44 protein-coding genes and 1 pseudogene (2 of these 45 only partly in view) are annotated in these 57,671 nt (G+C 53.1%); 23 read left to right on the top strand and 22 right to left on the bottom strand.

Annotated features, from left to right (window positions below):
* Nucleotides 1-1,874, bottom strand: the 5' portion of a protein-coding gene (locus tag ABV298_RS26215) for an ABC transporter permease (protein WP_353719093.1). Its footprint begins 541 nt before the window's first position; 1,874 of the gene's 2,415 nt are visible here — the first part of the coding sequence; the start codon lies at nt 1,872-1,874; its stop codon lies off the left edge, out of view.
* 222 nt (nt 1,875-2,096) lie between these two features.
* Between ABV298_RS26215 and ABV298_RS26210 the strand changes: the two genes are divergently transcribed.
* From ABV298_RS26210 to ABV298_RS26200, 3 genes are all read left to right on the top strand, one after another.
* Complete coding sequence (locus tag ABV298_RS26210; RefSeq protein WP_353719092.1) at nt 2,097-3,446, top strand: hypothetical protein; 1,350 nt, start codon at nt 2,097-2,099, stop codon at nt 3,444-3,446.
* A gap of 148 nt (nt 3,447-3,594) precedes the next feature.
* A complete protein-coding gene (locus tag ABV298_RS26205; protein WP_353719091.1) occupies nt 3,595-4,497 on the top strand; it encodes a helix-turn-helix transcriptional regulator in 903 nt (300 codons plus the stop codon).
* Nucleotides 4,498-4,583: 86 nt separating this feature from the next.
* A complete protein-coding gene (locus ABV298_RS26200; protein WP_353719090.1) occupies nt 4,584-5,819 on the top strand; it encodes an MFS transporter in 1,236 nt (411 codons plus the stop codon).
* Nucleotides 5,820-5,834: 15 nt separating this feature from the next.
* Here ABV298_RS26200 and ABV298_RS26195 read toward each other — a convergent pair whose 3' ends face one another.
* Nucleotides 5,835-6,974 (bottom strand): TlpA disulfide reductase family protein, encoded by a 1,140-nt coding sequence (locus ABV298_RS26195; protein WP_353719089.1) that lies wholly within the window; start codon nt 6,972-6,974, stop codon nt 5,835-5,837.
* A gap of 585 nt (nt 6,975-7,559) precedes the next feature.
* Between ABV298_RS26195 and ABV298_RS26190 the strand changes: the two genes are divergently transcribed.
* The 3 genes from ABV298_RS26190 to ABV298_RS26180 are packed head-to-tail and all read left to right on the top strand — an operon-like array spanning nt 7,560 to nt 9,941.
* Complete coding sequence (locus tag ABV298_RS26190; RefSeq protein ID WP_353719088.1) at nt 7,560-8,357, top strand: glycosyltransferase family 2 protein; 798 nt, start codon at nt 7,560-7,562, stop codon at nt 8,355-8,357.
* Entirely contained in the window at nt 8,341-9,189 is an 849-nt protein-coding gene (locus ABV298_RS26185) for a glycosyltransferase family 2 protein (RefSeq protein ID WP_353719087.1), read from the top strand. Before ABV298_RS26190 ends, ABV298_RS26185 begins: the two co-directional genes overlap by 17 nt.
* A gap of 5 nt (nt 9,190-9,194) precedes the next feature.
* Entirely contained in the window at nt 9,195-9,941 is a 747-nt protein-coding gene (locus ABV298_RS26180; RefSeq protein ID WP_353719086.1) for a glycosyltransferase, read from the top strand.
* On the opposite strand, the gene ABV298_RS26175 is transcribed toward ABV298_RS26180, so the two are convergent.
* Together ABV298_RS26175 and ABV298_RS26170 are read right to left on the bottom strand one after the other, a co-directional pair.
* On the bottom strand, nt 9,920-10,303 hold the full coding sequence (locus ABV298_RS26175; RefSeq protein ID WP_353719085.1) for an FdtA/QdtA family cupin domain-containing protein: 384 nt from the start codon (nt 10,301-10,303) through the stop codon (nt 9,920-9,922). The genes ABV298_RS26180 and ABV298_RS26175 overlap by 22 nt on opposite strands.
* 9 nt (nt 10,304-10,312) lie before the next feature.
* Nucleotides 10,313-11,308, bottom strand: a complete 996-nt coding sequence (locus ABV298_RS26170; protein WP_353719084.1) for a glycosyl transferase — start codon at nt 11,306-11,308, stop codon at nt 10,313-10,315.
* Between the two features lie 265 nt (nt 11,309-11,573).
* Here ABV298_RS26170 and ABV298_RS26165 point away from each other — a divergent pair, with 265 nt between their 5' ends.
* Nucleotides 11,574-12,356, top strand: a complete 783-nt coding sequence (locus ABV298_RS26165; protein WP_353719083.1) for a methyltransferase, TIGR04325 family — start codon at nt 11,574-11,576, stop codon at nt 12,354-12,356.
* Here the strand turns inward: ABV298_RS26165 and ABV298_RS26160 are convergent.
* The 3 genes from ABV298_RS26160 to ABV298_RS26150 form a co-directional block, all read right to left on the bottom strand.
* Nucleotides 12,346-13,041, bottom strand: coding sequence for a DNA alkylation repair protein (locus ABV298_RS26160; RefSeq protein ID WP_353719082.1), 696 nt, complete (start codon nt 13,039-13,041; stop codon nt 12,346-12,348). The two genes, ABV298_RS26165 and ABV298_RS26160, sit on opposite strands and share 11 nt — an antisense overlap.
* Nucleotides 13,042-13,078: 37 nt before the next feature.
* Nucleotides 13,079-13,528, bottom strand: a complete 450-nt coding sequence (locus ABV298_RS26155; protein WP_353719081.1) for a VOC family protein — start codon at nt 13,526-13,528, stop codon at nt 13,079-13,081.
* A 132-nt stretch (nt 13,529-13,660) separates the two neighbouring features.
* Nucleotides 13,661-14,194 carry a RidA family protein gene (locus ABV298_RS26150; protein WP_353719080.1) on the bottom strand — a complete coding sequence of 178 codons (534 nt, stop codon included), beginning with the start codon at nt 14,192-14,194 and terminating at the stop codon, nt 13,661-13,663.
* Between the two features lie 304 nt (nt 14,195-14,498).
* Between ABV298_RS26150 and ABV298_RS26145 the strand changes: the two genes are divergently transcribed.
* The 9 genes from ABV298_RS26145 to ABV298_RS26105 all read left to right on the top strand — a co-directional run bounded on the left by ABV298_RS26145 (nt 14,499) and on the right by ABV298_RS26105 (nt 25,289).
* Nucleotides 14,499-15,026 carry a carboxypeptidase-like regulatory domain-containing protein gene (locus ABV298_RS26145; protein ID WP_353719079.1) on the top strand — a complete coding sequence of 176 codons (528 nt, stop codon included), beginning with the start codon at nt 14,499-14,501 and terminating at the stop codon, nt 15,024-15,026.
* Nucleotides 14,960-17,458 (top strand): SusC/RagA family TonB-linked outer membrane protein, encoded by a 2,499-nt coding sequence (locus tag ABV298_RS26140; RefSeq protein ID WP_353719078.1) that lies wholly within the window; start codon nt 14,960-14,962, stop codon nt 17,456-17,458. Before ABV298_RS26145 ends, ABV298_RS26140 begins: the two co-directional genes overlap by 67 nt.
* On the top strand, nt 17,436-17,813 hold the full coding sequence (locus ABV298_RS26135) for a hypothetical protein (protein WP_353719077.1): 378 nt from the start codon (nt 17,436-17,438) through the stop codon (nt 17,811-17,813). Before ABV298_RS26140 ends, ABV298_RS26135 begins: the two co-directional genes overlap by 23 nt.
* 8 nt (nt 17,814-17,821) lie before the next feature.
* Nucleotides 17,822-19,591, top strand: a complete 1,770-nt coding sequence (locus ABV298_RS26130; protein WP_353719076.1) for a RagB/SusD family nutrient uptake outer membrane protein — start codon at nt 17,822-17,824, stop codon at nt 19,589-19,591.
* 278 nt (nt 19,592-19,869) lie between these two features.
* The gene (locus ABV298_RS26125; protein WP_353719075.1) at nt 19,870-20,205 is read left to right on the top strand and encodes a helix-turn-helix transcriptional regulator; all 336 of its coding nucleotides are present in this window, start codon (nt 19,870-19,872) and stop codon (nt 20,203-20,205) included.
* The gene (locus ABV298_RS26120) at nt 20,202-22,850 is read left to right on the top strand and encodes an ABC transporter permease (protein WP_353719074.1); all 2,649 of its coding nucleotides are present in this window, start codon (nt 20,202-20,204) and stop codon (nt 22,848-22,850) included. Before ABV298_RS26125 ends, ABV298_RS26120 begins: the two co-directional genes overlap by 4 nt.
* Nucleotides 22,851-23,036: 186 nt before the next feature.
* Entirely contained in the window at nt 23,037-23,426 is a 390-nt protein-coding gene (locus tag ABV298_RS26115) for an SPW repeat protein (RefSeq protein ID WP_353719073.1), read from the top strand.
* A gap of 358 nt (nt 23,427-23,784) precedes the next feature.
* Nucleotides 23,785-24,363: a DoxX family protein gene (locus ABV298_RS26110; protein WP_353719072.1), complete on the top strand. Its 579-nt coding sequence runs from the start codon at nt 23,785-23,787 to the stop codon at nt 24,361-24,363.
* 350 nt (nt 24,364-24,713) lie between these two features.
* The gene (locus ABV298_RS26105; protein WP_353719071.1) at nt 24,714-25,289 is read left to right on the top strand and encodes a biopolymer transporter ExbD; all 576 of its coding nucleotides are present in this window, start codon (nt 24,714-24,716) and stop codon (nt 25,287-25,289) included.
* Between the two features lie 26 nt (nt 25,290-25,315).
* On the opposite strand, the gene ABV298_RS26100 is transcribed toward ABV298_RS26105, so the two are convergent.
* Both ABV298_RS26100 and ABV298_RS26095 read right to left on the bottom strand, forming a co-directional pair.
* Entirely contained in the window at nt 25,316-25,744 is a 429-nt protein-coding gene (locus ABV298_RS26100; protein ID WP_353719070.1) for a hypothetical protein, read from the bottom strand.
* Nucleotides 25,745-25,789: 45 nt separating this feature from the next.
* A complete protein-coding gene (locus ABV298_RS26095) occupies nt 25,790-27,001 on the bottom strand; it encodes an MFS transporter (protein WP_353719069.1) in 1,212 nt (403 codons plus the stop codon).
* Nucleotides 27,002-27,246: 245 nt separating this feature from the next.
* On the opposite strand from ABV298_RS26095, the gene ABV298_RS26090 reads away from it, so the two are divergent.
* Nucleotides 27,247-28,410 carry a hypothetical protein gene (locus tag ABV298_RS26090; RefSeq protein WP_353719068.1) on the top strand — a complete coding sequence of 388 codons (1,164 nt, stop codon included), beginning with the start codon at nt 27,247-27,249 and terminating at the stop codon, nt 28,408-28,410.
* Nucleotides 28,411-28,539: 129 nt separating this feature from the next.
* Nucleotides 28,540-29,466, top strand: coding sequence for a DUF3078 domain-containing protein (locus tag ABV298_RS26085; RefSeq protein ID WP_353719067.1), 927 nt, complete (start codon nt 28,540-28,542; stop codon nt 29,464-29,466).
* Nucleotides 29,467-29,611: 145 nt separating this feature from the next.
* Here the strand turns inward: ABV298_RS26085 and ABV298_RS26080 are convergent, their stop codons facing one another.
* The 3 genes from ABV298_RS26080 to ABV298_RS26070 form a co-directional block, all read right to left on the bottom strand.
* Nucleotides 29,612-30,556 (bottom strand): 2-dehydropantoate 2-reductase, encoded by a 945-nt coding sequence (locus ABV298_RS26080; RefSeq protein ID WP_353719066.1) that lies wholly within the window; start codon nt 30,554-30,556, stop codon nt 29,612-29,614.
* A 96-nt stretch (nt 30,557-30,652) separates the two neighbouring features.
* Complete coding sequence (locus tag ABV298_RS26075; RefSeq protein ID WP_353719065.1) at nt 30,653-31,903, bottom strand: DUF4932 domain-containing protein; 1,251 nt, start codon at nt 31,901-31,903, stop codon at nt 30,653-30,655.
* A 14-nt stretch (nt 31,904-31,917) separates the two neighbouring features.
* Complete coding sequence (locus ABV298_RS26070; protein ID WP_353719064.1) at nt 31,918-33,006, bottom strand: AraC family transcriptional regulator; 1,089 nt, start codon at nt 33,004-33,006, stop codon at nt 31,918-31,920.
* 185 nt (nt 33,007-33,191) lie between these two features.
* Here ABV298_RS26070 and ABV298_RS26065 point away from each other — a divergent pair, with 185 nt between their 5' ends.
* From ABV298_RS26065 to ABV298_RS26055, 3 genes and pseudogenes are all read left to right on the top strand, one after another.
* Entirely contained in the window at nt 33,192-34,121 is a 930-nt protein-coding gene (locus ABV298_RS26065) for an alpha/beta hydrolase (protein ID WP_353719063.1), read from the top strand.
* A gap of 773 nt (nt 34,122-34,894) precedes the next feature.
* Nucleotides 34,895-36,307 (top strand): annotated as a pseudogene (locus ABV298_RS26060) (mechanosensitive ion channel domain-containing protein); the annotation flags it as partial.
* A gap of 160 nt (nt 36,308-36,467) precedes the next feature.
* A complete protein-coding gene (locus ABV298_RS26055; RefSeq protein ID WP_353723255.1) occupies nt 36,468-36,707 on the top strand; it encodes a hypothetical protein in 240 nt (79 codons plus the stop codon).
* Between the two features lie 160 nt (nt 36,708-36,867).
* Here the strand turns inward: ABV298_RS26055 and ABV298_RS26050 are convergent, their stop codons facing one another.
* Together ABV298_RS26050 and ABV298_RS26045 are read right to left on the bottom strand one after the other, a co-directional pair.
* Entirely contained in the window at nt 36,868-37,659 is a 792-nt protein-coding gene (locus ABV298_RS26050) for an AraC family transcriptional regulator (protein ID WP_353719062.1), read from the bottom strand.
* A 204-nt stretch (nt 37,660-37,863) separates the two neighbouring features.
* Complete coding sequence (locus tag ABV298_RS26045) at nt 37,864-38,637, bottom strand: AraC family transcriptional regulator (RefSeq protein ID WP_353719061.1); 774 nt, start codon at nt 38,635-38,637, stop codon at nt 37,864-37,866.
* A 167-nt stretch (nt 38,638-38,804) separates the two neighbouring features.
* Here ABV298_RS26045 and ABV298_RS26040 point away from each other — a divergent pair, with 167 nt between their 5' ends.
* Nucleotides 38,805-41,225, top strand: coding sequence for a TonB-dependent receptor (locus ABV298_RS26040; RefSeq protein WP_353719060.1), 2,421 nt, complete (start codon nt 38,805-38,807; stop codon nt 41,223-41,225).
* 66 nt (nt 41,226-41,291) lie between these two features.
* Here ABV298_RS26040 and ABV298_RS26035 read toward each other — a convergent pair whose 3' ends face one another.
* Nucleotides 41,292-42,215 (bottom strand): helix-turn-helix transcriptional regulator, encoded by a 924-nt coding sequence (locus tag ABV298_RS26035; RefSeq protein ID WP_353719059.1) that lies wholly within the window; start codon nt 42,213-42,215, stop codon nt 41,292-41,294.
* A 6-nt stretch (nt 42,216-42,221) separates the two neighbouring features.
* Nucleotides 42,222-43,091: an SDR family NAD(P)-dependent oxidoreductase gene (locus tag ABV298_RS26030; RefSeq protein WP_353719058.1), complete on the bottom strand. Its 870-nt coding sequence runs from the start codon at nt 43,089-43,091 to the stop codon at nt 42,222-42,224.
* A gap of 248 nt (nt 43,092-43,339) precedes the next feature.
* Here ABV298_RS26030 and ABV298_RS26025 point away from each other — a divergent pair, with 248 nt between their 5' ends.
* Nucleotides 43,340-43,825 carry an energy transducer TonB gene (locus ABV298_RS26025; RefSeq protein ID WP_353719057.1) on the top strand — a complete coding sequence of 162 codons (486 nt, stop codon included), beginning with the start codon at nt 43,340-43,342 and terminating at the stop codon, nt 43,823-43,825.
* Between the two features lie 123 nt (nt 43,826-43,948).
* Here the strand turns inward: ABV298_RS26025 and ABV298_RS26020 are convergent, their stop codons facing one another.
* The 6 genes from ABV298_RS26020 to ABV298_RS25995 all read right to left on the bottom strand — a co-directional run.
* The gene (locus tag ABV298_RS26020; protein WP_353719056.1) at nt 43,949-46,282 is read right to left on the bottom strand and encodes a TIM-barrel domain-containing protein; all 2,334 of its coding nucleotides are present in this window, start codon (nt 46,280-46,282) and stop codon (nt 43,949-43,951) included.
* Between the two features lie 180 nt (nt 46,283-46,462).
* The gene (locus tag ABV298_RS26015; protein WP_353719055.1) at nt 46,463-47,629 is read right to left on the bottom strand and encodes a glycan-binding surface protein; all 1,167 of its coding nucleotides are present in this window, start codon (nt 47,627-47,629) and stop codon (nt 46,463-46,465) included.
* An 18-nt stretch (nt 47,630-47,647) separates the two neighbouring features.
* Nucleotides 47,648-49,273, bottom strand: a complete 1,626-nt coding sequence (locus ABV298_RS26010; RefSeq protein WP_353719054.1) for a RagB/SusD family nutrient uptake outer membrane protein — start codon at nt 49,271-49,273, stop codon at nt 47,648-47,650.
* A gap of 39 nt (nt 49,274-49,312) precedes the next feature.
* A complete protein-coding gene (locus ABV298_RS26005; protein WP_353719053.1) occupies nt 49,313-52,531 on the bottom strand; it encodes a TonB-dependent receptor in 3,219 nt (1,072 codons plus the stop codon).
* Nucleotides 52,532-52,902: 371 nt separating this feature from the next.
* Nucleotides 52,903-57,033: a two-component regulator propeller domain-containing protein gene (locus tag ABV298_RS26000; protein WP_353719052.1), complete on the bottom strand. Its 4,131-nt coding sequence runs from the start codon at nt 57,031-57,033 to the stop codon at nt 52,903-52,905.
* 76 nt (nt 57,034-57,109) lie between these two features.
* Nucleotides 57,110-57,671: the 3' portion of a helix-turn-helix domain-containing protein gene (locus ABV298_RS25995; RefSeq protein ID WP_353719051.1), read on the bottom strand. Its footprint extends 332 nt past the window's final position; 562 of the gene's 894 nt are visible here — the last part of the coding sequence; the start codon falls outside the window, past its right edge — the gene reads right to left on this strand; its stop codon occupies nt 57,110-57,112.

Genomic DNA, 57,671 nt, shown 5'->3' with positions numbered 1-57,671 from the left:
AAAGGATTGTACTGCATTACCAGCGGCTCCACTCCCGCGTGCAAGGAAGCAAAATTGAAATCCTTCACAATGCCGACGATGGTACCGGTGTCGCCGTCCGCGATAAATGCCTCCCCGACGGGGTTTCGAAGGTGGTACGCTTTCACGGCCGCCTCGTTGAGCATAAATTCGTGATTTTTGATCTGCGGAAACTGATTCCGGAAATTTCTGCCCTCTTTGAGTCTGATGCCCAGCGTCGTCAGGATCCTTTCGTCCGACCACGCCATTCTCGCATGCTCAGGGAAGTTGTCCTGACCGGGGCGGTGCAATGGAAAAGCCTCGTAATTGCCGAAACGTTCGCCAGGTAGTGAGGAAGTAATGGAAAAATCGGCGATGCTGCCGTTTTTCGACATTTCGTCCATCAGCACACCATATTTTTCCCTGATCGGGTCGTACATCGTTACGGCTACCACCTGGTCCCTGTCAAAGCCGAGGTCCTGATCGTGAAAGAGCTGCATCTGGCGGTAGACGATCATCGTGCCGAATATCATAAAAACCGAGACTGTGAACTGGAACACGATCAGCCCTTTGCGCAGCATATTCGCCGCCGGCCCCGAAATCCGCTTGCCTTTGAGCGACACCACCGGGTTGAAGCGTGCAACAAACCATGCCGGGTACAGCCCGGCAAGCACCGCGATGCCGATAATGAGCAACGCCACAATGCCCAGATTGGACGCGGTAAACATGGCGTCGAATACAAAACCGCCGGAAGCGACATTGGTATAATAGGGTATGACCAGCTTGAAGAGCAGCACGGCCACGGCGGTAGAGAGCAATGTTACCAGCAACGATTCACCCAGGAACTGGCGCAGCAACTGCCCGCGTGTGCCGCCCACGACCTTACGAAGCCCTATTTCCTTCATCCGGTTGAATGCCAGGGCAGTAGAAATATTGACAAAGTTGACAGTTGCTACGAGTAATATAAAGATAGCGGCGACCGCGAATATATAGATGTAGGTAATGTCGCTGTTGGGAGACATCTCCTTTTCGAGCCTGGAATGCAGGTGAATGTCCCTGATCGGCTGCAAATGAAATTGCGTGGTTGTCCGGATTTTCGCGGCAGATTCGCCGTCCGGCGCGTAGAACCGTTCCGCAAATGCCGGCAATCCGGCTTCAACCTGCTCGCGCGAGGCGTCTTTCCTTAGCATAATGTAGTTGTAGAACCCCGACCAGCCGGTGTTTTCCATGGATTGCTTGTCGATATACCGGTCGATCGTCGGCATCGAAACCAGGTAATCGAACTGCAAGTGGCTGGGAAACCCGAATGCCTTCACAACCCCGGTCACAAGCAGCGGAAGTTTATTGCGATCGTCCTGGATCGTCTTGCCGAGGGCATCGGCGTTTCCGAAATATTTTCTGGCCATTGATTCAGTCAGGACAATGGTATTAGCGTCCCTGAGGGCCGATCGGGAATCGCCCGCGACAAACGACAGGTCGAACATACCGATTACATCCGCATTGGCGAAAAGGCCGCCTTTTTCCTCGAACCGTTTCACCTCGCCCGACGGGGCGGTATAGCTGAACAGCTGATAGGGGTACAACCTGTGAAGCCGCACACCCGCCTCGATTTGCGGGAAAGCCTGCTGCAATGCCGGTACCAGCGGCGGCGGCGTGGCGGCCCAATGCCGGTTGTCCTCGCCTTTGTCCTCGTAGGTCACACGGTAAATCCGGTCCGCGTTGGTGAAGCCTTCGTCGTAGCTAAGCTCGTGACGGATATGAAAGACGATCAGCAGTACGCCGGTAATGCCGACCGCCAGGCCAGCGATGTTGACGAAGGAAAAAGTCTTGCTTTTCCAGAGATTTCGCCATGCGATTTTAAGGTAATTGCTAAACATTTCGGACGGATGTTTTATGCAGAAAAATATTATTCCGCACACTGCCCGTTAAAAACGAATGCCAAAATTGTAAAAAACTGTTAACGAATCAGTTATACCAATTTATTCTCTTTAAAATTGTCCGATATCGTACAGTCGCGACCGGCAGGGAACGTTTTCAAACGCATTGATTATAAGCGACTTTATACTACCTTTATTTATAAAGTAAACGACGATGTACTTATGAAACGAATCCTGCCTCTGACGTTGCTGATAACACTCCTCCTTTCCCAATGCAAAAAGAAAGACGAGCCGGCACCTCAACCCGGATCTACCCGGGAAACCGACGTGATCGGCCTATCCGTCGACGGTGTCGATGCCCAAAATATCGAGGTGGGCAAAGATTTGATCGTCATCCGGTTACCTGAAAATTATGCGGGCGGGGATTTCATCAAGCCACACATTACATTCGGCGTCGGTTATTCCACACGGTCGGAGCTGGTAAACGGATTTAGTTATCAAGGCAAACAACTGAGCTTACGGCTCGAAAGCACGGTCGGTGAGGCGCGGACCTACAATATTTATGTCATCCCCTATCAGTCCGTGGAGCTTACCGAACCGCCCGGAGACCATCAGATCATACTCGGGCCCGATGCGGCTATCCCGGTACCGGCGGTTTTCAAAGGCACTGCACAAACCGTTAACGACAGCGGGCGGATTGTCGAACATCCGGTGGTCGTGCTGAAAAACAAGGCGACCGGTGCTATGGCACACTGGCTGTATCCCGACCTCGTGCCTGACAGCAACGACCGAAAATTCCGGCTTTTGTTTCCGGCGACGATAGCGGCCGGCGACTACACGGCAGAAGTCGTGTGGGGCGGGCAGAGGGTCGTTTTGTCCGATAACATCACCATTAAGCCCGGTCCGCTGCAATTGAAACGCAGCAAATGGTATATGTCCCCTTCCAGCCGCTATTTCGAGCTGACCGGCTTTAATATCGGCAAGGAAGGCAAATATGAGCTAACGCTGGCTAACGACTTCACCGAAACCCGCAAGATTCCTTTGCATTTCAAGAATGCAGGCACCCTGACAGGGACGCTACCGGCGGATCTTGGGACAGGCAACTACAAGGCAACCTATTGGAAAGACGGAAAGGCGGTGGAGCCATACGATGAGACCGGTATCGGGAAATATACAGGTGAGGATCAGTTTTACTTAAAGAAGACGACCGACCAACCTGTTTTGAAGATAATCAGCCAGCCTTCCCGACGCCGGTCATTCGACACCGGCATGGGGTTCTCACTCGAATATTACCCATCGTTTGTCCGGATATCGCGGAACGAGCCACTTCTGGCCTACCGGGAACGCTCCGGTCCTTTTCCCGACCGTAATGACCTCGTGCTGGTCGACACCCGAAGCCGGAAGGAATATACGATACCCTACTCCGGCAACGCATACGGAATATTCGACGGTTTTATGGTGTTTTTCGCATATAACATCCCCGAGGCGCTTCCTGCCGGAAAGTACGAAGCCTACATGATCACCGGATCGGATAAAACGGAGAAATACAGCCAGCTTATCACTGTTCTTTAAACGAACGAATTGCGACACCGGAACCGCCCGGTACGTTGCGGCATATCCTGGCTCTCTCGCAGCCAGACCCCGCCCACCGGCTACGGATATTGAAGTGCCGGCAATGGTTGTTATCTTTGGCTTTGATTTGTATAATACCAAAGAGACAATGCATACCGAAACGCTGCAAGAGTTCTACGAACGCACTAAACAGCCGATGCCTGCGGAGCTGGCCTCGCAGGCGAACGTAAGCCACTTCAATGTCAAACAGCGTACCTGCAAAAACAGAATGACGCCCTACAACCGGCGCGACTACTATAAGATCTGCATGATCGTGGGTGAGGGCATGCACCTTGCGGGCGGAAAGGAAACGCCCGTCGAGGGGGCGGCTATCATCTTTTCAAATCCGACTGTCGCGTCGTCATACCATGCCGTTTCCGAAACACAGTCAGGTTATTATTGCCTTTTTAACGACACTTTTTTACTCAACAGCATCCGGCAGGAAATCCGGTACCGCAGTCCGTTGTTCAATCCAGCCATTCAGGCCGTGATTGCATTGAATGCCGAGACCAGGGAGCGTTTCGGGCATCTTTTCGGCGAAATGGAAAGCTTGTTATCAAGCACATACCCTTATAAATTCGATATGATCCGGAGTGTTTTGCAAATGATCATCCTGGAAGGTATTCGCTTGCAGGGGCCGGTCGTCAGCGAAAATTCCAACGACCGGCTGATCTCCCGTTTCTTCGCACTCCTCAACCAGCAGTTCCCGGTAGATTCACCCGAAAACCCGCTGCGACTGCTCACTCCGGCAGCCTATGCCGAACAGTTGAGCATTCATGTCAACCATCTGAACAATGTCCTCAAAAGATCGACCGGCAAAACCACCCGCGAGATCATTCACGAGCGGATCGTGGAAGAGGCTAAAACCTTGCTGCTGAACACCGACTGGGATGCGGCGCAGATCGCCTACACGCTCGGCTTCGAGTATCCGTCCCATTTCAACAAATATTTCAAACAAAACACCCGGACCACTCCGCTGCTGTTTCGCGAGCAGTTACGCCAGGCCAACTGACATTTGAATTGTATAATCATTGCTTTGATTCATATTACCGGCCACACCGCTTGCATACCTACCTTTGAGGCATTATTTGCAAGCATATGAAAACCATTAAAGAAACGAATAAGGCGGTGGGCACCGTTCTCGCCCTCGCTCTGATCCCCATTACGGGCTTTGCACTGGACGTATTTATCCCCTCGTTGCCGGCCATGAGCGCGCAACTGCACGCATCGCCTGCGGAAGTCCAGCTTTGCATTTCCATTTTTCTGGCAACCTATGGCATCAGCCAACTGCTTGTAGGCGGCCTGCTCGACAGCTACGGCCGCTTCTGGCCGAACATCATTGCGCTCGCCGGGTTCAGCGTTGCGAGTTTTGTGATTGCCCATACCCGCGATCTGAACGTTATCTACCTCATGCGAGCCACTCAGGGTATTATGTCGGCTGTGATTGTGGTCAGCAAACGGTCGTTTTTCTTCGATCTTTTTCAAGGCGAAAAGTTGAAACATTATACGAGCCTCTTCTCGATCATCTGGTCGGCGGCACCCATTATTGCCCCGTTTCTGGGCGGGTACCTGCAAACCAATTTCGGCTGGCAATCCAATTTTTACTTCCTCGGCTGCTTCGGACTGGTGTTTTTGGTGTTGGAGCTGCTATTCAGCGGCGAGACAATCGCAACCCGGATACCCTTCCGGCTGAAAACGATCGGCAATGCCTACCGCTCGATGCTCGGCACCCGCGATTTTACTTCCGGACTGCTCGTACTGGGCTTGTCCTATGCCATGCTGATGATCTACAATATGTCGAGCCCGTTCCTGATCGAAGAGGTAATGCACTTTCCCGCGACCGTTACCGGCAATTGCTCGATGATCTCCGGCCTGGCCATGTTGGGCGGCAGCCTGCTCTCCAAAGCGCTGATATCCAAACCATTTTATAAAAGGCTCTTTACGGCGGCACTGGTACAGGTAGCCGTCTCGGGCGGGCTCATCATGCTGACGCTGCAATATCAAAACCTGTATACGCTCATGGTGTACGTAATCCTGCTCCATTCGGCATCCGGCTTTATTTTCAACGGGATGCTGGCCTATTGCCTCACCCGCTTTACGCAGTTCGGCGGCCTGGCCAGCGGCCTTACGGGGGGCGGTTATATCCTCTCTACTTCCGCATTCAGCTATATGGTTGTCAAAACGATCCGGATCGACAGTCAGGCCTGGCTGGGCGCCGGTTATGCCGTGCTGATCCTCGCCGTGCTGCTGCTCATCACCCGCACGAAATGGATCGAGCGCGAAGCGAAAAGCGGGGCATTGCGGGAGGACGAAGGGATATTAGCTGTGGATTAAAGTTGGGAACACCAGTTATTTTCCTTCCAAAACGCTGCTCAGTTTTTCCTGCAATGCAGCACCGCGCAGGTCGCGGGCGATGATTTTACCGGAAGGATCTATCAGGAAATTCGCGGGAATTCCACGGATACCGTACAATTTTGCAGCCGCATTGTCCCAGCCTTTCAGATCGCTGACCTGTGTCCACGTCAACTGATCCTTTTCGATCGCTTTAACCCACGCTGCGCGCTGCGACGGCGCGTCGAGCGACACGCCCAAAACCTCAAAACCCTTATCCTTAAAGCGCTTATAGGACGCCACGATATTGGGATTCTCTTCCCGGCAGGGACCGCACCAGCTTGCCCAAAAATCCAGCAAAACATATTTGCCCCGGAAATCGGAAAGGCCTACTTCCCTGCCGGCGACCGTCCGCTGTTTGAAATCCGGTGCTGTTTTTCCTATCCGGGTATTACTTTGAGAGGCGATCATGACAGGGATTTCCCGGCCAACCGGGGTAGCTTTCAGGCCAGGGGCAAGTTTTTGATACGCCTTTTCCGCCTCCGCGGTCAGGCCTGGCTGAGCCGCGATGTGCGACAAACTAATTACGCTCAGGTATGAATCCGGGTGCCGGTTTACAAAATCCAGATGTATCAGGAAACTCTGTTGGAGCAATTGCCTTTCTCTACCCAGAAAATCGTCGAACACGTTCTTATCCTTTTGCTTTTCCGCGGGTAGTGCTACAAACTCCTTTTGAAGCGCTGCAAAATCATCCTCGTTCTTTTTGAGCATTGCGCGAAGTTCCGCATGCAGCTTGTTAATTTCCGAGCCGTCGATCGCGATATGTTTCAACGAATCGGTCGCTGACATCGCCTGATTTTCGGGAGCGAGGTAAAAACGCAGGTAATCTATCGGTTCGCCGGGTTGAAGCCTGTTTTTATAAGGATCTTTGTGCAGGTACAGTCCGGCCAGAACAGGGTAATCCAGCTTTCCCCTGAATTCGAAATGGCCGTTCCGGACGGTCGTCGAGTCGGCAATATGCCGGTCATCGATCTGGTAAATCAAAAAAACCTTATCACCATTTTGCAGCCGGTCCACGTCCGCCCGGATCTCGAAATCGGGTTGGGCAATACCCCACAAGGGCATGGAGGTTGTAAGCAGGATTGACAGGCGTTTCATTGGTTTCAATTTGTAAGCTTTGGTTACTTACTCGAAAAATGCAAAAGGGCCATACGGCGGATTCCTACCGTCGCCCTCGTAGCATTTCAGTAGCAAGTCCCGCACCACGGCAATGCGTCTTCCCGCATTTTACCATTAACACCGGCATGTTAAAGAAATTAGAAAAAAATAAGAAACCGCTTTGCTGTTATTCTTATACTTTTTCGATCTTTATGTTGTCCCAATTTATGACGACGCTCAATCCCTAACAAACGTAAAGCATGTCCCCTATCAACAATTTCTCCGCCAGCCAGTTATGGCCATCCCGTCACCCGAACGGGCAAACGTATAGCGTTGTTAGTAACTGGCGGTTTCCGAAATAATCCCCCGTTTTCCGGCCTGAAATTATTCCTTCGCGAAGAATCGCAGCTTCTGTTTGTTTTTAACCGACAGATTATTGATCGGTTACAACCATGGACAGCCCGTACGTGTCACGTGTTTGCTGTATCTGCTGTTCGTCGTAAAAATAGGAAGCCGATCAGGTCGGAGGTGATTTGAAAACGTCCCGACACCAAGTGTACCAGGAACAAATAACTCGGATTATCGATGGATTCCGCTTCGGCAACCTCGCTCATTATCGCTACTTATAACTGGGCGGAAGCGCTGCATTGCAGCCTTTTGAGCGTAAGTAAACAAAAAGTCCTTCCCAGGGAAGTGATCATCGCCGACGACGGGTCGGACAACCGGACGCGAGACGTGATCAACCGAATGCAGGATGGCTTTCCCGTGCCCCTTATCCACGTCTGGCACGAAGACCTCGGTTTTCGCAAGAGTCAGATCCTCAACAAGGCGATCGGCCGGTGCACCGGCTCCTATGTGATCCAGGTCGATGGCGATGTGCTGCTGCATTCATCGTTTATTGCGGATCACCTGGCCGCCGCCGAACGCGGCGCATTCATACGCGGCACGCGCGCGCGGCTCACACCTGCGAAAACCGAAGAATTGCTCCGCAATGCCGAAACAAACGTCAGTTTCTTTTCCCGGGGGGTTTACAACCGGCTCAACGCCGTGCGGCTGCCCGTGCTACGGTCGCTGGGCCAGCGTAAGGAAATGAAAAGCCGGAGCGTCCGGGGCAGCAACCTGGCTTACTGGAAGGACGACTTCCTGCGGGTGAACGGTTACAACAACGACCTCAGCGGCTGGGGCCACGAGGACGAAGAGCTCGCCGCCCGGTTTATCAATAACAATATCATCAAAAAAATCGTGAAGCTGAGCGCGGTACAGTACCATTTGCATCACAACGAATTACCCCGGTCGAGCGAACCGCATCATCGCCGGATCATCCAACATACCCTGCTAACAAAAGTTAAAAGATGTTCCAATGGATATGAAAACCTTCACTAAAACCTCGCTGATTATTTCCACCTACAATTGGCCGGAGGCGTTGCGGCTATGCCTGCTAAGCGTCAGGGAGCAGTCGGTATTGCCCGATGAAGTGATTATCGCCGACGACGGCTCGACCGGGCAGACCGCGGAGGTAATCGAAGCGATGCGGCCCCTGTTGCCGGTAAGGCTCCTTCACGTGTGGCAGGAAGACGAAGGGTTCCAGCTTTCGAAGATCCGCAACAAGGCCATCGCCACAAGCTCCTGCGACTATATCATCCAGATCGACGGGGACCTTGTCCTGCACAGGCATTTTATCAAAGACCATCTCCGGCTAAGCAAACGCGGCACATTCGTGGCCGGCAGCAGGGTACTGATGAGCAGGGAGTTATCCGATACGATGCTTCGCGCGCAAAAACCCGGAGTGTCCCCATTCCAACCGGGCCTGGGAAATTTTTCAAACCGGTTCAGCATTTCGTGGCTGAGCAGGTACATGGCCGACCGGTACAAAACACACGACATATTTGCCCTGCGCGGCTGCAATATGGCATTCTGGCGCGAGGACCTGCTTCGTGTGAATGGCTATAACGAGATGTTTCATGCCTGGGGCCGCGAGGACAACGAAATTGCCGTGCGGCTGATCAACGCCGGGTTGAAAAAACGGGCCGCCAAGTTCGGCGGGGTTGCCTTCCACATTTACCATGCGGAAGCCGACCGGGGCGGCTGCCGCGAGAACGAGGTGTACCTTACCGACGCGCTACTCAACAAAACAGTGTATTGCAACCAGGGGCTTCACCAGTACCTTCACAATGCAGAACCTGCACGACTGACCGAGAACGAATTTGCGCTTTGACCTGCATGGGTAACAACCGACTGATCTCCGTCATCCTGGTTACTTACAATGCAGAGCGCTTCTTACAAAGATGCCTTGACAGCATTTACAGTCAACAATACCCGCATATCGAAATCATCGTGATGGACGGCGGGAGCACGGACGCCACGCCGGTAATACTACAAGAAAACAGCCACCGGCTCGCATTCTGGAAAAGTGAAAAAGACGGCGGCATTTACGAAGCCATGAACAAGGCCCTGGACCATGCCCGGGGCCAATGGATCTATTTCATCGGTGCCGACGACATGCTTACGCCACAGTTTTCGATGATGGCCGTCGAGCTGCAAGAGCCCACCGCCATTTATTACGGAAGCGTTTTGAAGGCAGGAATGAAGTATCTGGGAAAAATGAGCCCTTACAAGCAAGCCAAAACGGGCATCAACCACCAGGCTGTTATTTATCCGGCCGGGTTGTTTTCCCTGCGCAGGTACGACACGCGCTACCGCATTTCCGCCGACCACGTATTTAATATGGGCTGGCACAGCGACCACCGGTACCACTTCACATTCAAGGACTTCGACATCGCCGTTTTCAACGACACCGGAATATCCTCCCTGCAAAAAGATCCTGTTTTTGAAAAAGACAAAGCCGGACTGATCCTGAAACATTTCGGTCCGGCCATTTATCTGAGGTTTCTGTTCAAGCGGTTTAAAGAACGGCTTTCGAACCGTGGCAACCGGCTGCCGGAAAATCAGGCAAGCGACACTCCGTAACGATATGGCTCATGAACGCCTTCGCTATGTCCGAAAGGCTCGGACGCAAGCACCATCAGAATGGATTCATCCATAATTTCGGTCATTTCGTACCGGTCTTCCGGCGTGAGTAAAAGGCATTGATCGGCCGTATGAAGGATAAATCGCTGCATTTCAGTGCCCGTTTGACTTGTAATGAGGCATCGCCCTTTCAGACAGACGACGGCCAGCTTTATATTTCCAAAATCGCCTTCATCGCGGGCGAAGTAATCGCGGTCGTTCACATAAAAAATACGTTTGATTTCGAATGGAATCACACGTTCGATCACGGTTAGGCTTCCACGCGTGTCGGTAAACGTTTTCAGGTTAATTAACTGAGCCAAGGGGGTGATTTAGATTAGGTTAATGCGTTCTTTCCTGGTATAGTTCTTATAGCGCCCGTTCAGCCAGAATTTGATGCGGCGCGAAAAACTGACTTTTATCCATTTCAGGGCCATCGGCTTTTCATGAAAAACTGCGGCAGGATCGATTTGTAAAATTTGCGTTTCCGCAGCATCGAGCGCCTTCACATAAGCCCCGTAAAGAAGCCCGATCGCCTCTTTTGGAAGCCGGTATTGTTCCGTCGTGAGACGAAAACTTCCATCCACACAATAACGAAAGTCATGAAAGTGGTAAAAAACCACCGGCACCGCCGGGGTTCCGGCGCTCTGTACAAATACTTTTCCTTCCACATTCCGGTAGGCGTAGCTTCCCGCATTCCACGGCGCCACACCGCCTCCAAGGTGTTGCAGCACATGGATGCCTTCGAAACGGGCAGTCCAGTCGTCGAGGTACTTCTGGTCGCCGAATTTACCATCCTCGAATCGGTTGAAACACCATTCAAGACAAGCCTGCATCCACCAATGCAGCACGGTGAGGCCTTGCGGGGTGCTTTTGAAGGTCAGGAATTGCACACAGTAAATACCGCAGTTCCGGGATTGGTCGTATTCCGGGCTGTACCGGTGTTCCGTAATGAGCACCGATTTACCACCCATCTCGTCGGTCAGGACCTTCGGGTCGGCGAAAAACAGGAGATCGGCGTCTACATAGGTGCAATGGTCAAGGGAGAAATGATGAATGCAATGCCAGATGGTAAACGGGGTACAGGTCCAGCAATACTCGCCCGGCGTGCGGCCCTGCTTCACGGCAAGCAGCTCCGGCGTTTCGAATCCGTCCAGGGAGATTACCGTTGCATTCGGCAGGTTCATCCGGCGGAGCAGCGCATCGCAGGGATCGTCGAACGCGAAAATATACAGGTGAAAATCAGCGCTTTGCCTTAGCAGAGAATGGTACATCGCCAGTCCCCGCGAAAGGTAGCATGAGTTAAAAAGGGTACAAAAATTCTGCATTAAAGTATGTTAGGGGTAGAAGAGGGTACATCTTCCATTACAAATATCCGCGAATATTGCGAATGTGATTCCCCTCCAAATGATAAAATAATATATGAGAGAGTATTTTATCATCCACTTGGTTGGAATGAATATATGCAACAAACTAAAAATCAGCTAGATAAATCACAATCACAGTCAGAGACAAGAAGCAAAATGCTAAAATAGTATCATAGCAAAATTGCAGTATAAAGCCCTATATTGCACCCGATTCAAACTTTGAAACATGTCGTTCTTTAAACCGAAGAAGAAAAACCCGTACGGCTGGTTTGGTGACTACAAAAATTGGGGGGACCTCGTAGCGCTGTCCGGCGGATATGAAGCCGAAGCTATTCTGAATAAAACAAAGGAGGCGCTCCTGAAGGTAAAGAACGGCGAGGCCGTTTATGAGCGCGATTCGGTATTGTTCGATAAAAAAATTTACCCCTACCCCGTCATTTCGGCCCTGCTCTACGCGGCCATAGAATGCGGTAACCAGCTCAACGTGATCGATTTCGGCGGATCACTCGGAAGCACCTATTACCAGGTTAAGGACATCATTCCGCCGGCGGTGCGGCTGCACTGGAGCGTCGTGGAGCAGGAAAATTACGTGCGCTGCGGACGAGCCTTTTTTGAGGATGAAACCCTGAAATTCCACTTCACGATCGGCGAGAGTATGGCAGCAAAAAAGGCGGACGTGCTGCTGCTGTCGAGTGTGGTCCAGTATCTCGAAAAACCGCACGATTTTCTCGAAGAAATCAAACGCCGCGATTTCACGTACATCCTGGTGGACAGGACGGCATTCATCCGGGGCGATCACCCCGATCGCCTGACGTTGCAGATAGTACCGCCGGAAATCTACGATGCCCGTTATCCCGCCTGGTTTTTCAACGAAAAGCGGTTTCTCGAACATTTCAGTGGGTATGAAATCAGGATGGAATTTGAGTCGTTCGTGCCGGGTGAGCAGGAAATGGAGATCGACCACCGGAAAATGGGTTACGACAAAGGTTTTTTCCTGATCAGGAGGTGACCTTGCTCTCCCTTTTTACCATTTCATTGATCCAGATCGGTGCAAACGGCGATGTACAGCCCTTTGAAACAGGATAATCGCGGTAAATGCCCAGCTTCTCCCCAATCGCCAGCGCACGCTCGCGGTACGCGGGAAAGCGTATCCCTATCTGCGCCAGGGTTGTGTTCATGGTCCATTGCACTTCCGGTGCGGCTTTGGGCATTTCCGATTCGATCCTGTCGAGCAGGCCGGGGATGTCGATACCCTCCGGCTCGCGGGTTACGCGTCCGGCCGTAAGGCTCCATCCCGCCCTGGCAGCCCAGGGATGGTCCGTTTGCATCCAGCTCCGGCGAAGCGCTTCTTTCGCCGGATGATCTTTGATCACATACGACGAAAGCCAATCGGCGACCTGGGCGGTGCTGATACTCCGCACCATCCTGTCCACTTCGTCGGCGGACAATAGTTTGGGTTTGATAATCAGCAATGCCAGGAGTTGCGCGTCCAGGTTATGCGTATCCCACAATGCCAGCGCCAGTTCGTGGTTCGTTTTGATCCGGTTCGCGAGTGCGCGTATGTCGCCGAGCTTCACGCCAAACTGGTTCTCGCTTGCTCCGTTCCGGATATTCAGTGTGCGCACTTTCTCGCTTCCGAGCGATTCAAGTTCGGCAAGGATCTGTTCGACGGTCGTAACGCTTTTATCGGCCATTGGTAAGGTCTCTTTAAAATGACTGGAATATGGGCGCTCAATTAGGCCCTGTTTTGGAAGGATCGTCATAATTCACCATCCAGTTGATCCCGAAGCGATCCGTAAGCATCCCGAAATAGGCACCCCAGAACATATCGGCCAGCGGCATCGTTACCTGCCCGCCTTCCGAAAGCCCTGTGAAAAGCTTGTCGGCCTCCGCGCGGCTTTCCGCATTTACCGAGATCGAAAAATTATTGCCGGGCTGGTAATTCGCGGCCCACTCGCCACCGGTGTCGCTTCCCATCAGGATAGTTTCCTTGCTGATAGGCAGGCTGATATGCATAATGCGGTTGGCCTCTTCCTCCGTCACACCCTTGCCGCCTTCACCCGGGGGCATTTCGCCGAAACGGCCTACATAGGGAAACTCACCGCCAAAAACGGATTTGTAGAAATTGAAGGCTTCCTCGCAGTTGCCGTTGAAGTTCAGGTAGATGTTTACGGTTGCCATGGTGGTAGTTGTTTGGATTTATGCCTTCAATAATAAAATTTTTCCGGTAAAAAAGGAACTTCCGCACCATCCATTACAAATAAAGCAGCCACCGATGCCATGAAAGCACCGGTGGCTGCTAAAAAAATTGCGTTACTCCACTTCGACGATCATCTCTATCTCGACCGCAATGCCGGAAGGAAGCGACGCCACGCCGATCGCGGAACGGGCATGCTTGCCGCTTTCGCCGAAAACTTCCACCATAAAATCGGTGAAACCGTTGATGACCTGCGGCTGCTGCGTCAACGTTGGCGTCGAGTTGACCAGCCCCAGCACCTTTACGATCCTCTTAACCTTGTTCAGGTCCCCGATCTCGTGTTTCAACGAGGCAAGCAACGCGATGCCACAAAGTTTCGCGGCCTCTTTGCCCTGTTCGACGGTCAGGTCATCCCCTACTTTTCCAAGGATTTGCCCGCCGCCCGGTTTATCGGGACCGTGGCCTGAAAGATAAACGAGGTTGCCTACGCGCACGGCACGCAAAAGGTTACCTTTCGACGGATTGAGCTTGGGAAGCGTAATACCAAGCCCGGCCAGTTTCTTCTCCACATCGGGGCGGCCCGTTTGCGCCGTTCCCCGGGAAACAACGGCGAGGAAAAGGAGTACGGCCAAAGAAGTTGATCTTAACATGATAAGGTTTGGATTGATATATAAATACGGTCAAAAATAGCAATCATTCCCCAGGAAAACGTCCTTTTATTCCTTTCCGCGTTTTTTACCATTTATTCAACAAATAATGAAAAACAAGAGTATTTGTTCAGCTACGCTTGACTTATTAGTCCGGATTCACTCCCCGGCCAAAGGGGGGCGTGCCAGATTATGATATTGTTAAATAGCATTCCCCGGAAGGTGTAAGTACGCGGGATTGCCCAATTTTGTCGCCTTAAAACCGAACTCATTTAATTCAATCACCCATACTAAAATCTATACCCTTATGTATCGATGTAAAGAAAGGTGGCCGCTGCTGGCAGGCACCTTGCACAAATCGATTGCCCAGGCGGCGCTGATCGCGATGATCGGCGGCACCGGCTGGGCAACCCCGCCTCTTGAAACCGGGACCGGAACCCGGAGCTTGCACCCGAATTTCGCCAAGGCCGACCGTGTGGTCAAAGGACGTGTGACCGACGGCGATACGCCCGACGGGATCCCGGGCGTGAATGTCGTTATTAAAGGCAGCCAGACCGGTACCGTTACCGACGCCAGCGGCAACTATTCGCTGGAAGTTCCCGACGGGGGCGCCGTGCTTGTGTTTTCTTACGTGGGATATGTGAGCCAGGAGGTCGCTACCGGCACGCGCGGCACGATCGATGTCGCATTGAAAGCCGATACCAAATCGCTGAATGAAGTAGTCGTGGTCGGATATGGCACCCAAAAGAAAGTAAACCTGACCGGGCCGTGGACCAGGTGGGCCAGGAAGTATTGCAAAACAGGCCGATCCCGAACCTCGCGCAGGGGCTCGTAGGTGTAGTGCCTAACCTGAATATCCGGATGTTCGACGGCAAGCCTACGCAGTCGCCTTCGTTCAACGTCCGGGGGACGACGTCCATCGGCCAGCAGGGAAGCGCCCTGGTGCTGATCGACGGTGTCGAAGGCGACCCGCGCATGTTGAACCCGCAGGACATCGAGAGCATTTCCGTACTGAAAGATGCGGCTTCTGCCTCTATTTACGGCGCCCGGGCGGTATTCGGCGTAGTGCTGATCACCACCAAACCTGCGCCGGAAGGCAAAATGCGGGTTTCCTACTCGGCCAACTACTCGATCAAAGCGCCTACCGAGGTTCCCGATAATATCGTGGATTCCTACCCATGGGCACAGGGTTTCAGCGATGCATGGTCGCGCTGGAACGACAACGGCAGCACGCCTACGGCAATCAATAAAACCATCAGCTTCTCGCCTACCTACCTGGCCGAGATCAAGAGAAGATGGGAAGACCCGTCGCTGCCGCGCGTGGAGGTAAACCCTACCACGGGAGAATACCAGTATTATTACAGCACCGACTGGTACAAAGAGTTGTATAAAAAACGCCTGAGCGCCCAGGACCACGCGCTTTCGATAGCGGGAGGTACCGACAAGGCGACCTACCTGCTCAGCGGCCGCTTCAACAACCAGGACGGCCTGTTCCGCTACAACACCGACAAATACAGCATGTACAACTTCCGCGGTAAAGGCGGTGTGCAACTTACGCCCTGGCTGCGCGTGGACAACAATACCGAGTACTCGCAGATGAAATACCACCAGCCGTTGAACGTGGGGGAAGGAAGCGGTATTTACCGGAACATCGCCGACGAAGGCCACCCGCTGGCCCCGTTGCTCAATCCGGACGGAACACTTTCATTTTCCGCAGCTTACACCGTGGGAGATTACTATTACGGTAGGAACGCCATCGATCAGACACAGCGCTTTCTGAAAAATCAGACTGCCCTGAAAGCCCAGTTCCTGGAAAAAGCGCTGACCATCAAAGCCAACATGACTTTCCAGAGCACAGATCTTGCTACCTCGCAAAACCGCGTCCAAGTGCCTTACAGCCGTACCAAAGGCGTGATCGGCTACACCGGCACCAACACCAACGATATCGCCGAAGGGAGAAATACCATTAACTATCTCGCTACCAACTTCTACGCCGATTACGTAAAATCGTTCAACAACGCCCACAACTTCACTCTGCTGGGCGGTTTCAACTACGAACGGTCGGTTACTACCAATCTGGCGGCACAGCGGAACGGTATTGTGTACAGTGGCGCGGACGATATCAACCTTGCCCTGGGACAAAGCATTACTACCCAGGGCGGTTACAAGAAGTGGGCGATTGCCGGTGGTTTCTTCCGTTTGAACTACAACTTCCGCGAGCGCTACCTGCTCGAAGTGAACGGGCGCTACGACGGTTCGTCGAAATTCCCCACCGACCAGCAGTGGGCATTCTTCCCGTCGGTATCGGCCGGGTGGCGGGTATCCGAGGAGCCATTCTGGAAAGTTAATCCCAAGATCATTTCCAACGTGAAAGTCCGGGCTTCCTACGGTTCATTGGGCAATGGTAACATCGCTCCTTACGCTTTTTATGAGAAATTCGGCATTACGCAATCGGGACGCGTGATCAACGGTATCCGTCCGCCGGTCACCAGCATGCCGGGTGTGGTACCCGATGGTCTGACCTGGGAAACTTCCACCACCGCCAACCTCGGTCTAGATTTTTATGCATTAAATAGCCGCCTTCAATTCTCGGGGGACATTTACCAGCGCAAAACGACGGACATGTTCACCGTGGGACCAACTGTTCCGGCAGTATTTGGAACGTCCGTTCCATATGGCAACTACGCCGATTTGAAAACCAATGGCTGGGAGTTATCGATCAACTGGGACGATCAGTTCAACATGGGTTCGAAACCGTTCCACTATAATGTACGCCTCACCCTGGCCGATTACAAAGCCTATATTACCAAATATAACAACCCGGATAAAAACCTGACCGATTCCTACGAAGGCCAGCGTGTGGGCGAAATCTGGGGATACCGGGTAGAGGGGCTCTTTAAATCGGCAGCCGAAATCGCCGATTCGCCGTCACAATCCAACATTCCGAACACGAACACCCGGAAAAACTATCCGGGCGACCTCAAATTCCGGAACCTGGACGGCGATAACGTCATTTACCAGGGCCTGAACCGCGTAGGCAACTCGGGCGACAAAACCATTATCGGCAACTCCGAGCCGCGCTATACCTACGGCGTGAACCTGTCCGGCGATTGGAACGGCTTCTTCCTCGGCGCATTCTTCCAGGGGGGTACTCAAACAGAACTGGTACCCATCCTCCGAAGCGCGTTTCTGGGGCCAGTACAACCGGCCTTACAACGCCTACCCACGCTGGCATCAGGACAACATGTACCGGGAAGAGCTGGGTAACTTCGACGCTTACCTCCCCCGCCTCGTAGGGTACGTGGCACAAGGCTCGGGCCGTGCATTGCAGGTCGCCAACGACCGTTTTATGCAAAATGTGGGTTATATCCGCCTGAGAAACTTGCAAATAGGCTACACGATCCCTGAGCGCATTACCTCTAAAATCCACGCCCGGGACCTGAAAGTATATCTCTCCGGCGAAAACCTCTGGACCTGGTCGCCGCTGTACAAATGGACCCGTGACACCGACGTGACCAGCATTTACGGCTCCGACCGCGACCTCAGCGGCGGCGGCAGTGGTGATGGTTACAACTATCCGATGTTGAAATCCGTGTCCATCGGCTTGTCACTCAATTTTTAATGGAATTTATGAAGACGAAAAAAATATTCAGCTATACCCTTGCCGTCATGCTGCTCGCGACGGCAACCTCCTGCGACCTGAACGAGGTGCCGGTGGATACCGCTACCAACGATGCCGTGTTTGGCTCGGAAAGTGGTCTTGAACTTTATGCGGGTTCCTTTTACGACTTGCTTCCCGGTACAGACGTGGGGGTATTCCAGATCGACGACAACTCCGATCTTGTAGCCCGTAATGGCGTGGACGACTATCTGGCCGTGAATGCATTGAGCCCGATCACCAGCAGCGGATGGACCTGGACACAATTGCGCAACATCAATTACTTCATCGAAAACACAGAAAAAAGCACCGTACCCACCAAAAACCATTACCTGGGCGTGGCGCGTTTTTTCCGGGCGCTGTTTTATTTCGATAAGGTGAAAAGATTCGGCGATGTGCCCTGGATCGACAAGACCATCGATGTAAAAGACGATGCCACGCTCTACGGACCACGCATGAACCGCTACGAGGTAATGGACAAAGTGCTTGCCGACCTGAACTACGCGATCGAGAACATTACCCTGACGTCCGACCCGTCGGTGACGCGCATTACAAAAAACGTGGCCCGCGCCTACAAAACCCGGATTGCATTGTTCGAAGCGTCATGGCGCAAGTATCATACCGAGGACAACAAACAGGCTACGGCCAATGCCTGGTACGAGGAGGTGATCAAAGAAGCGAATGCGATTACCGGCTACACGCTGCATTCCACCGTGCCCGACAAGTCTTACCGCGAGCTTTTCCTCGCGAAAAGCGCTTTTGCCGACGAGTCGATCCTTTCCGTGGCGTTGAGCGCGAGTTTGCAGGTTTACAGCTCGGCCAACCGCCGCTTTATCAGCCCGACGTACGGCAACCGTCCCAGCCTGACACGCCGTTTTATCAACACCTACCTGAACCTCGACGGAACGCCGTTTACGAGCAAGGCGGGCTATGAAACCACGCCATTTGCAGAGGAAGTAAAAAACCGCGACCTGCGTTTGAAACAAACCATCCGTACCGGCGACTACACCCGTACCGAAAACGGCATTCCGGTAATCGCTCCGCCGAATTTCAGCCAGACCTACACGGGTTACCAGCCGATCAAATGGTGCTACGACGAACGTTTTCCCTTCGACGACGAGAGCCGCAACGACAACGCGCATATTATCATGCGCTATGCCGAGGTTTTGCTCAATAAAGCAGAAGCATTGGCAGAGCTCGACAAAATGACTGCTGCCGAATGGACCAACACCATCGGTGCCCTGCGCAAACGGGCGGGCATCACAGGCGCTACCCTTACGACCGTGCCCACCAAGGCCGACCCCTATATGGTGTCGTTCTTTGCAGGCAAATTCACCGACCCCGTTCTGCTGGAAGTACTGCGTGAAAGGGGTACGGAAATGGTATTCGAAGGCCTCCGTCCGGACGATCTGAGAAGATGGAAACTGGGCAATCTGTTCCAGGATGCGCCTATGAACGGCATGTACGTCCCTGCGCTCGGCGAGTATGACCTGAACGGCGACGGCAAAAACGACGTGTATTTTTACCAGGGCACCAAACCTACGTCGACTACGCCAGGCATTGTATTCGTAGATGTAAGCCCTTCAACCGCCGTGGGACGTATCCAGCTTTCGAAAGGCACTTCGGGCGAAGTAATCTGGAACCCCGGACAGCGCGAATGGGCGGATAAGAAGTACCTCTACCCTATTCCAGAGGCGGATCGTATCAGAAATCCCGCATTGGGGCAGAATCCCGGGTGGTAATGTCAGGTATTGTCATGACTGGTCAGGTATTGCATGTGTAGTCAGATTTTGCCAGGGGTGGTCATGTGTAGTCAGGTTTTGTCAGGAGTGGTCATGTGTGTTTGGGGGGGCATTAAAATGACTGACAGAATAACGCGATATCTGTAACCAGTAAAACGAGGTTGCCAGGAACGGCAGCCTCTTTTTTTCACTGCAAAAATATTTTACATACAAAACATGATTTTATATTTTGATAATACATACATTTAATGACAAAACAGACAAACCGTTGTGTGCCAATGAAAGGGACTAACCTGGGCGAATTTGAAGAGTTGGTTTTACTTACGATCGCGGCGCTTGGGACGGAAGCGTACAGTGTCGCGATTTGTGATGAACTGGAAAGATATACGGGCCGCTCGGTGAAACTGGGCGTGGTACATGCCGTACTGAACCGGCTGGAAGAAAAAGGACTCGCGAAGAGCCACTTAGGCGACGCCAGCGCAACCCGTGGCGGGAAACGGAAACGCTTTTATGAAGTGACCCACGCAGGCAAGGTGGCGCTCATGCGTGCGAAGGAACTGCGGGAGGCGATCTGGCGGAATATCCCTGGCTTCAATCTCGAAGGCTCGATATGAAAACGCCGGCACATGACCCGCAACCACCGAAATGGGCTACGGCTTTCCTCCGGTGGTACTGCCGCCCGCGGCTTCTCGAAGACCTGGAAGGCGACCTTTATGAATATTTTATGCGCAACGTCCGCGACAAAGGCCCGCGGCGTGCGCGGCTGATCTACCTGATCGACGTAATCAAGTTCCTGCGACCGTACACGATCCGTAAAATAGAACCATTCACTTTCTTAGCCCATTTCATCATGCTCGGCAGCTATTTCAAAACTTCGAGGCGCAACCTGGTGCGCAACAAACTGTTTTCATTCATTAATATCGTCGGCCTTGCGGTAAGCATGTCGGTAGGCTTGCTCGTGATCGCGATTGTAAACGACTTACTTTCCTACGACGATTTTCATAAAAAAAAGGACCGCATTTACCGGGTGATCACCCGGCATCAGTCCGACGGCCAGCCGCCGATGGACCTGGCCTCGACGTCGATAAGGGTAGCGCAGCGGCTCCGCGCCGACGTTCCGGGAATCGAGGATTTCACCGTTATGCGCAACGGGTTTTCGGGCGATGCCCGGGTGGAGCAAAACACTTTTCCCCTCGAAGCGAGCTGGGCCGATCAGTCGTTTTTCAAGATTATGACATTTCCGCTCGTCGCCGGCGATCCCGCGACGGCGCTCAAAGAACCCTACTCGCTGGTTTTGACTGAAAAAACAGCTTTGAAACTGTTCGGCAACACCGACGTGGTAGGACGAACCGTGCGCTTCGACACGCTCGACTACCAGGTCACCGGCGTAGCCAGGGACGTTCCGCAGCTTTCCCATATCCGTTTCGACGCGCTGGTGTCGTTCGCGACCGCGGACGCGACGCTCGGCAAGAAGCAGGACGGGTTTTATAACTGGGATAACGTGTGGTCCAACTATACCTATATCACGCTTCCCAAAAGCGGCAACATAGCTGGCATACAAAGGGCACTCGACCAGATCAGCGCGGAGGAAAACAAGGCCTTGCTCCATAAAAAGGTAACGCTGTCGCTTCAACCTTTCGCCGATATCGCATTAGGTCGGAAACTTTCGAACAATATGGGGCCTCGTGTCGAGCCTGTTACGCTCTGGATACTGGCCGGGCTGGCGTTCGTGATCATCCTTTCGGCGTGTTTCAATTACACCAACCTGTCGGTCGCCCGCTCGCTCCGGCGCTCGCGCGAGGTTGGCGTGCGTAAGATCATAGGAGCGCACCGGAGCCATGTGCTTGGACAGTTTATTACCGAATCCGTGATAATCGCCTTCCTCGCGCTGCTGTTTTCTTTCGGGCTGTACCTTTTTCTGCGAAGGGAATTTCTCGCACTCGATCCGCACATTCCCCAGATTTTCGCGCTCGGCTTGTCGTTCCGTTCCGTATTGTGTTTCATCGCACTGGCGGCGTGTACCGGGCTGGCGGCGGGCTTTTTTCCGGCTGTGTTTTTCTCCAGAATCAATGCGCTTTCGGTCATGAAGGATGCGTCGGGAATCAGGGTATTCCGGCATGTAGGGCTGCGACGGGTGCTCATTGTGGCGCAATATTCCCTTTCGCTCATATTCATCGCCACTACGCTCGTCGGTTACAGCCAGTACAAAAGCTTTCTGCATTTCGACCTGGGTTTCAATACCGAAAACATTCTGAATATCAAATTGCTCGGGGCCGATGCGACGGCATTGAAAAAGGAGCTGGCGGAGATACCCGGGGTGAGACAAATTTCACAATCAAGTATGATCACCAGCGTGGGTACCATGTACGGTTTCGATGTAAAATACTGGCAGGACGGCGCGCCACAGCCAGCGGACTCCGCATTGGTGTGGGTAAATACCGTGGATGAAAATTACCTGCCAATTCACCGGCACAAGCTGCTCGCGGGCCATAATTTTGCGCTGCGGCCGGAAAAAGGAAATGAAAGCGAACTGATTGTAAACGAGCAGGTATTAAAACGGTTCAATATCGGCGGCCGCGATCCGCACAAGGCGCTGGGCCATATTATCGAAGTAGAAGGACGGAAGCTCACGATCGTGGGCGTATTAAAGGATTTCCATTACGGAACCGTGGAAAACAAGATAGAGCCGGTGATGTTCCGCTATTCGAAAAGCGAACCATGGGGTTACCTGAACCTTCTAATCGCCTCCACCGACCTGGAAAATACGATGGACAAAATTGAATCGGCCTGGAAACGGTTCGATAAAGTACATCCGCTCAAAGCGAATTTTTATGACGAACAGATCGAGGAGGCGTACAGCGAGTTTTCAATGATGATAAAGGTCATCGGTTTCCTTGCCTTCCTGGCCATTTGCATTGCTTCGCTGGGCCTTTTCGGAATGGTGGTATTCACTACGGAAACCAAATTGAAGGAAATCAGCATCCGCAAAGTGCTGGGTGCCAGCGAACCCGGACTGGTATACCTGCTCTGCCGCGGATTTCTCACGTTGCTCGCCATTGCCGCCGTCATAGCGTTGCCGGTTACCTATCTGCTTTTCGACAAGATATTATTAACCCGCTTCGTCTACCGCCAACCCATCGGTATTGCCGAACTGATAGGCGGAACATTGGCGGTTATGGTGCTGGCGCTGATCATGATTGGCTCGCAAACCGCCAAAGCCGCCCGTACCAATCCCGCAAAAATTCTGAAAAGCGAATAACAGAGAGCCGCCAAACCCGGCCGCCCGGTTCACCCTGTGCCGAACACATTGATTCCCGCGGTCGCTTCTCCGAAACAAAATCCCGAGGATCGCAAGCCTGTGCGCGCTGGAATGGATTTTTTATAGAAATGCTCGCTTTTCAAACCGGCTCCTGCCGGGATTTGGTCACTCTAAATATTCGTCAACATGAAAATCATCAGCACAAGCACTCATGCGAAGATCGATTATCTCGCAGCTATCGTCTTTATGGCATCGCCATGGATCTTTGGATTCAAGGAATCCGTACCCGCCACATGGACCATGATCGCCGTGGGCCTGATGGTCTTGCTCATGTCGCTGTTCACCGATTACGAAGGCGGCATGGTGCGCAGTATCCCAATGCGCGTACACCTCACCGCCGATGTATTCGCAGGCGCATTCCTGGCTTCGTCGCCGTGGCTGCTCGGCTTCGCGCAGGAGGTCGTTCTGCCGCAGATGATCATGGGGCTGTTCAGCGTTTTTACAGGTTTGCTCACATCGAAGCATCCTGCACGCGAACATTCCGGCGCCGCAGTAGAACCGGGAGCGCGGGACTAGATCGGTAACCTGACTGACAAATATCCGGATATCAAACCTTGCCGTCAAAGCGATTAAGGTAAAACCAAAAGGGCATTTCGCTTTCAGAACTGCCGGTTCCGATCAAAAAGAGGCGCTGAAATTTTATCCCCTGGCAATTGCGATTTGCCGGGGATATTTATTTTAATTAAACTTTGAAAAACAAAGTACTTTTTTTAAATATTTGCATATTGCCTGCCTGCCAAACCCATGAAGCCGATGCGACGCATGAAACGTTTCTATTCCGAAGCGAAAGAGAACAAGTGGTTCCATTATTTCGCTGTATTTTGTCGGTTCGCTCTCGCGTTGGGCTACATTCCCTCGGGGGGTTGTAAAAGTAATGGGTGAACGTTTTACTGCATTGCCCTCCAACCATCCACTGGGCCACTATTTCGATGCTTTGCATCTCACGGGCTTTTACTACCCGTTTATCGGGGTCGGCCAACTGGCCACGGCGTTGCTGCTGATCATCCCCCGAACCGCCGTGCTGGGTACCGTTAGCAGCTTCCCTATCATTCTCAATATCTGCGCGCTGGTTTACGCCACACGCTTCGAAGGCACGCGCATTACCACGCTCATGCTGCTCGCGAACGCGTTTCTGCTGTGCTGGTATTTCGACAGGGTCCGGTACATTTTACCTTTCAAACAAGCCGATCTGGGACTGCCCGAACGCGAGCCAACGGGTAGCAAATTCCCCTGGGCATTCGCGGGCTTGGTACTTGCCGCCGTGGCGGCTGTGGTGGTCGGAAACATCTATCTGTATGACATCCGCCCCGGCAATTCGCCCCTGGAATGTACAAACGGATGCCCCGGAAACAGAAATCCGGAGGCCTGTCAACAGTTTTGCGAGTGTATTTATAACCAGGGAAAGCCATTGAATGTGTGCCTGGATGCCTATGAGCAAGCCGCAGGCCGCTAACTGGCACAGTTACCCTGCTCCACACTCGTTTACAAAATACCCGGGATACAACTGACTTGCACCAGTCTGCCTGTTACCTCTGTACCTTTACGAGCGGCAGTCCCGGGCATTCTTCGGCTACATATTAGCATTTGAAGATTAACTAACGGGCCGTCGCTTTACAGCAGGAGACTGTAAAGCGACGGCCCGAAATGTAAGTATCGCCAATTATTTTTTATGAAATTTATGTTAATATAAAATTAAATTATATATTTGATTCAAACGACTCGCATGAAGTTTCCGAAGCGGGTCGATAGCTGAGCGAATATTACCTTGTCGTAACAGTTTTCACCCTTCAACAACCTGACAACATGGCAACAATCGAAGCGCCAGCCAGTAATCGTGGCTATGGCAAAGCAAAAAACAACCGGATGTCGACCCGCGTCGATATGACGCCGATGGTCGACCTTGGTTTCCTTCTCATTACGTTTTTCATGCTCGCAACGACCATGAGCAAACCCACAGTGATGTCGGTATTCTTTCCCGACAAAACAAAGGAGAAAACGATCGAGGAAACCCAGCCTATCCCGGCCAGCCTTACCCTGACCCTCTTTCTCGGCAGCCACGACGAAATTTATTATCTGGACGGCATCGCGCCCGATGCCACAAACGCATCACCCTCCTTGAAGACGGTGCGCCCCGGTTACGAGCTCCGGAACGTCATTTTTAATGCACAGAAGCGTGTAGCTGCACTGCCGCGCAAGCAGAATGGCGAAGACCGCTCGCTCGTTGTCGTGATTAAACCAACGGCCGTTTCCACTTACAGAAATATGGTGGATGTAATGGACGAGATGGCTATTACAAAATCGAAACGCTACGCCCTGGTCGATAAACTGACCGGCGCCGAAGCGAAACTGCTTGGAGACAGGATCCTGAAAAGCAAGTAAATAAATTGCCGGCTTCTGGCTTCGTATTACTTACGAAAGGATACACCTATCTTAACCTGTCCGGTCACAGGCCTGGTCATCGGATAGTATTTTACATATAACGAGTCTCCCGTTAAACCGCCGATACTCATCAAAGGCGCATTTCTTGCAGGCAGTAAAAAAAACATACGGGATTTTACAAAATTGTCGGTCGAAAATTCCACGATTGCGGTATCCGATAATGTCTCTTCAAAAGTAAGCCGGGCAAGTGAATACTGATCGTCGTTCGAGATTACCACCATCGTATCGCGATTGGCGTCCGGGATTTCGATATATCGGGTAATCGGTAACGGCACAGGCCTGAAGTCATTGCAGGAAGTCAATGCAGCTAATAACGATACGGTACCGATTGCAGTCCTGATACGCTGTCCAATGTTTTCGCAAATAGCGAGCCGTCCCGAAGTTGCTCCGAACATCGTTTCCTGTTATATTTTTGTGACCATTATTTACAAAATACAAGTTTACAAATAATCCCGGGAAGCGACATCGTTTTTCCGTAAAACCGCGTACCATTGAATAACCACGAATGCGGCAATGAGCAATGGAACGGCGATCAGGTTGACGACGTTCCAGCCCCAGCGGTTCAGCACGGCACCGGCGAGAAAGGACGACAATGTGGTAACGGCGTAGACCAGGAAATCGTGGAAAGCCTGTATTTTGGCCGGGTCGCCGTCTGCGCAGGACCTGACAAGGATCGTACTGCCGCCGACAAACATAAAGTTCCAGCCTATTCCCAGAAAGATCAAACCACCTACAAAATTGACCAAATCCATTCCCGAAAGCACAAGCGAAATGTGCAGCAGGAACATCAGGATGCCGCAGGAGATCATGCGCGGTGCACCAAAACGCTGGATCAGGTTACCGGTAAAAAACGAGGGGACGAACATCCCGAGCACATGCCATTGGATGACGATCGACGAATCGTCGGCGTTGTAGCCGCATATTTTCATAGCTATCGGCGTCGCGGTCATGACCATCACCATTACCGCGGACCCGGCGGCGGACGAAACAATGGCCGCGGTGAATGTCGGGCGTTTCAGGATTTCGAAGAAAGATTGTTCCGGCACCGGAGCATCGCTGGCGACACTTTGCCCGGCGATATGCCCGCTCACCGAGACGGCCAGGAGCGCGAACAGGCACAGAGCCGGAATCGACAGAAACGAATACAAAAAGGGAATATCGCCGAAGTCCCTGGTATACCGGGCGATGGACGGGCCGGCAATGGCGGCAAACACCCCACCCGAGACCACCCAGGATATTGCCTTGCTCCTGTCCCTTTCATCCACCGACTCCGCCGCGGCGAATCGGTAATACTGGGCAAAGCCTCCGTACGCGCCGACAAACATGTTACCGAGCACAAAAAGCCGGAAGTCGACCAGATAAACCCCCAGCGACATCAGCGCTCCCGCGGCAAGCCCCAGGCCTATTCCTGCGATGAAACCTTTCCTGCGTCCGAATTTTTTCATAAATGCAGCCGCCGGAATCAGCGAAATGGCCGTGCCGACGCTGATCATCGCCACAGGGAGCGTCGCCAGGCTTTTATCGGCGGCAAGGCTGAAACCGACCAGACCCGACAACGCCGCAACCAGTACAGCGGCGGTTTGATAGAGGGCTTGCCCGGCGACAAGCGGAAAAACATTTGCCGGAGACCGTTTTTTTGAATATCGGATCATAGCAATCGGGCGGGTGAAGCCTGGGGCTTTCGTCGGTGCGGGCACGGGGTTGTCACGGCGGTGCCGTGCCGAATGCATTGCGTTTGTTTTCCGAAAAGTACTAACAAATCAACAACTTGCTTCGTGTTAGTTACTTAAAATTATATATCCCCGAGCGGCGCCTGCCGGGTAACCATTCAATAGGTTATCCGGCGCAGCCAATGCGGTTTTGCTAATTTTGCCGCCGCATGGAAAAACGATCGGTTATGCATATACCTTTGCCTGACGAGGTCGCGGCGATCACCGCTATCGGCGACCCGACGATCCGTAATTTGCGCATTACGCAGTGTTATCAGGAGCTTTCGTCTGTGTTAACCGGTCGCACAGGCCTTGTTGCGAACTGGTGTACTTTCGCTACCTGGGCTTCCAAACAAGCGGGACAGAGCATCCGTCGCGAGGATCTCCTGCGAGGCATCGAGGCCCGGCTGGCCCCCGGCGAGTTGGACGAATTGAAACTCGTGTGGCGGATTGCCGGCAACCTGGGCGTTGGTACTTTGCTGCAACAATCATTGCAGGAAATTATCCGCGACACGTGGCTGGTCCGCGTCGTCGACCGTATCAGCGAGGCGGTCGGACGGGGTAACCGGAAGGTCTTCGAAGAAATCGGATGGGAGTTCGCGCGGTTCGTTTCGTCATGCTTTCAGGACCAGGTTTTCGATCAGCAACGCCTGGATGCCTTTTGCAGCGGACTTCGGCCAGGGAATCCGCCCCACGGGCAGCAATACCTTAAACAGGCCTTCACGAACTATTACAATGCTTTTTTTGAAACCGACCCGCAGCTACGGACCGAATTACAGCTTCAGGCCAACCTCGAAATAGGGTTTCACGAGCAGACGCGCCTGCAACCGGAAATAGCAGCTTCGCTGAATGCGGTATTCGCGGTAAACAAACGGATGATTACAGAAAAGGTCATCGATACCCTCTTCTCGCCAGCCAGCTGGCTGGCCCGCATCCGGCTGGCTTACCTGAAAATCACCGGCAATACTTCGCAGTTGGAAATGGCCCTCGACCAACTGATGGTCCGTCTGCAGGTGATCGTCCGCGAACAGCTCACCATTCACCTGATGACATTGACACTCCCGCCTGACGAACGCCTTTCGCTCGGCAAAGATTTGAACAAACCCTACCCCGAGGCGTTGATGCGGTTGTCGTGCGCGAGCTTGGTGGCGATGCTGGCGGAAATAGACCCGACACCCGACAGCGTGCTCGAGACAGGCGCCGCCGACTGGGCCAGTCTGCCAGAGCGCATGCATTTCATAGCCGATCTTTTCCGTTGTTGTCATCTTGACCCGGCCCTGTATGCCCCCGCATTCACACCACAGCAAATAGCGGCGATGAAAGCAGGCAGGTTACCGGCCGGACGGCTCTGACGACCGGCGCTAACCGCCAGTCCAAAACGCCACGCACTTGTATTTTCTCAAATTTAATGCCCGGAAATGTTGCCAAACAGCCGAGAACAGGGATATATTCGCCGGAGTTTATTTAGTATTTTTTCAAGTATGAGTACAAGGGGGTTAATCCACGGCGCGTTTTTATTTGTTTTATTCTCAGTTTCAGACACATTAGCCCAAAACAAGGTCGACCTCAGCAATTCCCTCAATGCGGGGCGGCTGAAAACAGCAAGTGATACCACCTGGCGCAAAATCGAATTCGGCGCAAACCTGAACCAGGGCTCTTTCAGTTCCAATTGGACCGGCGGTGGGGTTAACTCGGTGGCGTTAGGCGTATTTTTTAACGCATTGAACGAAACAAAAAAGGGGAAAGACTCCTGGCGTAACGATTTTCAATCGCAATACGGGATCGTCCGCAACAAAGGCCAGCAGAGCCGCAAGAATGTCGACCGCATTTTTTTCGATACCAAATATAACCGCGAGATTTCCACGAAATGGAGTCTTTTTGCGAATTTCAATTTCCTGTCGCAGTTCGCGGCGGGTTACGAATACAACACGAATCCCGATTCAATCAACTTGAAGAAAAAGGTCTCGGGCCTGCTGTCTCCGGCCTACCTGACCGAGGCGATCGGTATCGAATACCGCCCCGCACCTTATTTCTTTGTGGATTTTGCACCGGGCGCATTGCGGCAGACGGTCGTAATCGATAAAGATCTGTATGTCAACACGCCCGATCAGAAGAATTACGGCGTGCCCATCGGCAAGCGCGTCAGGACCGAGGCGGCCCTGATCCAGCTGGTGGCCAACTTCGACAAGGACATCGCCAAAGATGTGAACCTGAAATTCAGGTACCTGATGTTCTCCACCTTTCACGACCCATTGGAAATCGATAACCGGCTCGATGCGCAACTCACGGCGAAGATTAACAAATATGTAAATGTAAACCTCGGGGCAATCGTGGTGTACGACAGGGACCAGAGCTCCAAAATACAATTTGCGCAGGCGCTCAGCATTGGCTTCCTTTTCGCTTTCTGATCCGGCTGGTGGCTCAGTTTTCTGCCAACATCGGTGTGGAGCGGCGGCTGTATCCGGCCGGGCCCGTTTCCCGGTCCGCTTGGAAGCATTCAACGCCGGGCTCCTCTGTCGATATCCGAGAAAACTGCGGTCCGGAACTGTGCAGCTAATTTCCGGCTTGCCGTAAAGCCAGCTCCGCTTTCAGCCTGACGAGCTCTCCGAGGAGCCGGGTTTCCTGTACAGCGTCGAGTTTTCCCAGTTCCTTTGCCAGTCGCACGACTTCCAGATTCAGGGTCTCGATCTCGGTCCTCCGCCCATTGCGGATGTCCTGCAAGGTTGAAATAAGTTGCCCGTCCGAAAACCGGCTGATTTGCAACAGGTTTTCCTCGATCTCGTCGGGAGTTAACCTGATTCCCTTTTCCGTTGCGATTGTCAGGCATTCCCCGATCACCCTTCGCGCGATTTGCAATGCTTCCTGATTCCGGTGAAAAATACCGTTGTCGGTATCGAGCAACGGGCATATCGAGTTAAAAACACAATTTACAATCGCTTTTTTCCAGACAACGGGGCGGATATTCCCTTCGCTCCGAAAAGCGAAGTAAGGCGTATTCAACTGCTGTACAATTTTATCCAAATGCCCCGGATCGCCGCGTTCTATGCCTACCGGGCAGACGCCGACCGGTTTGAAACGGACATTCCCCTCCCCTATGACCTGGCTCGTCACGAACAGGACACATCTGTAAATTTCAGAAAACCCATGGCGAACGAATGGTTCCTCTACACCCAGGCCATTTTGCAGCAGTACGACAGGCGGGTTACCCATCTTGTTTTTGAGCAATAGGGCCAGCTGCTCATTCCCGAACGACTTGTTGCAAAGCACGAAAATTCCGCCGGTCCCCGACAGGGAATCCATCGTCCGCACGACCGTTTCGGCCTCAAACACAGCCCCGCCGGCCATTTCCACCAGTATATTTTCGGTTTTCAGGCTCCCGTCGTTCACGCTGCCCCGGACGATCGTGACGTTTCGCCCCGAAAGTTTAAGAAAAACGGCAAGTGCCTTTCCGATAGCACCCGAGCCGATGATGTAAATAGGGTTGTCAGTTGCAAGCATTCGCATTGAGAGAATAGTACAGGCAAAAATGAACAAAACCGCACTGCCGGAACAGATGCAGTTTTGTTATTTTTAGGGATAACAGCGAAAAACACTTCATTCCTTCCGGTCTCCCCGTGCCTGATCGGCTTGCGTTTGCAGGCGCCGCATCGCATATGCCACGGCCATTTCGTACGAAGCGGTTTGTTTACGGTTATATTTTTCCAGCTCGTCCAGCAAAATATCCAGATAAATAAACTTCCGGCCCTCGATATAATACTTTCTGAGCTGCCTTGCATCGGCTTGGTGGCCCAGGTTGGCGGCAATGATCACCTCGCCGGCCCGCACAAAATGCTCGTACAGGCATGCCTTCCAACTGGTATAGGCCTGATTCGACATCGCTTCCCTGATTGGCTCGAACAATGTGGCCGTCCCGGCAATCGCATCTCCCGGGAGCTTGTCGATCACCGGGTTCACGAACGAATGGCCGAATTCATGCGTGCTCAGTTCGCGCAGGTGCTTTTTGTCGCCGAAACCCATGTCCGGCCGGGTCGGATCAGTCCATTGTGCCGGTGCAAAAGCGCCGAAAACGTGGACGGCATAGGTGTCGCGATGCTGGTGATAACGGCTTCCGAAACCCATTCCGGGAGGTATCATCAGGCTGGGCACGAGCAGGTAATTATCAAATCTCGCCTGGTAAAACGCCTCCATCGCCGGCAGGAAACCGCTTTCGGGCAAACCGGCACGTACCTGTGCCACGGCATTGGCATAGTGGATTTCGCGTTCGGCCAGGATCGCACCGAAATCCACATCGCGGTAAAGCGCATTCATCGCGTCCAGGAATGCCGTCGCGTGCTTCCTTGCTTCGGCGGCATCGCCGCTGGGCGAAAAACGAATATAATAGCGGGTATCCAGCCCCTCCGGCAACTTTGCGTCGGGTACGTTGTCGAGCTGGACCAGCAGATTGATGAAGTAATCCAGCCAGATATCCTGTGCGTAACCGATCACGACGGCCAAGTTCCTGTTTCCGGCAAAGGACTTGTACCGGCGGTAAAGATCCAGGCCGTAGGCGTAGCGTTGACGCATCTTCTCGGGATAAGCGTCTTTCCCGGCCTCGGCGCCTTCGTATCCGAGGAAATACACGAAACCCAGCAGTTCCACATTGCGGTTTATTTCGACGCTGAATTCATGCAAGGAAGTCCCTGTCCGGTTGTTTTGGGCAAATACAATCTGTACGAAAAAAAGGGCGGGCAACAGTGATAGCAGTTTGATCATGGCTTGTCTGACATCAGGTGAAAGAAAGCCCAAAGCAAGCCTGTCGGTAAAACCGATGCGCGCGGGAACACATTCCAGGACGTCCGGAATCATGTTTCCGGACTATTTCAAACTCTGATTTCGGTCGCCACTTTCCCGGCCTGCATGTATTGCGACGGCGATTTACCGGTATGTTGCCTGAAAGCCTGGTTGAAAGTCGATTTGGAACTGAAACCGGCTTCCAATGCCAGGGCCAGGATGGTTTTGTGCTTTTCTTTCGGATCGGCCAGTTTACGGACGACCTCCTCGACGCGAAATGCGTTCACAAATCCGTTGAAATTAGTTCCGCAATGCGTGTTGATAAGCTGAGACACATACCGCGCGGGCAGGTTAAGCTCGTCGGCCGTTTCTTCGAGTGTCAGGCCCGAACGTGTGTGGAGCCGGTCGCGTTCGAAAATTTCGCGTATTTTTTGTAATTCCAATGTGTCGCTAAACCGGCTGTACCCGGGCTTTTCTTCCTTTGGAAACGCAGGTAATGCGAAGAAATGCGGATCGATATAACCAGTGTATCCCAATCCGAACAGGCACGCGGCGATCAGGATTTCGATTTCCGTAAAAACCGGCCACCCGAAGATCACGCCGGCTACCCAGAGCAGCGTTAGCAGGGACAGAAAACCGAACAGGCCGAAAATACGCAGGTAATGTCCAGGCTTCAAAGCCGCATGCATCCGCCACACCGGATATAACCGCATCCCATAAACACCGAGCACGGCTACCATGCCGATGATAGGTAGTATTTCGGTCAGTGAAAACCATACCGGATTGTCGAGCAGCGACGTCACATTCCCCGCGGCCGCCTTCCATCGCCACCACCACATCCATCGGACCGCGATTTCGGCAACGACCGCCAGAAAGGCCAGGCCATATACCGGTTTGAAAATAAAGGCCGGCTCGGTAACCGACCGCATAAAGAACCACAACGCAAGCGGCAACACCAGGTAGCTCTGGAAATTCCAGAACGGGAACATACCGGGGCGGCTATGATAGCGCACCTGCATTCCCCAGGCGTTGAGCAGCTCCTGGGCGAGCACGACAAGAATCAGGCCCAAAAACAGGCTCGCGCGCTGCCCCTTCGCGCCCCGGGCAATGAGCGACAGGGCCAGGATAATTCCTTGCCAGAAACCTAGCAAATATGCGATCGCTTTCCAGTTATACATTGGCCGTTAGTGCAAGGCCGTAAAGTTAGCGTTCCGCGCAGGAAAATCTCGTTATGGTTCCGTTAAAAAAAAAAAGCCGGCCATCCGGCATTGCCGCATTCCGGCCGCATAATTGACGCAAATACACCCCGAATGCCCGTGGATTGTTGCGCAGATTTGCAATATCAACAAAAACCACTGCATTCATGAACAAACACATCTTACATGGCCTCTGTCTGGCCATCGGTGCATTGATGGCATCCTGCCAGTCGGGCACCCAAAAAGAACAAAATGCGGCAACGCCGAAAGAAACCGCGACAGCCCGGCCCGCCAAACCATCCGAAAGCGGCTATGCGGATGTAAACGGGTTGAAAATGTACTATGAAGTTTACGGTCAGGGCAAACCCCTCGTGCTGCTGCATGGCTCTTTCATGAACATCCCCACGAACTGGGCACACATCATACCGATGCTGGCGGACAGAAAGGTGATCGTCGCCGAAATGCAGGCCCATGGCCGCACGAAGGATATTTCGCGCGACCTGAGCTACGAGGGTATGGCCGACGACGTTTCGGGTTTACTCAAACACCTCAAAGTCGACAGCGCCGACGTTCTGGGTTACAGCATGGGAGGCGGGGTCGCTTTCCAGATGGCCATTCGGCACCCTGCGCAGGTGCGCAGGCTTGTCATCCTCTCGGGGGCATACGCGCACGACGGATGGTGGCCCGACGTCGAAGCCAGTTTTGCGACCATCACTGCGGACATGTTCAAGGGCTCGCCGATCCAGACACAATACGACAGCCTGGGCAACGATCCGGCAAAGTTCCCCGATTTTGTCAAAAAGGTGATCAGCATCGACCTGAAACCGTACGACTGGACGAAGGAAGCCAAAAACATCAAAGCGCCGCTGTTTATGGTTATCGGCGATGCCGACGGCGTCCGGTACGAGCACGCGCTGGATTTGTTCCGTGCCAAAGGCGGCGGCAAAATGGGCGATATCCACGGGCTTCCGAAGTCCCGGCTGGCCATTCTTCCCGGCACTACGCACATCGGCATGATCCAGCGCACCGACTGGCTGATCCCGATGGTCAGGGACTTCCTGGATTCGGACCTGAATACGGCACCGCCGACATTCTAGCGAACGGCGCGGACCGGTTCCATTCGCACGCTGCCGGCATCGAAATAGCGTAATTGCAGCCAGGCGACCAATGCATTCCCGGCGTCGTCGGCCCGGCACAGGAAGCACCCATGATGTATATTTTTTATATTTCAGATTAATAGCAAAAGCCGACGCTTCCTGTCCGGCGCGAACTTCGTGAAGGCATATTATTTGTGCATTCGTTCTTTCGGCATTTATTCCGAACGTCATTGTAAGCAATTTGTCCGAAAGAATGTTCTTATTTCAGCGCTATTTCTGGGTCCCTGCTATGGTCTTCGTCCTGAGCATTGCAGGATCGAACGCACAAAATCAGCCCGTTCCGCATGACTCCGCCCAACTGATCCCCGACACGCTGCTCTTCCGGCTGGAAAAATACCAGGCTGCCGTCACCGAAATGAACGCCACCAATAAAAAGGGGTTCGATGGGGATAAAATTCGCAGTGAGCTGTCGCGTATGCAGGCCAACGTCCGTCAGATCGACTCCGCCATGGCCGCAACCGGATCGGTACCCGACAACAAAAGCCTGGTCAATTACCGGCTCATCCTTTCCGATGTGCAGGAAAAGACTTCCGTGTGGCGGAAATCGCTTTCAGCCCATAACCTGGAACTGCAAAAAATGTCGGAGCAGCTGATCGCGTTCAGCCGCGACTCTCTGCTCCACATCAGCAGCACCGACACCACACAGCGAAAACTTTACGCTCAGCAGATCACCGACCTCCGCGCGAGGCTTCCAGAATACCGGCCAGGTGACTATGGCCAGGCTCGATACGGTCAGCAAATTGCTCGCCGAGGTATCCGCATTGTATTTCCAGGCGGCAGATCTCCAATCGATGGTCAACGATTACATCGCCGAATCGGGCAAAAATGTGCTCGGGCAGGAATACCGTTACCTGTGGAACGCCCCCCGGACGAGCCGTACCGACGATCTTGGCGAATTGATCAGGAACTCCTACGTCGGTCAGGACAAAATCCTCCGCTACTTCGTGAATTCGACCTGGGACAACCGGATACTACTGATTATCCTGTGTATAGTATTCTTCTGGTGGGTCAATATCAATTTCCGCCGATCGGGCCGGGCCGACCTTTCAGCTAAAATCGGGGAAATGAAGTTTCGCTTCATTTCCCGATGGCCCATTCTGGCAACACTGGTCGTGCTGTTTAACCTCATGCCGCTCTTCGAGCCCGATTCTCCGGCTATCTACATGGAGGTAAACCAGTCTCTGTTGCTACTGACCCTCACCCTGTTCCTGTATCGCCGGATAACGGCAGGCCAGTTCGGCGTCTGGCTCAGGATCATCGGGTTATACATACTGGTAATTTTCACCAACGCATTTGTGAACGACACGCTCCTGCTACGGGTGCTGCTGATTCTGCTGAACGCCGTTTCGGTCTTTTTCGGTACCTGGCTATACGGAAAAATGAAAGAGGCCAGTTTCGACAAAAAGTTTGTCAAACCGGTCGTCATAATCTACGTCGTGCTCAACCTCCTGGCCGTTCTGCTGAATGTGTTCGGCCGTATCAGTCTTGCGAAAGCCTTTCACCTGACGGCCATCAGCGGATTGGTCCAGATTCTGAGCCTGGCGGTGTTTGTCGAAATCGTCACCGAATCGCTGGAATTGCAAATCAAAGTAAGCACGAGTTCCGGCGGCGTTTTCTCACGCCTCAACATCCCGCGTACCCGCGCCAAATTCCGTAGCGTGCTTGCCTTTTTATCCGTAATCCTGTGGGTTATCGCGTTTTCCATCAACCTGAATATCATCGACGCCCTGACCCATTTTTTCAGGGAAGTACTGGCCAGGCCGCGGACTATCGGGAACATTACCTTTACATTGGGAAATGTGCTGTTCTTCGCGGTCATCATTTACCTCGCCAACCTGCTCCAGAAGAATATCGGTATCCTTTTCGGCGAGACCGACAGCACTTTCGGCAGCTCCACCGTCGCCAAAAACTCCAAACTCGCATTGATCAGGCTCATCATCATCGTGGTGGGCTTTCTGTTTGCGGTCACGGCTTCGGGCGTGCCGCTGGACAAGATCACCGTCCTGATCGGCGCCCTGGGAGTGGGTATCGGGCTTGGCTTGCAAAATATCATCAACAACTTCGTATCCGGCATTATCCTGATTTTCGAAAAACCATTCCGCATCGGCGATTACATCGAGCTGGCCGACAAAAAAGGGAAAAGTGCTCGACATCGGCATCCGGTCGAGCAAAATGCTCACGGCGCAGGGTTCCAGGGTGGTTATTCCAAATGGCGACCTGCTTTCGGGACGGGTTGTGAATTATACCGAAAAGAATGCGCAACTGAAAAGCGAAATTACGTTCAAGGTGCACATCGACTCGGATCTCGACCTGGTTAAAAAACTGGCAGGCGAAACGATTGAAAAAGGGGACGAAATGATCAGGAATGCACCCAAACAAATCCTTGTAAACAACCTGGGCGCCGACAATATAGAACTGAAAATTCTGGTCTGGATAAAAAGCGTCTATTCGGAAGCCGCATTTAAAAGCTACGTTCTCGAAACGCTTTACAGGAAATTCAGGGCCAACGGAATCAAAATAATGTGACGAGAGCCACTATACGTTATCGCATCGGGCCAATACGACACGCATAAAGATCGGACGTTATCCGAACTATGAAAAATCAAGTCCCCTTTACTCTTTTCCAAAATTAGACCTTTCAAAAAAGAGGACAGTTGTAAATTAGGGCTATTCTTTACCGGCCATCCTAGCAGATCACATAACAAGTATGCAGGAATACCCGCGGAAACACGCCGAACATCTTTTTGAATGTATTACTGAAATGCGCCTGATCGGTGAAGCCAAAATTTTCCACGGTATTGCCCAGCGTCATTTGGCCCGAAGCCACGGCATAAATCGATTTCCGCAGACGCTGCCAGATGATATACTGGGTAAACGGCATGCCGATCTGCTCCGCAAAAAGGTGCCGGAAACGGTGCGGCGACAAATGCACCAGATTGGCGACTTCGGCCAGTTCTATATTCTTCGCCAGGTTCCTGTCGATGTACAGGAGCACTTCACTCACCCGGCTGTCCATATTAATCAACTGTGTATCAGCATTATTCCTGAATATCCTTAAAAAAAATGCCTGGACGCGCTCCGCCAGCGCATCGCGGCCAAGTTCCTGGAACCGGAGCGGCAAAATAGCATCGATTTCTTCGCCCGGGAGCAGCTCCTCGATATCGAGGAAATCGTTCCCGGCGAGCAAAGCTTTGAAGCTTTGGCCCCAGCGGCTTTTGGGTTCTATCAGGCTCACGAACATCGACACGCCCCCGCAATGGCAGAAATGATTCACGTTACGATCGATCACAAACCCCCTGATACCTTTGTAAACCCGCCCGTTAATTTCCGAATCGAAGGTCCCGTCCAGGCCAATTACGATTTTAAAGCCATATCGGTTGCTGATAGGAACAGGTTTATTTGATGCTTTAACAATGTAGGAGATACTACAATCCCGCAATTCCCCAAACGGGAAACCCGCAGTCACAGGTACTTTCATAAACGCGCTAACCCGGTTCTTTCAAATTATTTAATACTATTGAACTGCGGTTCCGGTTTGAAACCGCCAGGCGAGCAAAGGGAGCGCTAAAATGAAACAATCGAAATTACCCCGCAACCTTTTGAAAGGAGAAAGCCGGCGTCCGGGCAAATATTAGCCCCAATTTACAAGTGCGACGAATGCGATGATTCCGGCGGAATAGCCTTACAATATCAGCCGGCATTCGAGCAGGAATGTGGAGGGGTTTAGCCCGAAAATCCCTTTAAAGGTTTTGTGGAAATGCGAAATGTCGGTAAAACGATAGTCCCTGCAAACTTTCGAAACGGGCTCGCCGGTTTCGATCACCGTTTTAAGCGTAGCCCGGAGCCTTTGCCAGAGGATATACCGCGACAACGGTATCCCCACCGCCTCGGCAAACAAATGCCTCGTCCGGCTGAACGAAAGGCAGGTAAGGTCCACTATATCCCGCTGGGTGATGTCGCGTGTTAGGTTTTCGGCGATGAAAGCCACGATCCGGCTGGCCCTCGGGTCAACAAGCGCCGTCTCGCGTGCGCCGGCGCCGGTTATGGAGGCCATCAGCGTGTTGATGTGCGGAATAAGCTCGCTGCTATCCAAAGCCTGATGGTTTTTGGGCAGGATCGGGTCGAGCCGGCTCACATCCAGAATTTCCTCGAAACGAACAAACTCTTTTTCTCCCATAATTTCCCGGATCTTCTGCCCCCATGGGCTCCGCGGTTCGATCAGATTGTTGAGTACCGGGCCATCCGGCGAGGAGCACTGGTGAGCGGCATTGCTATTGACGACAAACCCTTTCATGGCCGCATGGACACATCCGTGTACGGCGCATTCGATCTGGTGATCGAGGCTCACCGCTACTTTGTAACAATAATGCCTGTGAGCCACAACTGTTTTGCTGTGCGAGATATACGGCAGGCTCACCTGCCATACACTATCGGACAAATTACCAGGTTCTTTCATATGTTACCGCCCTTTGAAACAGGACGGCGAACGTTTGCAATTATCATGCCCGGCCCCGCGGTTATCTGTGGTGGAGTCAGGCAGGCAACGGAAAATTACAAATTTCTTGCAACTGTTGTGTCCCGAAGATACTTTTGTGCGATGCAAATTATAATAAGTCTAAATTAATGAAATACCTGCTATTATTATCCGTTTGGCTGCTTTTATCGCCGTTGGCATTCGCTCAGTCGGCAAAAATAAAAGGCAAGGTCATCGACAATGCCCGAAACGGCCTGCCCGGTGTAAGCGTCATGCTCCGTAACACCAGCTTGGGTGCGCATACCGACGCCGAAGGCCTCTTCGAAATATCCAATGTCGGTGAGGGAAATTACATACTGGCCGTATCGTCTGTCGGTTTTAAAACCAGGGAACTGGCGGTCAGTGTTTCCGGCGCGGAGGCGGACTTGGGCTCCATTACGCTCTACGAAGGCGACGAAATCCTCCGCGAAGTGGTCGTGGAGGGTGAAAGGGAGAACAAGTTCTCCCGCAGCAATACGGCCTACGTCGCGAAACTCCCGCTCAGGGATTTCGAGAATACGCAGGTGTACAGCACCATTACCAATTACCTGCTGCAATCGCAGATCGTCACCAACTTCGACGACGCACTCAAAAACGCCGCGGGCGTCGACAACCTCTGGACGTCGACGGGACGCGGGGGCGACGGTGCCGGTTACTATTCGCTGCGCGGCTTCTCGGTACAGCCGAAGCTGGTGAACGGCCTGCCGGGGCTGACCAACGGGACCATCAACCCGGCCAACATCGAACGCATCGAAGTGCTCAAAGGGCCTTCGGCCACGCTTTTCGGCAATGCCGTGAGCTCCTACGGCGGGCTGATCAACGTCGTTACCAAAAAGCCTTACGTGGGCACGGGCGGTGAGCTTTCTTTCACGACCGGCTCGTACGGACTTAACCAGATTACCGGCGATTTCAATACGGCCCTGAACAAGGAGAAGAACCTCTATTTCCGCCTGAACACTTCCTACTCTACCGAGCGCAGCTTCCAGGATGCGGGCTTCCGCAAGTCGTTCTTTGTTGCTCCTTCGCTGTCCTATAAGGTCAACAACAGGCTATCCTTCTCTTTTTACGGGGAAATTACGCAAGCCGAGCAAACCAATCCGATGTTCCTCTTCCTGAACCGCTCCGCACCGTCGGTAGCCAAAAACCTGGATGAACTCGATTACAACTACAAGCTTTCCTTCACCAGCAACGACCTGACCTTGCAAAACCCTACCCAGAACTACCGGGTTGAAATGGATTACAAGCTTTCCGACGCATGGCAATCGCAGACGCTGGTTTCCAAAAGCGCCACTTCCACAAAGGGTTATTACACGTACCTGTTCGACTACGGCATTCTGAAAGGCAATACATTTTCGAGGTTTCTGAACAAGCAGAACGAATACACCGGAACGGCCGACATCCAGCAGAACTTCATCGGGGATTTCAAACTCGGATCATTGAGAAACCGCGTCGTACTCGGCCTCGATTATTTCACAGCTACTTCCACCAGTAACGGCACCGGCTACGCATTCTATGGCAACGTTACGCCGGACGGCGGTGCCAACGGGGACGATCCGTTCACCCCGACGGTCGAAACGACGGCCTATCCGCTTTCCGCGGCGGCGGTAGACGCCGTGCTGGCCCTGCAACCGGTGGCAAATGCCAAATCGCGGTATAACATATTCAGCGCCTATGCCTCCGACGTGCTGAATATTACCAGCACGCTGTCGGTCATGGTCGGCCTCCGGCTCGATCATTTCGATAACGTCGGCAACGTGTCCAGCGCCGACGACGACTACAAGCAAACCACCCTTTCGCCGAAATTCGGCATTATGTACCAGCCCGTTCCCGACAAGCTGTCTGTTTTTGCCAACTACCAGAACAGCTTCACAAACGTGGCCCCGGAACTCGTCGGCAACCCCGAGGACGGTCCGCAGACCATCAAAACGTTCAGGCCCGAGCAGGCGAACCAGATCGAATTCGGTTTTAAAACCAATATCATTAAGAACAAACTGAATGCGACTGTAAGCTACTACGACATTAAAGTGACCGATCAGGTCATGTCCGACCCCGCATCGCCATTCAATAAAATCCAGGGTGGTGAAGCATACAGCCGCGGGTTCGAAGTGGAAATCAATGCGACTCCCGTGAAAGGGATGAACATACGGGGTGGATTCAGCAACAACGACAGCAAGACGACCAGAACGGACAGCGAAGAAATCCTCAACAAACGTCCCCTCGGGGCCGGTCCCAAAACGCTCTACAACCTCTGGGCCAGTTATGAAGCACCTGCCGGCAAGCTGAAAGGGTTCGGCCTCGGCGCCGGGTTCAATGGTGCCAGCGAACGTTATGCGATCAATTATGCTTCCACGGGCGACTTCATGCTGCCGGCTTACACCGTGGCGAACGCATCGGTGTTCTACCAGGCCGCAAACTACCGGGTCGGCGTAAAACTGAATAATGCATTCAACAAGGAGTATTACAAAGGGTGGTCGACCATCGCGCCGCAGCAGCCGCGCGCGCTGCTCGCCAACTTTACCTATACTTTCTAAGAATATGGGATAAAAGTGAAAGCCGGGAGATATTCTTCCGGCTTTCACTTTCAATACAGGCACATTTCAATTGAACGAACGCCTGAATTCCAGCGGCGACAGGTTCGTCTTCGTTTTAAACAACTTGCTGAACGACTGCGGGTGCTCGAAACCCAGCTCGTAAGCGACTTCGCTGACGGTCAGACTCGTGGTCGACAATTTCTCCTTCGCCTTTTCGATCAGCTTGTTATGAATATGCTGCTGCGCATTCTGCCCGGTCAGCGAACGAAGCATATCGCTCAGATAGCTCGGCGAAATGTTCAGGTTTTCGGCCAGGAGCTGGACCGACGGAATCCCCCGGTTCAACGACTGCTCCTGGTCGAAATACCGGTTCAGAAGCTCTTCCAGGTTTTGTAAAAGCGAGTTGCTGGCGGCCCGGCGGGTCAGGAACTGGCGTTTATAAAAACGGTTGGCATAATTCAGCAACAGTTCGATCTGCGAAATCATCACGTCCTGGCTGAACTCATCTATCCTTCCATTCAGCTCTCCGTTGATGATATCGAAAAGCGACAGGACAATGGCCTTTTCCTGCTCCGAAAGGTGCAGCGCCTCATTGGCCGAATAGGAAAAAAAGCCGTATTGCCTGATCTTTCTGGCGAGCGGGTAGTTCAGCAGGAAATCCGGATGGATCAGTAATGTATACAGGCAGCAATCGCTGTCGGGCTTCTCATGGTCTCCGCCAATCAGCTGGTTAGGGGCCGCGAACAGCAAACCGCCTTCATCGAAATCGTAATATCCCTGCCCGTATTTCAATTTGCCGCTGAGCCTGGGTTTGTAGGCGATCTTGTAGAACGTCAGCACATGTAAATGCCGCAACTTCTCCGGATCGACCAGCGTTTTCGAATGGTCTATCATGCTGATCAGCGGATGCACCGGCTTCGGCAAGCCGAACACGCGATGCGCATCGGACAGCGATTCGAACCGGTAACGGGCGTTTTCTTCCTTTTTCATAACTATTTATTTTGAAATACCCTGTGCCGAGCGGGAAACCGGCTCCCATTCCTCCCAGGTCGCCAGACGGCGCTCGTACGCCGCCCGAACGGATGGCAGGCTATGACTGCCCAGGAAGAAACGCAACGGCGGATTCTCCGCGTCCACTACCTTGAAAACGGCCTCGGGCGTCGCATTGGGGTCGCCTCTCTCGATGCTCCTGATCCCCGCGATGACTTGTGTTTTAAAATCTTCGTAAACCTCCATACCACCGGCGAAACGCAGGGATTGCTGGCTACCAAACTCGGTAGCATAAGCGCCTGGCTCGATGATGGTTACTTTGATCCCGAAAGCCTCGACTTCGGCAGCCAGGCTTTCATGGATCGCCTCGAACGCCCACTTGGACGAACAATAGTAGCCAATCACCGGGATCACCTCATGTCCGAGATTGCTCGACACGCCTACGATATGCCCTCCACCCTGGGCGCGTAACAACGGCAACGCTGCCCGGATAACCGCGAGCGGGCCGAAAATGTTCGTTTCATAAAGCGCCCGGACTTCGTCGGAAGTAGCTTCCTCGATGGTACCGACCAGCGAATAGCCCGCATTGTTGAGTACCACATCCAGCCTCCCGAAATGAGCATGAGCCTGGTTCACAACGCTTTGTACCTGATCGGCATTGGTCACGTCGAGTTCCAATGCAAGCACACGCTCACCGTATTTTTCCGTAAGCCCCGCGATACTGGACAATTTGCGCGCCGTAGCAGCGACCCTGTCTCCGCGCTCGAGCGCGGCCTCCGCCCATATGCGCCCGAAGCCGCGCGAAGCCCCTGTTATAAACCATACTTTATCGGACGTGTGCGTCCGGGCACCTTCATTTTCAATTGGATGTAACATAAATCTTGTGACTTTGATTAAACCTTCACAAAGGTCACAAGCGATGACCTGCGGCTTGTAGCCAAACCGGGGATTTTCGTAGTCGAAACGGGGAGAGGGTCATTTCCGCGGGACATTGCAGTACCATATGTACCCACGGATCGGGCAGAACGAACGCCCGCTTCGGAAAATATATCTCTTCAGACCAAGCACGGGCATTGAAAGCAAATATTTTAATGTTATATTTAAATAAATTATATATAATTAAAATGAATAGTACTATCTACTTCGGCCTGCTTTTCACTGTTGTCGTGTTGCGACCAGCACCGGGTTTTGCTCAAAAGCATACCGGCAGCAAACAAGTCACCCCTTCGATACCCATAGACACGGGATTAGCAAAGGCTATCACTGCGCCTGCTGTACCGGTACAGATGTCGCGTGATAAGGTATTTGGTGATCCCGAGCAACAGCCCGAGTACCCTGGCGGCACCCCCGCATTATATCGATTTATAACGACTAACCTGAAAATGCCCGGTGAAGCAAAACGAGCAGGGGTGTCCGGTAGGGTTTATGTGTCTTTTCTGGTTGAAGAGACTGGAAAAATCACCGACGTGAAAGTTCTTAAAAGGCTGGGATTCGGGTGTGACGAGGAAGCTGTGCGGCTCGTTGAATCAATGCCTGAATGGAAACCGGGCAAGCTTTTCGGTAAGCCCCAAAAGGTCAGGTATTTTCTCCCGATTTCTTTTGTTAACTGACTATTCGGTTGGTCACGGCAATCCCTGAATGGATATCCCCAAAAGCAAAAACGAATACCCGTTATCGACGGGTATTCGCCTGCGGCCTGCCAGCCGCGAATACGCTGCGAACAGATAATTGTCCTAACGAACCTCCCAGCGCACTTTGCCTTGAAACGGATCGGAAGTGACGGTAGAACGCGCACCGTTTCGGCCCAAAACAACCTCCCTGACCCGCTCCTCTCCGGGCAGGAAAACGGGTACATGCGTATTGGGCGAAAGCTGCCCGAAGCGCCGCAGTTCAATATGCGTCCAATCGATCTCACCAGTCGACTGCGCCACTTTTACGTGAGGCAAAACCGCCCCCTCGCGGACCAGCACGATCACTTCCAATTCACCCGATTCGAGCTCATGCCAGCCGCCATCATAAACTTTGAGGGTCTGGTAATCTACCCAGCGCCCTTTCGGTAAATATACCTGGCGCTTCTTCCCGTTCTCGAACAATGGCGCCACCATCATATCCGATCCCAGCATATATTGATTGTCCACCAGCCAGGCCCCGGGGTCGTCGGGGAACTCGATCAGCAATGCGCGCACCATCGGCAGGCCTTTTTCGGAAGCAAGTTTCGATTGGGTAAAAATGTAAGGCATGAGCCGGTATTTCATTTCGACGGCCTTCCTGAAATAGTTTTGAAAATTGTCGCCATATTCCCAGGGCTCCTTGGGCGCCTGGCCGTGCGTGCGGCTGTGCGAGCAGAGTAAGCCCATAGGCAACCAGCGGCGGTAAAGGTCTTCCGGTGTTTTCATGGTAAATCCGCCGATATCATGGCTCCAGAATGTAAAACCCGACAACCCCAGCGACAACCCGCCGCGCAATTGTGCCTCCATACCTTTGTTGGTCGTTTCGGCGTCGCCACCCCAATGGATCGGATATCGCTGGCTGCCGGCCCAGGTACTGCGGGCCCATATAATGCTTTCGCCGTTCAGTTTGCGCGTGAGGTCGGAGACGATCCTGTTATAGCGCAGCGGGTAGAGATTATGCTCATAAAAACCCGTGCGACCGGAAGCATACACACCCGAAAACGGTGCCGCCTCCCCGAAATCGACCTTAATGGCCGCAACACCGAGTTTCAGTAATCCGGCAATTTTTTGCTGATACCATCCGATCGTGTTCGGGTTCGAAAAATCCAGCACCGCGTCTTCGTAAGGAATTGTCCCGTTGGCATTCTTCACAGCCAGGCCCCTGGCTACGATTTCGGGATACAGGTCGTTTTTAGGGACAAAATACGGCAACTGCCAAAGCGATGTGCGGAAACCCTGTTTTTTCAGATCGGCGATCATTTTTCCCGGGTCCTTGAAACGGCTCGGGGCAAAACGATAGTCGCAGCGCCAGTCGGTCTCGAACCAACCGGTGTCGAAATGGATAACATCCGAAGGAATGCGATTCTGGCGAAGCTTGGCGGCCACATTCCGGCCGTCTTCCTCCGAAAAATAGGTAATGCGGCTCATCCAGAGACCAAACGACCACAGTGGCGGCACGGGGGCCTTGCCCGTCAGGTCGGTATATTCGTCCAGAATATCTTTTGGTTGTCCTAAAAACAAAAACAAATCCAGGTTCTCGTCGCCGATCTGCATCGCATTGGACTCCCCGTAAGTGGCACCGAAATCGCAGGTAACCGGGGAGCTTGTGTGCATAAACACGCCGTACCCCCGCGAGCTAAGGTAAAACGGGATCGGCTTGTACATCGTCCCGGTTTCCACGCCATTCGGATCATGGGCCCATAATACCACCTTCTGCCCATTCTTGTCGAGGCGTGTAAACGACTCTCCGCAACCGAAGATCTTTTCATCCGGCGAAAGCGAAAACACAGCCGCGACGCTCCGGGAGTAGTCGGAAGCCCGGCGTACGAAGGAAAAAGGCAAGGTAGGTGTGTAGGACGATTTCCCGTCGGCCTGGCTCCGGGTTTGCGTCAGTACTTTTCCGCTCGCATCCCGGATCAGGATTTTCCATGGATTTTCGTAGATCGTCACCGAACCGTACGGGCCGGCGTACTGATGCCCGCCGCTGATCCGGCTGTATTTCCAGGACGTATCCCTTGCCGGCTCGCCCACCAGCATCAACGAAGCCTCGTGCGGACGTGCCTGTGCGCTTGTGCTCGCGCGGATACGCATGGTGCGGGGAGAAGTAAATTCGATGGAAAACGGCAGCACCGGGTCCTGTGCATATTCGATCGACGGGAATTCGTTGCTGTACGAACGCTTGTACCCGAGCATCGAGTTATCGAAGTTGTGTGCAGAAAACGGTTCATGCCGCTTCCATTTGATGCTTCCGGCCCCGGTTGCCGGATCGAATGCCGCCAGACTGTCGGCAAAGAAAATGGTGTTGGCAAAATCCCGGAAATCCCCGCTAATATCGACCGGCTCGTTCACCAGCTTGCTGTGCTGGGCAGCGACATTCCCGCAACCCAGTGCCAGCAAGCAAACCAAAAATATCGAGGGTATTTTACGTAAGAAATTCAGATTGTGCATGGATGAAATTCAAATATATGGATGCTCCGAAACGGAAAGGCCCACATGCCCTGCGCACCGGCAAATGCTTTTGCAGGGCCTGTGCGGCCTGGTCCCAGTTGTTGACGTATGTTGTTATGCAGGCAGATGCTATTTTTTCACGATACGGAAATTGTCGACGCTGCCATTGAACGAGGCAATAGCCACATCCGGCGTATTGAACAACACTTTTAGGTCGGTGACCTTGGAAACGTCGGCGATGGTCGAGCCCGCCGCGTTTTTAAATTCCGAAAGCTCTATCACCGCCGTCTTCCAACCGTTGGTCTGATAGCCCGCCGAAGCGTATTCCGTAGAATTCCAGGGTTGAAACGAGTATACAAATTCGCTTCCGCCGGCGGTGATGGTAATGTCGTATTTTCCCGCCTTCCACGGTTCGGCGATGTTGTGCTCGAATTTGAATTGCCTGTCGGCTGCGGCACCGGCAGGGAGCTTGAAATCGAAATTGCAGGTAGAGAAAACCCAGGCATCGGCATAACCGGCTTTGGGAAGGTTGATGCCCTTAATTCGCGAAAACTTGCCCGAGATCGCTCCGGGATCGGTGGCGGGGATAATCGGCGCCGCTCCCCAGCATACTTCCGCACCCCAGGTAGTGGCCGGGACATCGAAATTGACCAGGTGCCCCGCCGGGTCGTTCACTTTAAAAGTGGTTTTCGCGGTGCCGAATTCGCCTTCCACCGTGATGATATCCACCGGCACCGTGGCCGGCATTCTGGCCGTAATCTGCTTCGGCGAGCTGCTGAGCACCTGCAACGGTGTCGCACCGACTTTCACCGATTTGATATTATAGAAATAATCCCCGTTGATCACCAGAGTGCCGTTCGGTTTTACAAACTCGGAATACAACCCCGAAATCACGGGCGTTGGCGCTATCAGCACGAAATCGTAGGTCGCCTCCCCGCCTTTAGTGAGCACTTTGATTTTGTCGGGCACGCCCGCGTCCACGGCCTTCGTAGGCGCATTCACCGGAATAGTCACGATGATGTTCGAGTTACTGCCCAATGCAGAATTGAAGCTGGCTTCGAAATCGTTGAAATACACTTTCAGCACGCTGCCCAGGTTTTGCCCCTGGATCACTATGAGGCTGCCCGGCTCGGCCGCTGTGAGCGAACTGTCGGCCTTTTCGGGATCGAGCAGGCGCACGTTGGTGATCACCGGCGCACCATCCACGTCGTCGTCGTTACAGCTCTGGAAGCCCAGCATTATACCGGCGGCCAGCAAAAAGCCCAGGGCTGTCCGGCATATAGATTGGATATTCATGTTGGTCGTAGATTTGGGTTAGTCGACAATTTTGCTGAAATCGAAAGCTACCGGCTCATTTTTCAACGACGGCGCATTCACGATCTCGCTTTCAGGGAATGGCAGGTACAGGGTATTTTCCGAAAGCGGATAATATTCGGCGGCCGAATAAACCACGTTGTATTTCTTCGGATTGGTAGAGCCTGCCACGTAGGTCATGGTGTAGTTCTCCTTATGCTGCGCAGCCGTGTAGGCGATGGCTTTGGCAGGATTGAAGTAGAACCAGCGTACGATCTCGTTCCAGGAGTTGCCCTCGAATATCGTTTCGATGCGTCGCTCCCGGAAAATGTCCTCGAAAGTCAGCGAGGTTTTCGCCGGCAGACCTGCCCGCTTGCGCACGGCATTGAAATATTCCAGTGCTTTTGGATCGGCGGTCGAGGCGTTATTGCCCAGCACGGCGTCGGCGTAAATCAGGTATATTTCGGCCAGGCGAAGCATGTACGAGTTGATATTGGCCGCCATAAATCCGCCCAGACCACCATTGTCCGCCGGCGAGCCGATGATGTACTTTTTGATAGCCGACAGAGCAGCGGGCCGGTTGTATTTCAAACCGCCCGACGCTTTCTGGATATTCGGATAAACATCCCCGTCGAACATCGCGATCGCTTTTCTCCGCAGGGAATCCGCCGGGTTTTCGGTAAAGTACTTGACCAGGTCTGCCGAAATACCCTGAGCTGCTCCCCAGCCGTCACCTGTACCGGTAATATTGGCATCGTAGGCGAAATAGGCCTGGAACGAATTGTTCACGCCCCAGGGATTGCTAACGGGCATCCATTGCAGGGAGAACAGGCTTTCTGGATTGTTCTTCGAGGCATTATGGTTGGCGCTTTCAAAAAGTTCCGCGTAGGTGGGCGCCAGCGACAGGCTGCTTTTGGTGATCACGCTTTCGGCATAATACTTCGCACTGTCGAGGTCCGACTGGCTGCGTTTCCCGTTCTGGTTAAGCCCGGCGCGCATCAGGTACATCCGCGCGAGCATCCCTTCCGCCGAATATTTGGTGAGGCGTCCCTGTTCCGCCGTAACGGGCAGGTTCTCGGCGGCAAAGCGGTAATCGCGGATCACGAGTTTCCAGACATCTTCAATGCGGTTGCGGACCGGCGGCTCATTGAGCTGCGCCACATTGTCGTACACGATGGGCACGGCGCCCCAGTTGGTTACCAGGTAATAGTAAGCCGTAGCCCGCATAAACCGGCATTCGCCAAGCCCCTGCGCCTTCACAGCGGCCGATGCCGTACTTCCCTGCGCCTCGTTAATGGCCTTATAGGCATTGTTGCTCTGCGCGATAATTTTGTAAAATGATTTGTAACCCGGCAAAAGCGTATTCACGTCGGTCGACGGGATCGCGTGCTTGATGTACGCCGTGCGGTCGTTCGAGTTGAGGTTACCGGCCCGGGCTTCCTGGAAAGCCATATTGGCCTTGTCGTTGAAATCGAACCAGACGATGTTGTACAATGGCGCGGTACCGGCCAGGATTTCCGCGTCGGTTTTGTAGAAATTACCGGAGGTAAGGGCATCCAGCGGCGGGCGGTCGAGAAAATCCTCGCTGCACCCCTGCGTAAGCATCAACGCCCCGATAGCCGCTATAAGTCTGTATTTGAACTGCATATGAGAATATTTTTTGAATTGGACGTTGGGCAAACTGCCTTAGAAATCAGCTAGTAAACCGAATGAATACATGCGCACGGATGGGTAACGCCCGGTGTCGATACCGGCCATTACCGTGCCGCCATAATTGACCATCCCGACCTCGGGATCGTAACCTTTGTATTTGGTAATGGTAAAAAGGTTCTGTGCCCCAACGGAAGCCCTCAGCCCTCTGATAAAGAAGTCTTTCAGCATCGACTTTGGAAAATTGTAGCTGATCGTGATGTTCTTAAGACGCACATAGCTGCCGTCCTCGATGAAATTGGTGTTCATCCGGTTGTTGCCGTTCGGGTCGCCCGGGGCGATGCGCGGGATGGCATGGCCCGGATTGGTAAGCGTAACGGTTTCCGCATCGGCCGGATTATAGCTGCTTGGCCGTGCGTAATTGGCCACCGATTTCCACTGGTTCCCGAACACCCCGCCGTTCCCCGGAATCTCCGCGCGGTAACGCGGATAATTGAGGATGTCGTTCTTGAAGCTGCCGGTCAGGAATGCATTCAGCTCGAAATTCTTGTAAGTCAGGTTGTTATTTAAACCGAGCGTAAATTTCGGCCACGGATTGCCGATTATCGTGCGGTCCTCGGCGTCGATCACGCCGTCGCCGTTCAGGTCGCGGAATTTGGTGTCCCCCACCCAGGTGCCGGTGGCCGGGTTGATCGTCAGCTGACCGTTGGAGGTCTGGATCGCGTGGTTCTTGATATCGTTGGCATCCTGGAAAAGGCCGTCGGCAACGTAGCCGGTGATCATGCTCGCCGGTTGCCCCACCTCGGTTTTGAATCCTACCGAAGTGGCATTCCAGACCGGTGTGATCGGGTTGAGCAGCGATGTCACCTTGTTACGGTCGAACGACAGGTTGATACCCGTTTTCCAGTAGAAGCCGCCTTTGTCGATGTTCACGGTGTTGAGCGTAAAGCCGATACCTCGGTTTTTCATCGAACCGGCATTCACCGCGGGCCAGCTCAGGTATCCCGGCGAGTAGGCGATGTCGCCACCGTAAGTGAACGGATAGGAATTCACGGTAATGAGACTGGTGATTTTCTTGATATAGGCATCCACAATCAGTTCCACGCGGTTGCCGAACATATGCAGGTCCAGTCCGCCGTTGATCACATCGTCCTTTTCCCAGGTCAGAAACTCATTCGCGAAGTTCGAGGCAAGGAAGCCCGTTCCCCAGCCCGTTGGCACAGCCTGGAGTGTCGAGAAAATCGCATTGCCCCCGCTGCCCTGGTTACCCGACCGGCCTATTTCGAACCGGAGTTTCAGGTCGTTGATCTCATTGACACTTTTCAGGAAAGGCTCTTCCGAAATGCGCCATGCTACCGATACCGCGGGGAAATTACCCCAGCGGCGGCCTTCACGGAAAGCCGACGAGCCATCCATCCGGTAGGTCCCCTGCAAAAAATAGCGCTCGTTGAAGCTGTAATTCACACGGGCAAAATATGATTCGCGCGACCCGGCGCCTTTGCCGCTGTTATTGCTCACATTGGAGATAACCGATGCGTCACCGCCCGATAATTCCTCGATCGTATTGGTAATAAACTTCTTACGCGTACCGGTCAGCGATTCGTACCCGTTTTGCTGTGCCTCGTGACCGGCCATCAGGTTAATGCCATGCCGGCCCAGTTTCAGATCGTAAGTCAGCCGGGTATGCAGGCTCCACCAGTTGTTGGTATTCACCGAGCGCGTCGACGTAGCCGCGTCCTGCGACACCACATAACCGCCGATCGTATACGAGGGGTGGAATGAGTAATATTTCAAAAACTCGGCGCTTCCGTTCGCTTCGGTGTGCCAAACCAGGTTCTTGGTCAACTTCACATCGGCGAAAAGACTTCCCAGGATCGATGTCCGGCGGTTATAGTCGTTATAGATCTGCGAGATCATCACCGGGTTGGTAAACTGGAACTGTGTGGAAGTGGGACCGCCCCAGCTACCGTCGGGGTTGGTCACTGGTACGCTCGGGTTTTGGTCGAGCGCCAGCTGGATAATGCCTCCGTTGTTTACGTTCACTTTTTCCTCGGTGATCCCCACGCTCATATTTGCCCCTATTTTGAGCCAGTTACGGGTCTGGTTTTCCAGGTTCAGCCGGGCATTATAGCGTTTGAAGCCCGATCCTTCCACAATACCGTTCTGGTTAAAATACTCTCCCGAGAGGTAATAGGTTGTTTTTTCCGTACCACCGCTCAGGCCCAGCGAATATTTCTGAAGTGTCGTAGGCCGGAACAAGGCACTCTGCCAGTCGGTACCATTGCCGAGAACCGACGGGTCGGCGAACTGAGGCTCCGAGGCAGTACCGCCTACTGCCGCAGCCTCGTTTCTGAATTGCGCATATTCCCGCAGGTTCATCACATCGATATGCTTAGGCTCCGCCTGCAAGGTTACCAGCGAGTTGAAGGTAATCTTGGCTTCGCCCGCTTTCCCCCGCTTGGTGGTGATCATAACAACGCCGTTCGCACCCACCGCCCCGTAAATAGCCGTTGCCGAAGGCCCCTGTAACACGTTGATCGTCTCGATATCGTCCGGGTTGATCGACGAGAGGATATTGGAAAAGCCGGTCGGACGGTTATTCGGGTCGTCCTTCATATTGTCAGGCTTGATCTGCACCCCGTCGATCACATATAACGGTTGCGTCGTACCTGTCAGCGAGCTCAACCCGCGGATCAGTACCGACGGCGCCGCGCCCGGTTGTCCCGAGTTTTGCTGTACGAGCACGTTGGCCGCGCGTCCCTGCAAGCCTTGTTCGAGCGAAGTATTGATGGTTTTGCTGAGATCTTTTCCGGAGACCGTCACCTGGGAGCTGGAAACATCCGTCTTCTTCATTTCCCCGTAACCCACTACCACCACTTCCTCGAGGGCCGAAACGCTTTCCTTCAACCTGACGTCGATCCTGGTTTTGTTACCAATCGCCACTTCCTGGGTCTCGTACCCGATAAACGAGAACACGAGCGTATTACCCGGGGCTGCTTCGATGGAGAACCGGCCTTCCGTGTTGGTGGTGGTTCCGTTCGAAGTACCTTTGATCACCACGCTTGCGCCAGGAATCCCGTCGCCGCGCTCCACGGAAACTACGGTACCGGTGATGGTCCGTTTGGCGTCGGCTTGTGCGAATGCACCCACCGCCACACACATGATCCCCACTGAGAGAAGGAGAGGCCTTAGCAACCCGGCCAGGTAACGCAAACCGCGTCGTGCCCGCCTTGTTTCGTACAAATTTTGTTGCATGTTGTTTTGTTTTAAAAATGACTATTTGCCCACTTCCGATTTCACTATTCCGGTATCCTGGGTTTACGACAGCGGATATGGTATAAATCGAATGAATAGTTGGACAAATGTGTCGCTAAAAAACATGCAGCAAGTGCTCCATTTGTTTACAAATAGGGTATCATTTGTAAACTCCGGCCAAAAAACAGGCTATTTTTTCCTGCTTTATTCCACAAACCCGTCAGAATCCCGTGAGAAAGCATCGAGCAGGCCATCGCTGCCCGATATGATAGTATCGGGTTGATATTTTGTACTATTCCAATTATGAAAACGTTCGGAGAAAAGTTGCCGTACGCCTGGAAATTGCACTTTACGGGCGGAGCAACGGCCATTCATTCCCTCTCCGAGCGCTGCCGGCGGTACTCTGTGGGTAGCATCCCGAATTCCTCCCTGAAAAGTTTCGCAAAATACTTGGGGTTGTTGAATCCGATTTGGTAGGCGATTTCCGAGACGGTCAGCTGGCTCTTTTCAAGCAGGTCCGCGCCCCGCCTGATCCGGATAATGCGGATAAATTCGATGGGTGTCTTGCCGGTCAGCGACAGGATTTTTTTGTAGAGGTAAACCCGGCTCATCGACATGGCATCGCTCAGTTCTTCGACCGTGAAGTCGGGGTTCGCAAGGTTTTCTTCAACGGCTTTTACCGCAGTCGTCACGAATTGTTCGTCCAGCGAACGGATGGCGACTTCACTTGGGCGTATTTCCACGTGCTGCTGGAAATGCCGCTGCAACTGCTCGCGCTGGCGGATGAGGTTGGCAATCCTTACCTGCAGAATATCGAGCCGGAACGGTTTGGTCACATAGGCGTCGGCTCCGGTCTGGTAGCCTTGCAACTGTTGCTCCTCCCCGGCACGGGCCGTGAGCAACACCACCGGAATGTGGGAAATGCGCCGGTCGGTTTTGACTGTTCGGCAGAGCTCGATCCCGTCCATTTCAGGTATCATGACGTCGCTGACGATCAGGTCGGGGATTTGTTCCAGCGTAATGTCGAGACCGGCCCTCCCGGTGCCCGCTTCCAGCACCTGGTAATCCCTTTGCAATATCTCTTTTAAATATTCCCGGAACTCGTCATTATCCTCGACAAGCAGTATCAGAGGTTTGTTTTTGGTAGTTTTTTCATCGGGCAGGTCGATTTCAACCGGGGACGCCTGTACCGGGACGACCGCCGCGGGCGCGACAGGCGCAACGCGCGCCGCGCTCTCCCGCAGGGGCAACGTCACGATAAAAATACTTCCGCTGCCCGGTTCGCTTTCCAGCCGGATACTCCCGCCATGCATTTTAACAAACTCTCCCGCAATGGAGAGCCCGATACCGCTGCCCTGGTTCATGATGTGGCCGGGCATGGGATGCTGGTAAAACCTTTCGAATACCTTCGCCTGCGCTTCGGCCGGGATGCCGATACCCGAATCCTCCACCCTGACTTCCAGCGCCTCGCCTTCCCGGTCCGGCACAATTCGCAAGCCGACGGTCACCTGGCCGTTTTCCGGCGTGAACTTGAATGCATTGGAAAGCAGGTTGTACATCACTTTGGATAATTTATCCTGGTCGAAATCCGCATACCTCGATTCGACGGCGCTATCGAACCGGTACCGGATGTGCTTGTGCTCGGAAAGGTCGGAAAACGTTTGTGCGATCTGCCGGACAAACCGGACAATGTCGCCCCGTTCGGGCACGAACTCGGTTCCCTCCACTTCCAGCTTCTTGAAATCGAGCATTTGCGTGACCAGATTGAAAAGCCGCTGCGCATTTCGGTGAATAAGCGACAACTGCCTGTGTACGGCGTGATCCGCCCGGATATTCCTGAGCAGGTTTTCGAGGGGCGTAAGCATGAGCGTGAGCGGTGTCCGGAATTCGTGGCTCACATTGGTGAAGAATTTAATCTTCATCATATCCAGCTCATGCATTTGCTGGGCGTAGCGGCGCTCCTGTTCGAGCTTGAAATTCATCCGTTCGCGCTCGATCAATATCCAGCGCGCGATCAGAAGTGCGCCCGCAACGAGCAAAAAATACAGGATATAAGCCCAGGGAGTCCGCCAGAACGGCGGCAGGATCACCACCTGAAGGCTCCGCTCGGTCGAAGCGCCCGTCCCTTTCATCTTGACTTTAAAAGTGTAAGTGCCGGGGTCGAGGTTTGTATAAGTTACCTTGCGGGTGTCGTCAGCCTCGAACCACCGGTCGTTGAATCCTTCGAGCATGTAGAGATAATGGTTTTTTTCCGGATGCAGAAAATTCAGTGCGGCGAATTCGATGGAAAACACATTCTGGCTGTGTTTCAACACAATGCGGTCCGTAAGCGACACCGATTTTTCCAACACGGCATCGCCGTCGAACAACTCTCCCGGCCGGACGCTCCTGTTAAAAATCTGAAAATCGGTAAGCGTCATCCTGGCAGAAGCACGCTCATCGGCGATTTGGGCAGGGTCGAAGATAGAGAAGCCGTTGGCCCCGCCAAATACCAGCTCGCCGTTGCGGAGCCGAAGGGCGGCATTCTCGTTGAAACCACGTCCCTGCAATCCGTCCACTTCGTTGTAGGTCCTCACCTGAAATGCGGCCGGTATGCCGTCGGGTTTCCTGGATACCCTGCAATTGGCCAGGCCTTTGGGAGTACCCAGCCACAAATTTTGCATATTGTCCACCACGACAGTCAGTATCGCATCGTCCGGTAGCCCATGGCGGCTATCGTAATGTACAAAAGCATTCCGCCGGGCATCGTACCGGTCGAGCCCTTCGGATGTCCCGATCCAGATATGCCCGAACCGGTCCTGCGCCAATGCGGTAACAGCGTCGCTGCTCAGGCTGTCGGGGTTGCCTGCCCGGTAGCCATAGTGTACAAAACGCCCTGTTTTTCGAATCAGGACATCGATTCCGTTGGCGGTACCGACCCAAAGATTACCCTCGCGGTCTTCCATAATGGCCGAAATATAATCCGACCTGACGGAGTTCGGTGCCAGGCGCCTGAAATGACGGAATGTCTGCGTGCGCCTGTCGAGCAAATCCAGGCCGTCGGCCAGGGTCCCCACCCACAAACGACGCTGTGAATCTTCGAATATCTCCCATACGCGATCGTCGATCAGGCTCGTGGAATCGGCCGGGGCGTGGAGGTAACGCGTAAAGCGCCTGCCGTCGAACCGGTTGAGTCCCCCGAAGTATGTTCCGATCCAGAGCACGTCGTCGCGATCCAGGAACAGGCTAACAATGACGTCGTTACTCAAACTGCCCGGATCGCCCGGCACATTCCGGTATTGCCGGAAACTGTTGCCGGCCCGGTCGTAGTGGATCAGCCCGCCGCCGTTGGTCCCTATCCAGAGATTGCCGTTTCGGTCTTCCGTGAACACGTTCACATCATCAAACGGCAAGCTGCGCGGGTCACCGGGCGAGTGGCGGACGAGCGAAAATCTGAAGATATTTTTATGATATGCGCAAAAGCCTTTCTTGAACGTCCCCGCCCAGATCATGCCTGTCGGGTCTTTGTATAACGCCTGGATGGTATTCTGGCTGATCGTCCGCGGGTCGCCCGGATCAAACAGCAGGGTCGACACCGTTTTTCTTTTTTTGTCGAGCACATTAATGCCTCCATGGTCGGTACCGATCCAGATCCTGCCATCCGGGCCGGAAAGCATGGCCGTTACGGCATTGTTGGCCAGCCGGAAATCCGGGCCCGCGGTACCGGCGACACGCAGCACGTTGTTTTTAAAATCAAAATTGAATGCGCCTGTGGCCGCTTTCACAATGTACACCCAAGGTTCGCCGTCGTCGTCGACAAAAACCTTGTGATTGGACAAATTACCCCGGTTCCGGTTTTGCAGCAATGCGCTGCCGATCCTAACCTCGTGCGTGCCCGCGTCCACGCGCGCGAGAAAACCGTCGTCGCACACCACCCAGAGGTTGCCCTGCGCATCCTCGGCGAAATCGGAAATACTGCGCTTGGCCGGACCGGTGGAATCCTCGGCCGGGCCGAACCTGATTTTAACGAGCTTTTTCGCGGTAGTCAGGTATTTCAGCAGCCCTAGCCTGTTATGGCTGATCCAGTAATCGCCCGAGCGGGTTTTGATGATCCGGTTAAAATTGGCATCCGGAAGCCCGAACCGCACCGCCGCGCGGTCGGCATTGCGATCGATGCGCTCGCTCAACGGATCGTAAATGTCGAGCCCGACATGGGTGTTGACCCATATAAAACCTTGCGGGTCTTCGAATATGGCAGTCACCTGATGGTGGGAAATAGTCGAAGAATCGGCCGGGTTGTGCTTGAAAACCCTGAACGAGTAGCCGTCGAAGCGGTTGAGGCCATTGGCTGTACCGATCCAGACGAAGCCGCGGCTGTCTTTCAGAAAACAGTTTACCTGGTTATGCGAAAGTCCCTGTTCCGTATTGTAGCGCGCAAACTGGTATTTCTCGGATTGGGCGGCAGCCTCCCCTACCCAGCCCGCCAGTGCGGCCAAAACCATCCAGAAACATCGAGACCACATTTGCATCGGTGAAATAGAGAAACGGACCCGGAAATTAATCCATAGGGCCCAATACTCAAAATACTTCGACCGGTGTTCAATTCAGGTTCCTATATTCCCTGGGCGAACGGCCCGTTCTGTTTTTAAATAATTTGGTAAAATGAGAGGGATGTTCGAAGCCCAAATCGTAGGCGATCGCGCTGATTGGCTCGTCGGTGCTCCATAACATATTCTTGGCTTTATCGATCAGTTTCAGATAAATATGCTCGCTGGTTGACCTGCCCGTGTATTTGGTCAGTAAGTCGGTTAAATAATTGGCCGACAGGTTCAGATGAGAGGCAAAATATTTCACATCCGGCAGTCCTGCCTCCGTCAGCGTGTCCTGCGAAAAGTAATCGTTCAGCAACCGTTCGAACTTCCCGACGATGTCGTTACCGGCTTTTGTCCGCGTGAGGAACTGCCGGTCGTAAAACCTCGCACAATAGGAAAGCAGCAATTCAAGGTTGGTCAGGATGAGGTCACGGGAATGCGTGTCCAGGTTTCCGGATATCTCCCGATCGATATTCTCCACACATCCTTCCAATATTTTGTCTTCCGTTTCCGAAATGTGGAGGCATTCATTGACATCGTAGCCAAATAAAGAATAGTCCATAAGCTTC

Origin of the sequence: Dyadobacter sp. 676 (assembly GCF_040448675.1) — a bacterium.
Taxonomy (GTDB): domain Bacteria; phylum Bacteroidota; class Bacteroidia; order Cytophagales; family Spirosomataceae; genus Dyadobacter.
The sequence above is the reverse complement of the archived record's forward strand: the minus strand, read 5'-3'. Positions and strand labels throughout refer to the sequence as shown.

What these genes read in the sequence shown, in the direction of transcription:
- ABV298_RS26080 (WP_353719066.1), bottom strand. Translation starts at nt 30,556, where the DNA reads ATGCTTGCAACTGACAACCCTATTTACATCATCGGCTCGGGTGCTATC.
- ABV298_RS26045 (WP_353719061.1), bottom strand. Translation starts at nt 38,637, where the DNA reads ATGAAAGAACCTGGTAATTTGTCCGATAGTGTATGGCAGGTGAGCCTG.
- ABV298_RS26180 (WP_353719086.1), top strand. Translation starts at nt 9,195, where the DNA reads ATGGGTAACAACCGACTGATCTCCGTCATCCTGGTTACTTACAATGCA.
- ABV298_RS26170 (WP_353719084.1), bottom strand. Translation starts at nt 11,308, where the DNA reads ATGCAGAATTTTTGTACCCTTTTTAACTCATGCTACCTTTCGCGGGGA.
- ABV298_RS26065 (WP_353719063.1), top strand. Translation starts at nt 33,192, where the DNA reads ATGAACAAACACATCTTACATGGCCTCTGTCTGGCCATCGGTGCATTG.
- ABV298_RS26100 (WP_353719070.1), bottom strand. Translation starts at nt 25,744, where the DNA reads ATGTTCGGAGCAACTTCGGGACGGCTCGCTATTTGCGAAAACATTGGA.
- ABV298_RS26015 (WP_353719055.1), bottom strand. Translation starts at nt 47,629, where the DNA reads ATGAATATCCAATCTATATGCCGGACAGCCCTGGGCTTTTTGCTGGCC.
- ABV298_RS26085 (WP_353719067.1), top strand. Translation starts at nt 28,540, where the DNA reads ATGAGTACAAGGGGGTTAATCCACGGCGCGTTTTTATTTGTTTTATTC.
- ABV298_RS26115 (WP_353719073.1), top strand. Translation starts at nt 23,037, where the DNA reads ATGAAAATCATCAGCACAAGCACTCATGCGAAGATCGATTATCTCGCA.
- ABV298_RS26030 (WP_353719058.1), bottom strand. Translation starts at nt 43,091, where the DNA reads ATGTTACATCCAATTGAAAATGAAGGTGCCCGGACGCACACGTCCGAT.
- ABV298_RS26105 (WP_353719071.1), top strand. Translation starts at nt 24,714, where the DNA reads ATGGCAACAATCGAAGCGCCAGCCAGTAATCGTGGCTATGGCAAAGCA.
- ABV298_RS26145 (WP_353719079.1), top strand. Translation starts at nt 14,499, where the DNA reads ATGTATCGATGTAAAGAAAGGTGGCCGCTGCTGGCAGGCACCTTGCAC.
- ABV298_RS26005 (WP_353719053.1), bottom strand. Translation starts at nt 52,531, where the DNA reads ATGCAACAAAATTTGTACGAAACAAGGCGGGCACGACGCGGTTTGCGT.
- ABV298_RS26050 (WP_353719062.1), bottom strand. Translation starts at nt 37,659, where the DNA reads ATGAAAGTACCTGTGACTGCGGGTTTCCCGTTTGGGGAATTGCGGGAT.
- ABV298_RS26090 (WP_353719068.1), top strand. Translation starts at nt 27,247, where the DNA reads ATGCATATACCTTTGCCTGACGAGGTCGCGGCGATCACCGCTATCGGC.
- ABV298_RS26110 (WP_353719072.1), top strand. Translation starts at nt 23,785, where the DNA reads ATGGGTGAACGTTTTACTGCATTGCCCTCCAACCATCCACTGGGCCAC.
- ABV298_RS26025 (WP_353719057.1), top strand. Translation starts at nt 43,340, where the DNA reads ATGAATAGTACTATCTACTTCGGCCTGCTTTTCACTGTTGTCGTGTTG.
- ABV298_RS26130 (WP_353719076.1), top strand. Translation starts at nt 17,822, where the DNA reads ATGAAGACGAAAAAAATATTCAGCTATACCCTTGCCGTCATGCTGCTC.
- ABV298_RS26120 (WP_353719074.1), top strand. Translation starts at nt 20,202, where the DNA reads ATGAAAACGCCGGCACATGACCCGCAACCACCGAAATGGGCTACGGCT.
- ABV298_RS26165 (WP_353719083.1), top strand. Translation starts at nt 11,574, where the DNA reads ATGTCGTTCTTTAAACCGAAGAAGAAAAACCCGTACGGCTGGTTTGGT.
- ABV298_RS26210 (WP_353719092.1), top strand. Translation starts at nt 2,097, where the DNA reads ATGAAACGAATCCTGCCTCTGACGTTGCTGATAACACTCCTCCTTTCC.
- ABV298_RS26150 (WP_353719080.1), bottom strand. Translation starts at nt 14,194, where the DNA reads ATGTTAAGATCAACTTCTTTGGCCGTACTCCTTTTCCTCGCCGTTGTT.
- ABV298_RS26200 (WP_353719090.1), top strand. Translation starts at nt 4,584, where the DNA reads ATGAAAACCATTAAAGAAACGAATAAGGCGGTGGGCACCGTTCTCGCC.
- ABV298_RS26035 (WP_353719059.1), bottom strand. Translation starts at nt 42,215, where the DNA reads ATGAAAAAGGAAGAAAACGCCCGTTACCGGTTCGAATCGCTGTCCGAT.
- ABV298_RS26010 (WP_353719054.1), bottom strand. Translation starts at nt 49,273, where the DNA reads ATGCAGTTCAAATACAGACTTATAGCGGCTATCGGGGCGTTGATGCTT.
- ABV298_RS26155 (WP_353719081.1), bottom strand. Translation starts at nt 13,528, where the DNA reads ATGGCAACCGTAAACATCTACCTGAACTTCAACGGCAACTGCGAGGAA.
- ABV298_RS26125 (WP_353719075.1), top strand. Translation starts at nt 19,870, where the DNA reads ATGAAAGGGACTAACCTGGGCGAATTTGAAGAGTTGGTTTTACTTACG.
- ABV298_RS26070 (WP_353719064.1), bottom strand. Translation starts at nt 33,006, where the DNA reads ATGTATAACTGGAAAGCGATCGCATATTTGCTAGGTTTCTGGCAAGGA.
- ABV298_RS26095 (WP_353719069.1), bottom strand. Translation starts at nt 27,001, where the DNA reads ATGATCCGATATTCAAAAAAACGGTCTCCGGCAAATGTTTTTCCGCTT.
- ABV298_RS26185 (WP_353719087.1), top strand. Translation starts at nt 8,341, where the DNA reads ATGAAAACCTTCACTAAAACCTCGCTGATTATTTCCACCTACAATTGG.
- ABV298_RS26195 (WP_353719089.1), bottom strand. Translation starts at nt 6,974, where the DNA reads ATGAAACGCCTGTCAATCCTGCTTACAACCTCCATGCCCTTGTGGGGT.
- ABV298_RS26190 (WP_353719088.1), top strand. Translation starts at nt 7,560, where the DNA reads ATGGATTCCGCTTCGGCAACCTCGCTCATTATCGCTACTTATAACTGG.
- ABV298_RS26040 (WP_353719060.1), top strand. Translation starts at nt 38,805, where the DNA reads ATGAAATACCTGCTATTATTATCCGTTTGGCTGCTTTTATCGCCGTTG.
- ABV298_RS26000 (WP_353719052.1), bottom strand. Translation starts at nt 57,033, where the DNA reads ATGTGGTCTCGATGTTTCTGGATGGTTTTGGCCGCACTGGCGGGCTGG.
- ABV298_RS26160 (WP_353719082.1), bottom strand. Translation starts at nt 13,041, where the DNA reads ATGGCCGATAAAAGCGTTACGACCGTCGAACAGATCCTTGCCGAACTT.
- ABV298_RS26075 (WP_353719065.1), bottom strand. Translation starts at nt 31,903, where the DNA reads ATGATTCCGGACGTCCTGGAATGTGTTCCCGCGCGCATCGGTTTTACC.
- ABV298_RS26205 (WP_353719091.1), top strand. Translation starts at nt 3,595, where the DNA reads ATGCATACCGAAACGCTGCAAGAGTTCTACGAACGCACTAAACAGCCG.
- ABV298_RS26135 (WP_353719077.1), top strand. Translation starts at nt 17,436, where the DNA reads ATGTACCGGGAAGAGCTGGGTAACTTCGACGCTTACCTCCCCCGCCTC.